At 44.6% G+C, this 42,273-nt stretch carries 38 protein-coding genes and 5 tRNA genes (1 of these 43 only partly in view); 4 read left to right on the top strand and 39 right to left on the bottom strand.

Features of this window, described 5'->3' with window-relative positions; genetic code table 11:
• Positions 1 to 505: 505 nt before the first annotated feature.
• The 5 genes from rplS to ffh form a co-directional block, all read right to left on the bottom strand.
• Positions 506 to 859, bottom strand: coding sequence for a 50S ribosomal protein L19 (gene rplS, locus OW495_RS18745; protein WP_009847607.1), 354 nt, complete (start codon positions 857 to 859; stop codon positions 506 to 508).
• A 59-nt stretch (positions 860 to 918) separates the two neighbouring features.
• The gene (trmD, locus tag OW495_RS18740; protein ID WP_009847608.1) at positions 919 to 1,659 is read right to left on the bottom strand and encodes a tRNA (guanosine(37)-N1)-methyltransferase TrmD; all 741 of its coding nucleotides are present in this window, start codon (positions 1,657 to 1,659) and stop codon (positions 919 to 921) included.
• A gap of 26 nt (positions 1,660 to 1,685) precedes the next feature.
• A complete protein-coding gene (gene rimM / locus OW495_RS18735; protein ID WP_009847609.1) occupies positions 1,686 to 2,240 on the bottom strand; it encodes a ribosome maturation factor RimM in 555 nt (184 codons plus the stop codon).
• A 26-nt stretch (positions 2,241 to 2,266) separates the two neighbouring features.
• The gene (gene rpsP, locus OW495_RS18730) at positions 2,267 to 2,515 is read right to left on the bottom strand and encodes a 30S ribosomal protein S16 (protein ID WP_004735508.1); all 249 of its coding nucleotides are present in this window, start codon (positions 2,513 to 2,515) and stop codon (positions 2,267 to 2,269) included.
• A 212-nt stretch (positions 2,516 to 2,727) separates the two neighbouring features.
• Complete coding sequence (gene ffh, locus OW495_RS18725) at positions 2,728 to 4,122, bottom strand: signal recognition particle protein (RefSeq protein ID WP_029223244.1); 1,395 nt, start codon at positions 4,120 to 4,122, stop codon at positions 2,728 to 2,730.
• Between the two features lie 200 nt (positions 4,123 to 4,322).
• Here ffh and OW495_RS18720 point away from each other — a divergent pair, with 200 nt between their 5' ends.
• Positions 4,323 to 5,117: an inner membrane protein YpjD gene (locus OW495_RS18720; protein ID WP_029223243.1), complete on the top strand. Its 795-nt coding sequence runs from the start codon at positions 4,323 to 4,325 to the stop codon at positions 5,115 to 5,117.
• Between the two features lie 127 nt (positions 5,118 to 5,244).
• On the top strand, positions 5,245 to 6,516 hold the full coding sequence (locus tag OW495_RS18715) for a CNNM domain-containing protein (protein WP_017108711.1): 1,272 nt from the start codon (positions 5,245 to 5,247) through the stop codon (positions 6,514 to 6,516).
• Between the two features lie 88 nt (positions 6,517 to 6,604).
• On the opposite strand, the gene luxS is transcribed toward OW495_RS18715, so the two are convergent.
• The 20 genes from luxS to OW495_RS18615 all read right to left on the bottom strand — a co-directional run bounded on the left by luxS (position 6,605) and on the right by OW495_RS18615 (position 24,808).
• Positions 6,605 to 7,123, bottom strand: a complete 519-nt coding sequence (gene luxS, locus OW495_RS18710; protein WP_017106874.1) for an S-ribosylhomocysteine lyase — start codon at positions 7,121 to 7,123, stop codon at positions 6,605 to 6,607.
• Between the two features lie 24 nt (positions 7,124 to 7,147).
• On the bottom strand, positions 7,148 to 7,798 hold the full coding sequence (locus OW495_RS18705) for a hypothetical protein (RefSeq protein WP_032500972.1): 651 nt from the start codon (positions 7,796 to 7,798) through the stop codon (positions 7,148 to 7,150).
• A gap of 10 nt (positions 7,799 to 7,808) precedes the next feature.
• Entirely contained in the window at positions 7,809 to 9,377 is a 1,569-nt protein-coding gene (gshA, locus tag OW495_RS18700) for a glutamate--cysteine ligase (RefSeq protein WP_289887736.1), read from the bottom strand.
• 99 nt (positions 9,378 to 9,476) lie between these two features.
• The gene (locus tag OW495_RS18695) at positions 9,477 to 12,335 is read right to left on the bottom strand and encodes a pitrilysin family protein (RefSeq protein ID WP_099165219.1); all 2,859 of its coding nucleotides are present in this window, start codon (positions 12,333 to 12,335) and stop codon (positions 9,477 to 9,479) included.
• A 9-nt stretch (positions 12,336 to 12,344) separates the two neighbouring features.
• Complete coding sequence (locus OW495_RS18690) at positions 12,345 to 12,806, bottom strand: YqaA family protein (protein ID WP_289887731.1); 462 nt, start codon at positions 12,804 to 12,806, stop codon at positions 12,345 to 12,347.
• A gap of 6 nt (positions 12,807 to 12,812) precedes the next feature.
• The gene (locus OW495_RS18685) at positions 12,813 to 13,766 is read right to left on the bottom strand and encodes an NADP-dependent oxidoreductase (RefSeq protein ID WP_076672278.1); all 954 of its coding nucleotides are present in this window, start codon (positions 13,764 to 13,766) and stop codon (positions 12,813 to 12,815) included.
• 172 nt (positions 13,767 to 13,938) lie between these two features.
• Entirely contained in the window at positions 13,939 to 15,069 is a 1,131-nt protein-coding gene (locus OW495_RS18680; RefSeq protein ID WP_004735495.1) for a sodium ion-translocating decarboxylase subunit beta, read from the bottom strand.
• 9 nt (positions 15,070 to 15,078) lie between these two features.
• On the bottom strand, positions 15,079 to 16,860 hold the full coding sequence (oadA, locus tag OW495_RS18675; RefSeq protein WP_289887728.1) for a sodium-extruding oxaloacetate decarboxylase subunit alpha: 1,782 nt from the start codon (positions 16,858 to 16,860) through the stop codon (positions 15,079 to 15,081).
• A gap of 31 nt (positions 16,861 to 16,891) precedes the next feature.
• Positions 16,892 to 17,149, bottom strand: a complete 258-nt coding sequence (locus OW495_RS18670; RefSeq protein WP_010435831.1) for an oxaloacetate decarboxylase subunit gamma — start codon at positions 17,147 to 17,149, stop codon at positions 16,892 to 16,894.
• A gap of 375 nt (positions 17,150 to 17,524) precedes the next feature.
• Positions 17,525 to 17,601, bottom strand: a tRNA-Arg gene (locus OW495_RS18665).
• Between the two features lie 71 nt (positions 17,602 to 17,672).
• Positions 17,673 to 17,749, bottom strand: a tRNA-Arg gene (locus tag OW495_RS18660).
• Between the two features lie 85 nt (positions 17,750 to 17,834).
• Positions 17,835 to 17,927: transfer RNA gene (locus OW495_RS18655), tRNA-Ser, on the bottom strand.
• A gap of 48 nt (positions 17,928 to 17,975) precedes the next feature.
• Positions 17,976 to 18,052, bottom strand: a tRNA-Arg gene (locus OW495_RS18650).
• A gap of 46 nt (positions 18,053 to 18,098) precedes the next feature.
• Positions 18,099 to 18,191: transfer RNA gene (locus OW495_RS18645), tRNA-Ser, on the bottom strand.
• Between the two features lie 475 nt (positions 18,192 to 18,666).
• Positions 18,667 to 18,864, bottom strand: a complete 198-nt coding sequence (gene csrA / locus OW495_RS18640) for a carbon storage regulator CsrA (RefSeq protein ID WP_004415691.1) — start codon at positions 18,862 to 18,864, stop codon at positions 18,667 to 18,669.
• Between the two features lie 92 nt (positions 18,865 to 18,956).
• On the bottom strand, positions 18,957 to 20,138 hold the full coding sequence (locus OW495_RS18635) for an aspartate kinase (protein ID WP_289887742.1): 1,182 nt from the start codon (positions 20,136 to 20,138) through the stop codon (positions 18,957 to 18,959).
• Between the two features lie 220 nt (positions 20,139 to 20,358).
• On the bottom strand, positions 20,359 to 22,941 hold the full coding sequence (alaS, locus tag OW495_RS18630; RefSeq protein WP_289887726.1) for an alanine--tRNA ligase: 2,583 nt from the start codon (positions 22,939 to 22,941) through the stop codon (positions 20,359 to 20,361).
• A gap of 231 nt (positions 22,942 to 23,172) precedes the next feature.
• Positions 23,173 to 23,661, bottom strand: coding sequence for a hypothetical protein (locus OW495_RS18625; RefSeq protein WP_289887725.1), 489 nt, complete (start codon positions 23,659 to 23,661; stop codon positions 23,173 to 23,175).
• A gap of 197 nt (positions 23,662 to 23,858) precedes the next feature.
• Positions 23,859 to 24,365, bottom strand: a complete 507-nt coding sequence (gene tpx / locus OW495_RS18620; protein ID WP_017108702.1) for a thiol peroxidase — start codon at positions 24,363 to 24,365, stop codon at positions 23,859 to 23,861.
• Positions 24,366 to 24,529: 164 nt separating this feature from the next.
• Positions 24,530 to 24,808 carry a hypothetical protein gene (locus OW495_RS18615; protein ID WP_017108701.1) on the bottom strand — a complete coding sequence of 93 codons (279 nt, stop codon included), beginning with the start codon at positions 24,806 to 24,808 and terminating at the stop codon, positions 24,530 to 24,532.
• Positions 24,809 to 25,038: 230 nt separating this feature from the next.
• Between OW495_RS18615 and OW495_RS18610 the strand changes: the two genes are divergently transcribed.
• Positions 25,039 to 25,950 (top strand): winged helix-turn-helix domain-containing protein, encoded by a 912-nt coding sequence (locus OW495_RS18610; protein WP_289887722.1) that lies wholly within the window; start codon positions 25,039 to 25,041, stop codon positions 25,948 to 25,950.
• A gap of 134 nt (positions 25,951 to 26,084) precedes the next feature.
• Here OW495_RS18610 and recA read toward each other — a convergent pair whose 3' ends face one another.
• Positions 26,085 to 27,125 carry a recombinase RecA gene (gene recA, locus OW495_RS18605; RefSeq protein ID WP_029223240.1) on the bottom strand — a complete coding sequence of 347 codons (1,041 nt, stop codon included), beginning with the start codon at positions 27,123 to 27,125 and terminating at the stop codon, positions 26,085 to 26,087.
• A gap of 139 nt (positions 27,126 to 27,264) precedes the next feature.
• Positions 27,265 to 27,759 carry a nicotinamide-nucleotide amidase gene (gene pncC, locus OW495_RS18600; protein ID WP_102312490.1) on the bottom strand — a complete coding sequence of 165 codons (495 nt, stop codon included), beginning with the start codon at positions 27,757 to 27,759 and terminating at the stop codon, positions 27,265 to 27,267.
• Positions 27,760 to 27,882: 123 nt separating this feature from the next.
• Between pncC and mutS the strand changes: the two genes are divergently transcribed.
• Positions 27,883 to 30,444, top strand: a complete 2,562-nt coding sequence (gene mutS / locus OW495_RS18595) for a DNA mismatch repair protein MutS (protein WP_289887718.1) — start codon at positions 27,883 to 27,885, stop codon at positions 30,442 to 30,444.
• A gap of 144 nt (positions 30,445 to 30,588) precedes the next feature.
• Here the strand turns inward: mutS and rpoS are convergent, their stop codons facing one another.
• From rpoS to relA, 12 genes are all read right to left on the bottom strand, one after another.
• On the bottom strand, positions 30,589 to 31,569 hold the full coding sequence (gene rpoS, locus OW495_RS18590; RefSeq protein ID WP_029223238.1) for an RNA polymerase sigma factor RpoS: 981 nt from the start codon (positions 31,567 to 31,569) through the stop codon (positions 30,589 to 30,591).
• Positions 31,570 to 31,666: 97 nt separating this feature from the next.
• Positions 31,667 to 32,581 carry a murein hydrolase activator NlpD gene (gene nlpD, locus OW495_RS18585; RefSeq protein ID WP_029223237.1) on the bottom strand — a complete coding sequence of 305 codons (915 nt, stop codon included), beginning with the start codon at positions 32,579 to 32,581 and terminating at the stop codon, positions 31,667 to 31,669.
• A gap of 35 nt (positions 32,582 to 32,616) precedes the next feature.
• The gene (locus tag OW495_RS18580) at positions 32,617 to 33,243 is read right to left on the bottom strand and encodes a protein-L-isoaspartate(D-aspartate) O-methyltransferase (protein ID WP_289887716.1); all 627 of its coding nucleotides are present in this window, start codon (positions 33,241 to 33,243) and stop codon (positions 32,617 to 32,619) included.
• Positions 33,244 to 33,987: a 5'/3'-nucleotidase SurE gene (surE, locus tag OW495_RS18575; protein ID WP_289887715.1), complete on the bottom strand. Its 744-nt coding sequence runs from the start codon at positions 33,985 to 33,987 to the stop codon at positions 33,244 to 33,246.
• A gap of 76 nt (positions 33,988 to 34,063) precedes the next feature.
• Positions 34,064 to 35,110: a tRNA pseudouridine(13) synthase TruD gene (gene truD / locus OW495_RS18570; RefSeq protein ID WP_289887713.1), complete on the bottom strand. Its 1,047-nt coding sequence runs from the start codon at positions 35,108 to 35,110 to the stop codon at positions 34,064 to 34,066.
• A 22-nt stretch (positions 35,111 to 35,132) separates the two neighbouring features.
• Positions 35,133 to 35,612, bottom strand: coding sequence for a 2-C-methyl-D-erythritol 2,4-cyclodiphosphate synthase (gene ispF, locus OW495_RS18565; protein WP_289887740.1), 480 nt, complete (start codon positions 35,610 to 35,612; stop codon positions 35,133 to 35,135).
• Positions 35,613 to 35,614: 2 nt separating this feature from the next.
• Positions 35,615 to 36,316 carry a 2-C-methyl-D-erythritol 4-phosphate cytidylyltransferase gene (gene ispD, locus OW495_RS18560; protein WP_289887711.1) on the bottom strand — a complete coding sequence of 234 codons (702 nt, stop codon included), beginning with the start codon at positions 36,314 to 36,316 and terminating at the stop codon, positions 35,615 to 35,617.
• Positions 36,316 to 36,597, bottom strand: a complete 282-nt coding sequence (gene ftsB, locus OW495_RS18555; RefSeq protein WP_004735394.1) for a cell division protein FtsB — start codon at positions 36,595 to 36,597, stop codon at positions 36,316 to 36,318. Before ftsB ends, ispD begins: the two co-directional genes overlap by 1 nt.
• A 253-nt stretch (positions 36,598 to 36,850) precedes the next feature.
• Positions 36,851 to 38,149: a phosphopyruvate hydratase gene (gene eno, locus OW495_RS18550; RefSeq protein ID WP_004735393.1), complete on the bottom strand. Its 1,299-nt coding sequence runs from the start codon at positions 38,147 to 38,149 to the stop codon at positions 36,851 to 36,853.
• Between the two features lie 81 nt (positions 38,150 to 38,230).
• Entirely contained in the window at positions 38,231 to 39,871 is a 1,641-nt protein-coding gene (locus OW495_RS18545; protein ID WP_017108150.1) for a CTP synthase, read from the bottom strand.
• A gap of 132 nt (positions 39,872 to 40,003) precedes the next feature.
• Positions 40,004 to 40,819: a nucleoside triphosphate pyrophosphohydrolase gene (gene mazG, locus OW495_RS18540; protein WP_029222469.1), complete on the bottom strand. Its 816-nt coding sequence runs from the start codon at positions 40,817 to 40,819 to the stop codon at positions 40,004 to 40,006.
• 263 nt (positions 40,820 to 41,082) lie between these two features.
• Positions 41,083 to 42,273: the 3' portion of a GTP diphosphokinase gene (relA, locus tag OW495_RS18535; protein ID WP_029223233.1), read on the bottom strand. 1,035 nt of this gene lie beyond the right edge of the window; 1,191 of the gene's 2,226 nt are visible here — the last part of the coding sequence; its start codon lies beyond the right edge, outside the window; it ends in the stop codon at positions 41,083 to 41,085.

The raw sequence follows: 42,273 nt of genomic DNA, 5'->3' as shown, positions 1-42,273 counted from the left end.
TAGCGAGTAGCGAGTAGCGAGTAGCGAGTAGCGAGTAGCGAGTAGCGAGTAGCGAGTAATTTTGAAGGGTTGGCGTTTAACGTCAATCCTTTTTTGTTGCCTATAACACGGCGCTACTAGAGATTCCCTACTCCTTCCTTCGTCAGTCTAGGGAATGACCGTTATTGTCCCTACGGGATTCTATTAGCCACAGCCTTCCTACTGGGCCTCTACCTCAATAAGTCTTCATCATCCAATGCCAGATTCCGGTTACCCATTCGTCATTCTCAAAAGTGAGGAACGAACGAGTTGGGAATCTAATGACTTCGAACTAAATCATATACCTAGCTCTGGGGCAGATTTCCGACGGTATACTCACGCATGACACTCTTCTCTATTCTCGATATCCGCCCCAAGAGCGAGAAACGAGCGAGTTGGAAATCTCTTATCTGCGATAACTCTAAATTGCAGGTACAAAAAAGCGGAGCCAAATGGCTCCGCTTTTATCGATAGAATGCAAAAAGAATTACTTCTTAGTAAGCTTCTCTTTAATACGAGCTGACTTACCAGAACGCTCACGTAGGTAGTACAACTTGGCACGACGTACTGCACCACGGCGTTTAACTTCGATGCTATCAACCATTGGAGAGTGAGTTTGGAACGCACGCTCTACGCCTTCACCGTTCGAGATCTTACGAACTGTGAATGCAGAGTGTAGACCACGGTTACGAATAGCGATTACAACGCCTTCGAAAGCCTGTAGACGCTCACGGTCACCTTCTTTTACCTTAACCTTAACTACAACAGTGTCACCTGGTGCGAATTTAGGAAGGTCTGATTTTAGTTGCTCTTCTTCAAGAGCCTTGATGATGTTGCTCATTTGTATAAATTCCTAGAATAAACTGATACTAAATTTAATAGGTTACTGCTTGCTTTTCGTTAAGAGCGTTGCTCTTTAATGAATTCAGCCAGTAATTGTTCCTGTTCGTCAGTCAGAGCTAGGTTTTCCAGGAGTTCTGGTCTTCTTAGCCAAGTTCGGCCCAACGATTGTTTCAATCGCCAGCGACGAATGTCCTTATGGTTTCCAGACTTGAGTACCGAGGGTACATCTTTATCGTCTAGCACCTCAGGGCGCGTATAATGGGGACAATCTAGCAAACCATTTGCAAAAGAATCTTCTTCTGCTGATGCGAAATCTCCAAGTACACCCGGAACAAACCGAGAGACTGAATCAATCAACGTCATGGCTGGCAGTTCACCACCCGTCATCACAAAATCTCCAATCGACCATTCTTCGTCGACTTCAGATTGAATGATGCGCTCATCTACCCCTTCATAGCGACCACAAATAAGAAGTAAGTTCTCGTTTGTTGCCAGCTCTTCAACACCTTGCTGGTCGAGTTTACGACCTTGAGGTGAAAGGTAGATAACCTTCGTCTTTCCCGGTGCTGCCTGTTTGGCTGTTTGGATAGCGTCGCGCAAAGGCTGAACCATCATTAACATGCCAGGACCACCACCGTAAGGTCTGTCATCAACAGTGCGATGTTTATCATGAGTGAAATCACGAGGATTCCATGTCTCAATAGATAAAAGACCTTTTTTAACCGCTTGACCTGTTACTCCAAAATCAGTAACAGAACGGAACATTTCAGGAAAAAGGCTAATAATGCCAACCCACATGTGTTCTCTCGCTCTGTAATTTGGAGTTAGAATCCAGGATCCCAGTCAACTTCGATCCGGCGAGCTTCGCGATCAACTTTCTTGATCACTTGCTCTTCAAGGTACGGGATTAACCGTTCCTTTTGGCCAAAAGCATCTTTAAGATTTGCTTTGATTACTAGAACATCGTTCGAGCCAGTTTCTAATAGGTCAGTGACCTCACCAAGGTTGTAACCTTTAGTGGTAAAAACTTGCATACCGAACAATTCGCGCCAGTAGAATTCATCTTCTGACAATTCAGGTAATGAAGCAGGGTCAATAGCAATTTCAAAGTTGGTCATCAGTTGCGCGTCTTCACGTACATCTAATCCCGCTAGCTTACATACATAGCCTTGGCCATGACGTTTCCAGCTTTCAACTTTATACTCAACCCACTCGCCCTTTAGCTTTAAATACCAAGGACTGTAATCAAATATGCTTTCAGCATTGTCTGTGTAGGAGAACACTTTAAGCCAGCCACGAATACCATAGGTAGACCCAAGTTTACCCATAACAATTCTTTCGTTTTGCTCGCTCATCGTTTCTTTACCCTTCATCGACATAAGCTATTTCTCTTTTTAAAAAAGAATTAAGCCGCTTTTTGAGCGTCTTTAACTAGCTTAGCTACGCGGTCAGATAGAGATGCGCCTTGACCAACCCAGTGGTTAACACGATCTAGGTCTAGACGTAGACCTTCTTCTTGACCTTGAGCAGTAGGGTTAAAGAAACCTACTTTCTCGATGAAACGGCCAGTTACAGAGTTACGGCTATCCGCAACTACGATTTGATAAAATGGGCGCTTCTTTGCACCGTGACGTGCCAAACGAATGGTTACCATGTCGTCCTCTTTGCTTTCTTAATAAAATAATTAACCCCAAGTATAAGTAAATAGCTTGGGGTCTCGTGCCAAATTAAAGCCCCGGAATTTTACTCTTATTCCGGTGCAATGCAAGGGCTTTAGCTATTTTTTCACCAACATAGCCGCCGTACACTTTCTGTGACACGGCTAACACTATGAAAAGTAACGTAGCTAAAGCTTACATTTGTAGATTATCGACCAAACGGGTTAAAACCACCACCCATTCCGCCCATACCTCCACCGCCGCCCATCATGCCCTGCATGTTGCGCATCATGCCTTTCATTCCACCCTTCTGCATTTTCTTCATCATCTTCTGCATTTGAGTGAACTGTTTCAGCATACGGTTTACATCTTGTACTTGAGTGCCAGAACCTGCAGCAATACGCTTCTTACGTGAGCCTTTGATTAGGTCGGGACGCTGGCGCTCTTTCATTGTCATAGAGTTGATGATCGCTTCCATTTGCTTGAACATCTTGTCATCAACTTTATCTTTTACGTTATCCGGTAGTTGAGACATGCCTGGAAGCTTATCCATCATGCCCATCATGCCGCCCATGTTCTGCATTTGTCCTAGCTGTTCACGGAAGTCTTCAAGGTCAAAGCCTTTCTTCTCTTTGAACTTCTTAGCCAGTTTCTCTGCTTTCTCGGTATCAACGTTTTTCTGTAGGTCTTCAATAAGAGACAGTACGTCGCCCATACCAAGGATACGAGAAGCAACACGATCTGGGTGGAACGGTTCTAGTGCGTCAGTTTTCTCACCAACACCCAAGAATTTAATCGGTTTACCTGTGATATGACGAACAGACAGTGCAGCACCACCACGCGCATCACCATCCACTTTCGTTAAGATAACACCAGTAAGTGGTAGCGTATCGCCAAAGGCTTTTGCAGTATTCGCGGCATCTTGACCTGTCATTGCATCAACAACGAACAGTGTCTCTACTGGGTTAATTGCAGTATGAAGCTCTTTGATCTCGCCCATCATCTCTTCATCGATAGCCAAACGACCGGCAGTATCGACAATTAGAACGTCGTAGAATTTCTTCTTCGCGTGGTCGATTGCAGCATTTGCAATATCAAGAGGCTTTTGATCAGCTGAAGATGGGAAGAAGTCAACACCAACATCGCTTGCTAAGGTTTCAAGCTGTTTAATCGCGGCTGGACGGTAAACGTCGGCAGACACAACCAAAACTTTCTTCTTATCACGCTCAGTCAGGAGCTTAGATAGCTTACCTACCGATGTGGTTTTACCCGCACCTTGTAGACCCGCCATTAAGATAACTGCTGGCGGTTGTGCAGCTAGGTCAAGAGCCTCGTTAGACTCGCCCATCACAGCTTCAAGTTCAGCTTGAACGATCTTAATGAATTCTTGGCCAGGTGTTAGAGATTTAGATACCTCAACACCCACAGCGCCTTCTTTTACGCGCTTAACAAAATCACGGACAACTGGCAGTGCAACGTCGGCTTCAAGTAGCGCCATACGTACTTCACGCAGCGTCTCTTTAATATTGTCTTCGGTCAAGCGACCTTTACCGCTGATATTCTTCAGCGTTTTGGATAGACGATCCGTTAAATTATCAAACATAGTTTTCTCTTCGCTCAATCCTGCGACTATTACTGTGAGTATACATTAGCGTGGATTAGAGTCATACCCGTTGTAGAGCGTTAATCATCCACGCTTGTGATGTGAGACATTGTTCCCTTGGAATTGAGTGAGGTTCACCATAGCCCCAAAGAGCGATGCAAGGTATAATTCGTCAATTAGTAATCATTTAAATGGATACCATGGACAGTCTTATTGCGATCGCAGCAGCCTTTCTTTATACAATGGCGATTTCCACGATCATTCCAGGTCTCGTGCACCAAACAGGAATCCGTGTAAAAACGGTGTTTATCAGCGCATTACTTGCTTTAGCTTTCCATGCTTGGTTGCTTGGCGATTTAATCTTTAATGCCAGTGGCCAAAACCTCAGTATCTTGAACGTTGCTTCATTGATCAGTTTAATCATCTCTTTGGTCATGAGCGGCGCTATGCTCAAAACCCGATTGTGGTTCATCTTGCCCGTCGTTTATAGCTTCGCTGCGCTTAACTTGATGGCTGCCACTTTTCTTCCTAGCACCTTCATCAAACATCTAGAGAATGACCCAAAACTGCTTGTGCACATCTCTTTGGCGCTCTTCTCATACGCAACACTGACTATCGGCGCGCTATACGCTCTGCAACTCGCGTGGCTCGATCACAAACTTAAAAAGAAAAAAGCGTTAGTAATAAACCCTAACTTACCTCCATTAATGATGGTGGAAAGACAGCTTTTCAAGATCATTCTTATCGGTAATGGTTTATTAACAGGTACTTTATTAACTGGCCTTATCTTCGTACAAGATATGTTTGCTCAAGGAAAAGCGCACAAAGCCGTGTTGTCTTTTATTGCTTGGGTTATCTACTCCATCCTTCTTTGGGGTCATTATCAAAAAGGTTGGCGTGGACAGAAAGTCACTTGGTTCGCCCTTGCGGGTGCCAGCATGCTCACATTAGCCTACTTCGGTAGCCGCTTCGTTCAGGAAATCATCCTGAATTAGTCTGTAAAACAAAGGCAAGGTCTCACACACCTTGCCTTTAAAATATTGAGTCCGTTAGATTCAATTGACATCTCGACCATGTTCGGTCATAAATTAATCAAGATACACAAATAGGAAAAGAATAGTTTTGGACGACATATCAACGGGTATCTTATTTGCGCTACTCGCGTGTCTCATCGTAATTTCTGGTTATTTCTCTGGTTCTGAAACGGGCATGATGTCCCTGAACCGCTACCGTTTAAAGCACTTAGCCAGTACGGGCCATAAAGGTGCCAAACGCGTAGAAAAACTTCTGAGTCGCCCAGACAGATTGATCGGCCTCATTCTCATCGGCAACAATCTCGTCAACATTCTTGCATCTGCGATCGCTACGATTCTTGGTATGCGCATCTATGGGGATATCGGTGTTGCAATCGCAACCGGAGCCCTGACCCTGGTGATCCTCGTATTTGCTGAGGTTACCCCAAAAACCATCGCCTCACTTTTCCCAGAACGAGTGTCTTACGCCAGCAGTATTCTATTAATGATACTGATGAAGGTGCTGTCACCACTGGTTATCTTGGTTAACTTTATTACCAACGGCTTCATTCGTATCTTAGGTGTCAAAGCCAGCCATGATGCGACCGACCATTTGAGCTCAGAAGAACTTAGAACGGTAGTAAATGAAGCGGGAACCCTAATACCTCAGCGTCACCAAGATATGTTGGTGTCGATTCTAGATTTAGAGCATGTCACCGTGAATGACATCATGGTGCCACGTAACGAGATCACCGGCATCGACATCAATGATGATTGGAAGTCTATCGTCCGTCAGCTCACTCACTCTCCTCATGGTCGTGTCGTGCTATACCGCGATCAAATAGATGAAGTGGTTGGTATGCTGAGGCTGCGTGAAGCTTATCGCTTGATGCTTGAGAAGAACGAATTCAATAAAGAGACGCTGCTGCGTGCCGCAGATGAAATCTACTTTATTCCTGAAGCGACGCCACTCAACATTCAACTGCTTAAATTCCAACGCAACAAACAGCGTATTGGTTTGATCGTCGATGAATATGGCGATATCAATGGTTTGGTTACGCTAGAAGATATTCTTGAAGAGATCGTGGGCGAATTTACGACCTCTATCGCACCGAGCTTATCTGAAGAGATCACGCCGCAAAGCGATGGTAGCTTCTTGATTGAAGGCAGCGCTAATATCCGAGATATCAACAAAGGTTTGCAATGGACATTGCCTACTGACGGTCCAAGAACACTCAATGGCCTGATATTAGAACATCTAGAGGATATCCCAGAAAGTCACCTCAGTGTTGAGGTTGCCAGCCATCCGATGGAAATCGTTGAACTCGAAGAAAACCGCATCAAGCTAGTACGTGTATTTCCACAGGTCGCTAACGGATAATCACTACTCGACGAAAAACAAAAGGCCCGGTTCATTGAACCGGGCCTTTTAGTATCTAACTCGCCCTATCTAGGGTGGCTATCAATGATTAGTCTATTTTAAGCTCTTGAAGCATCGACTCTGGCAGTGCCAGTTCATCATTTTTATTTACAGAGATACCAGCAGCGATGATCGCGTTGGCGATATCTTTCGCTTCATCCAAAGAGTGCATTGCCGCTGTACCACATTGGTATTCGTTCAGCTCAGGGATCTTATTTTGGCTCTCAACTTTCAGTACATCTTGCATAGCCGCTAACCAACCGTCTGCCACTTGCTGCTCTGAAGGCGTACCAATTAGGCTCATGTAGAAACCAGTACGGCAACCCATCGGTGAAATATCAATGATTTCCACGTCTGAACCATTCAGTTGATTACGCATAAATCCTGCGTATAGGTGCTCTAGAGTATGGATACCTTTTTCAGATAGGATATCTTTGTTTGGTGCCGTAAAACGCAGGTCAAATACCGTGATGGTATCCCCTTTTGGGGTTTGCATTGTTTTAGCTACACGAACTGCAGGGGCGTTCATGCGCGTATGATCAACAGTGAAACTATCTAATAAAGGCATTGCTATTCTCCGTGACGGTTGGCTTTAGAAAAACCAACTTCTATTGTCTTCTAGTTCTTTACGGCACTGTTTCAGCTGCCATCCATAATCTTTTGCTTGCTGCTCGACTTTGCGCGCCACCTTAATCAACGATGGTTTGCTATTGTATGACTTGCGCTTATAACCACCACGGCCTTCATGATAAGCCAAGTACTGGTTATATGGGTCCCATAGTGAAACCCCTAACTGACGACGCGTTTCGCTGGTGTACCAACCAATAAACATCAGTGCATCATCAAAACTGGTTCTTGAGCCACCGTTATTCGTCGCCTTTTGGAAGTCTTCCCAAGCAGGATCTTGAGCTTGCGCATAACCGTAGGCACTGCTCACACGGCCCCACGGAATAAAGCCAAGAATGTAATCTTTAGGCGGGCGCGCATCATGACGATAGCTACTCTCTTGTTTCACAAAAGCCATCGCTACGTTGATCGGCGTGCCCCACTCTTCTTGCATATCGAGTGCATCTTCATACCACGAAGGGTGCTCTCTAAAGATGCTGCACAAGTTATCTTGCTGCTTTGGCGGTGGCGTTGCGCATCCAACCAATAGGCTAGAGACAACACCAACAGTCACTACAGGCAACCACTTTCCACTTACGCGTTTAGGCTGGCCTAATAAGGCTTGCTTCCTTTCCACCAAAGTCTCGCTATGCTTTTAAATACGAAAAATAATCCGTTAAGAAGCTGTCAAAATCTTGAGTGCTTGCTTCTTCACTTTGTTGTTGAGCGATCATTGAGCGCTGAACTTCCGCTTCCATCAACTCAGCTGAGTAAACTTTATATTGATGCGCTTTGTGTTGTTGAGCGTAGGTTTTTCCTAACGCACAGCCCACTTTTCCTAAGCCACCTAATCTCTTGGTCTCTTCAAGTAGCTGACCAGAAATCGTTAATTCTGGGTTATCGATCCAAGCTTCAAGCGTATCGCATGTTTCTTGGTATGCACGGCCGCCTTGTTCAGCGTCCATCATCTCAGCAATAGAACGTAGGTCTTTAAAGACGCGCTTCGCCCAGTCTTGTAGAGACAGTCTTTCGCCATGACAACCAATCTTGAGCTCTAAACCAATCTGACGACCTTCTAAGATCACCTTGTTCCAGTTATCGCGCCAGCATTCAAGTTCGCAGTTATCCATCTCAGCAGAGTCGGTTAGCACACTCCAAGTTAGGAACAAATCTAAGAAGCGAACTTGTTGCTCATTGATACCAATTGAGCTGAATGGGTTTACGTCTAAAGAGCGAACCTCGATGTACTCGACACCAGCACGAGCCAGCGCTTCAGATGGCTTCTCACCACTTTTAGCAACACGCTTAGGACGAATTGGTGCATAAAGCTCGTTCTCGATTTGAAGAACATTGCTATTCAACTGACGGTATTCACCATCAACTTTAGTACCGATTTCGGCAAACTCTTCCGATGGTGTGCGAATCGCTTGGTTCAATCCTTCTAGGTACTGATCTAGGCTATTAAAGCCAATTTTCAATACACTTTGAGCACTGTTGGTGTAGCCAAGATCGCTCAGACGTAGTGCCGTTGCTTTTGGTAGATACAGCGTCTCGCCAATCTTTTCAAAAGGTAGCTTTGTCTCTCTTCCTTTGATGAAAGAAGGACATAGTGCAGGTGACGCACCGAAGAAATAAGGAATTAACCAACCAAAACGGTAGTAATTACGAATCAAACCAAAGTAAGCATCGGACTTAGATCCACAACGCGCTTCTTCGGTTTGCTCTCCAAACAGGCTATCCCAAAAACTATCCGGGAAAGAGAAGTTGAAGTGAACACCTGAAATAATCTGCATCAGGCTACCGTAACGACGTTTTAGGCCTTCACGATATAGCGTCTTCATCTTGCCGTTGTTAGAGGTGCCGTATTGCGCTAACTGAATGTAATCTTCACTACCTACATAACAAGGCATAGAAAGCGGCCACATCTTTTCGCCATCTAACTTGGTTTGTGTGAAGTGATGGATATCAGATAACTGATTCAAAAGCGTCGGAACGTCGTTAGAAACAGGCGTAATAAACTCCAGTAGCGACTCAGAAAAATCGGTCGTTACCCATCCGTTCATCAACGCAGATCCCAAAGCCTTTGGGTGCGGCCCAGTCGCAAGATGCCCATCTTCCGTGTAGCGTAACGTTTCCCTTTCAACACCACGACCAAATTGAGAGAAGGTCTTAGGGTTGGTTGCAACTTGCTTTAGTCGCGCAGCAAAATCAGTCAAAATTCAGTTCACTTATCTTATATCGTTCTGATTAGAACTATCATAAATTAGGTCGGAGGAGAAAAATAGAGTCTTTTCCCTCCCCCTTTAATGTGTACTCTAACGAATGATTTCAAGCTCTTCTATTGGAATATCTAACTTTTCTAGTTGAGGACGAAGCGAAGCCGCGTCGCCAACAACTATTATTTGATAATCATTCGGGTCAAACCATTTCTTAGATAGCTCGTTTAACGTCTCTTTTGAGACCGTTTCAACTATCTGATTACGTTGTTGCAGGTAATCTTCGTCAAGGCTCAGCGCAACAATATTACTTAACAACCCAGCCTTTTGACTTGGTGTTTCGTATTTAAGCGCATCTTGTTGACCGACGGCAAGGCGCATAAATTTCACCTCTTCGTCAGTTAATCCACTTTGACTAAATTCATTTAGCTCAGAGATAAACTCTTGAATCGATGGAACCGTCGCATTGGCTCTCACTTGAGCACTAAATACTACCGCACCAGTTTCACGTGTACTCGCGAAGTAACCGCTTGCACCATAAGTGTACGCTTTGTCTTCACGTAAGTTTTGGTTAATGCGGCTATTGAAGTTACCGGCTAAATTGAAGTTAGCCAACTGGCTCAAATACAACTCACCCGTCGCATCAAAAGGTAGACCTTTACGCACCAAACGAACAATACTTTGTGGCGCACCTGGTTTATCTACTAAATACAGATGTTGTCCTGAAAGCTCTTTGATGATCTGCGGACGCGTTAGTGGTGCCGCATCGCCTTGCCACTGTTCAAAGAATTGTAGCTGTTTCCCCACCTCTTTCTTCGAGATGTCTCCCACAACAACAATATTGGCACCTTCTGGTGTGTAATGTTGGCCATAGAATTTTTTCACATCATCTAAGGTCAGTTGCGATAGAGACGCTTTAGTACCATCGCTGGCTCGAGCAAAAATACTGTCACCAAATAGCACTTCACGGGTTGCTTGAGAAGCCATCCAGCTTGGTTGTTGATGCTGATAGACAACACCTTCAAGCATCTGCTTCTTCACGCGTTCAAAGTCTTGCTCATCAAACTTAGGCTCAAACAGAACCTCTTGTACGATCGCTAATGTTTGAGGCAGGTTTTTCTCTAGCGTTGAAACCGAGATATCCGTGGTATAACTTCCAGCGCTAATGCTGACACTGCTGCCAAGCTTATCTAAGGTCGCCTGTAACTCTTCAACCGTTCGTTTCGTCGAACCTTCTTCCATCATAGAAGCCGTTAAGTTCGCTAGGCCTTCTTGCCCTTTACGAACATAGCGTTCGCCTGCAGGCAGTTGAATTTGTAGCTGCACTGTCGGCGTTTCACTGGTCACGGTACCAATCAAGTCAGTGCCATTCGCAAAGTGCATGCGATAAAGCTCAGGCATGGTCGCTTCAACACCAAAGTTCACTTCTGGCATCACACTGCGATCAAATGTGTTGGGTGCTTTTCTGAAATCAAGCTGATCTTCAGTGACCTTAGCGTATTCAGGTAACGTGCGTTCTGGAGTGGTGAATGTAGCTTCACGAACCGCGAGATCGAGCTGCTTTTTAGGAACAACACTCAAGGTAACCTTATGCTTACCCTCGATGAAATCTTGGTATGCCTTGCTGACGCTTTCGGGTGTTACCGCTCGGATTTGATCGAGTTGCGATTCAATACGATCCGGTTGACCATAGAAGGTCTGATTCGAAGCCAGCTGTGAAACTTTCCCTTTGACACTTTGCAGAGCGAAAACCGCATCCGCTTCAGCCATACCGGTAATTTGGTCTAAGCGCTCTTGTTCAACACCCTCTTTAGAGAACTGCTCTAAGGTATCCATCAACTCTTTATTAAGAACCGTCAAATCCCCTTTTTTACCAGAGTCGCCCATCGCATAAACATACATGGTACAAGCCAATTCAGCACAATCATGGAATGAACCTGCACTCACCGCTTTTTGCGTCTTAACCAAGTTTTGATATAGGTAACTGTTGGTACCAGAACCTAAAACGTTAGACAGTGCATTTAACGAAGCTTGTGTTTCTTCACCACGATACGTCGTTGGCCAACCGACCAGTACCATCGGCTGACGAATATTATCTTTTAAGGTGATGTACTTGTCCTCAGTCAGCACTGCAGGTTGTTTCTCCGCGGCCTTAACTTCAGGGCCTTGAGGGATTGGACCAAAGTACTTATTAACCCACTCTAGTGTGTCATCAACATCGATATCACCACCAATAGTCAACACGGCATTATTTGGCCCATACCAGCGTAGGAAGAAGGCTTTAAGATCATTCACATCCACACGGTCTAAGTCTTCAACATAACCGATTGGTTGCCACGAGTATGGATGGCCTTCAGGGTAAAGGGCTTCACCCATGCGTTCCCACATCAAGCCGTAAGGACGGTTTTCGTAGCTTTGAGCTCGCTCGTTCTTAACCGTGCCTCTTTGAACTTCAAATTTCTTCTGAGAAACCGCATCCAACAAAAAGCCCATGCGGTCTGATTCCAGCCACAGCATTTTCTCAAGTTGGTTAGATGGAACGGTTTCAAAGTAGTTGGTGCGGTCACGGTTGGTGGTGCCGTTTAACGAGCCACCAGCCTCGGTAATGATCTTAAAGTGCTGTTGGTCACCGACGTTTTCAGAACCTTGGAACATCATGTGCTCAAAGAAGTGAGCAAAGCCTGACTTACCAATCTGCTCACGAGCAGAACCTACGTGATAAGTGACATCAACATGCACCAGTGGATCGGAATCATCAGGAGAAAGAATAACGGTCAAGCCATTTTCAAGCTGATATTTCGCATACGGAATCACGACTTTATCTTTAGAAGGCTTAACTTCTTCTAATAAGGTGACACCTTCAGGTAGCGAAGAAAAGAAGGGTGTTGAGCTAGGTACATTGTAAGAACAGCCAGCGATGGCGATAAGAGAAAATGTACCAAGTAAAACCTTTTTCATAGGTTCTCCTTAGAAAAAACCGAAGTAGATAGCAGCAAGTAAGCTGTAGCGAGCGGCTTTGCCAATCGCTATCAAAATAACGCTAGGGATAAATTTCATTCTCAGCCAACCGGCAGCCAGACACAAAGGATCACCAATGATGGGTAACCAACTGAATAACAGTGTCCAGTAACCATAACGGCTCAGCCAAGCCATAGCCTTATGACCATGCTTTTCAGATTGAGTTCGATTAGGCAACAACAAACCAATCCAATAGTTGGTCAGGCCGCCTAAGGTATTACCAAGTGTCGCCAGCAGAATGATCGATGATGTTGAAAACTGATCTAAGCTCAAGGCTGCCACAAGGCTCGCTTCTGAACCGCCGGGCAATAAAGTGGCACTCAAGAAGCCACTAATAAAGAGTACCCACAGCGCCGAGTCAGAGAACCACAGCGCTATGTTTTCAAACAGAGAATTAAAAAACTCTAGCACTGCATATCAACCTTCTTGCATTTTAAGTAGTACCTTGCCTCTGGTATGCCCAGTTTCAACCTGTAGATGAGCTGACTGCGCTTCGTCTAACTGGTAGATACCTTGAATTTCTGTTTTGAGCAATCCGACACTGACCATATACAGCATAGTGTCCATTTGCTCTGGGTTTGGCTCAACCAGCATACCTGATGCAGTAAAGCCTAATAATGTTGCTTTTTCGCAGATCAATTCAGCAGATAAAGTTGGGACTGTCACGACTCTTGCGCCATCTTTTAGACACTTCAATGCATCGAGAGCGGTATCGCCACCGACCAAATCAATCAGCACATCGACATCGGATACTCTTTCTGATGCTGGCGCAAACTTATAGTTAATCGCATGAGCGCCTAGCGTTGCTAAGTAATCAAGATTCGCTTCACTACAAGTTGTATAAACCTCGGCTTTCGCTGCCACGGCGATTTGAACCGCCAAATGACCAACGCCGCCAGCACCCGCCAAGATGAGTACGCGGTCGCCCTCTTTCACTTCAGCCTTGTTGAGTGCTTGTGCTGCCGTTTGGCTGGCTAGTGGTAATGCAGCTGCCGCTTCTAGAGTGACCGAATCAGGAACCATGCTTAATGCCGCTTCTGGAACACACACATATTGGCTGTAACCACCACCTTGCAATGGAAAGCCAATAAAGCCTGCCACGTTATCACCAACAGTAAAACGCTCTGCCTGTTCGCCTAGCGTGACAATTTGTCCTGAAATGTCGTAACCAGGCACCCAAGGAAGATTATCTTTGTTCTGTGCTGCGGCCCAACCAAGGCCAGCACGGGTTTTGACATCAATCGGATTAATGCCCGAAAAGGAAACTTTGACCAGCACTTCTCCCGCCTTTGGCTTAGGAATAATGTTGGTTTGAATACTTAGGTTTTCGACGCCGCCGAATTGAGTAATCGCAATCTGTTTGTTTTCCATTTCCACATTTCCTTGATTGATAAAAGCCCTAGTGAGCAAACACCCTAATTGATAAAAAAGAAAGGGATGCGAAAGCATCCCTTTGACTATAAACCATTTAATAAGGCGAAGTTAACCGCTCATTCGTAAATTGACGACCAATTAACGTAACGACACATGACCCAGCAGGTCATTAGCCCACGAGAGCCAATAGAATACCTGCGGCAACCGCACTACCAAGTACACCTGCCACGTTCGGGCCCATCGCATGCATCAACAAGAAGTTTTGAGGATTTGCCTCAAGACCAACCTTGTTTACAACACGAGCTGCCATAGGAACCGCTGATACTCCAGCTGCGCCAATCAATGGGTTGATGTCTTCTTTAGAGAAGCGATTAAGTAGCTTAGCCATTAATACACCACCCGCCGTACCGATACTGAACGCCACCGCACCTAAACCTAGAATACCCAGTGTCTCTAAGTTCAAGAACGTATCCGCTTGAAGCTTAGAACCAACACCTAGGCCTAGGAAAATAGTTACGACGTTAATCAGTTCGTTTTGAGCTGTTTTTGAAAGACGATCAACCACACCCGCTTCACGCATTAAGTTACCCAAGCAGAACATACCCACTAGAGGTGTTGCTGAAGGTAGGAACAGAATCGTCATCAGCAGTACAGCAAGCGGGAAAAGGATCTTCTCAGCTTTACCTACGTGACGTAACTGCGCCATTTTAATCTTGCGTTCTTCAGGCGTCGTTAGCGCTTTCATAATTGGCGGCTGAATAATAGGAACCAACGCCATGTAGCTATAAGCCGCAACCGCAATGGCACCTAATAGGTCAGGAGATAACTTACTCGCCAAGAAGATCGCGGTTGGGCCATCGGCACCACCAATAATCGCAATTGACGAAGCATCGGCCATTGAAAATTCCATTCCTGGAACATAGTTCAGCAAGATCGCACCAAATAGCGTTGCGAAGATACCAAACTGAGCCGCAGCCCCTAGCCATAACGTTTTAGGGTTAGCAATCAACGCACCGAAGTCCGTCATTGCACCAACACCCATAAAGATCAGCAGTGGGAAAATACCCGTTTCAATACCAATGTAGTAAACGTAGTAAAGCAAACCACCTGGATCAGTAAACCCAGCATTTGGAATGTTTGCTAATACGGCACCAAAACCAATCGGCAGTAGAAGTAACGGTTCAAATCCTTTGCGAATTGCCAAAAACAACAGTAAGCAACCGACCAACATCATACAGATCTGGCCGAACTCAAAGTTAGCAATACCTGTTTCAGACCATAAGGTCATCAATCCTTCCATGGGACTCCCTTACGCTAAGCTTAGTAGTGGAGCGCCTACAGTAACTGCATCGCCTTCTTTAACATTCAACTCTTGAACGATACCACCACGAGCAGCACGAACTTCCGTTTCCATCTTCATCGCTTCCAAGATCAGTAGTACATCACCTTCAGCCACTTCAGCGCCCGGCTGAACGATAACTTTGAAGATGTTGCCCGCTAACGGAGCTGGAACGGCTTCTGCATCAGAAGCCGCAGCTGGTGCTGCTTGAGCCGCTTGTGCTGGTTTCGCTGATGGAGATACCGATGTCAGTTCACCTTGAGGGCCAACTTCAACATCATAAACTTGACCATCAACCTTCACGCTGTAGCTTTCAATACCGCCAGCAGCAGGTTGTGGTGCTGCAGCAGGAGCTGCCGTTTCTGCAGTTGGTGCAGGTTCAAATGCTTCAGGGTTACGACGGTTCTTAAGGAACTTAAGGCCAACTTGTGGGAAGAGTGCGTATGTCAGCACATCATCAACGGTATCTTCAGCGAGTGAAATGCCATCTGATTTCGCTTTTTCTAAAAGGTCAGTCGTTAACGTATCCATTTCAGACTTAAGTAAATCAGCAGGACGACACGTGATTGGCTCAGCACCATCTAATACTTTCGCTTGCAGTTCAGCATCAACCTCAGCAGGAGCTTGACCGTATTCGCCTTTCAGTAGACCCGCAGTCTCTTTAGTGATGCTCTTATAACGCTCACCGGTTAAGACGTTGATAACTGCTTGAGTGCCGACGATTTGAGAAGTAGGTGTTACCAAAGGAATGTAACCCAGCTCTTTGCGTACGCGCGGGATCTCTTCAAGCACTTCGTCCATACGATCGGCTGCGCCTTGCTCTTTAAGCTGACCTTCCATGTTGGTTAACATGCCGCCAGGAACTTGAGCAATCAAGATGCGAGAATCGACACCTTTTAGCTGACCTTCCCATTTCGCGTACTTTTTACGTACGTCACGGAAGTAAGCCGCGATGGGTTCGATCTGATCAAGCTTAAGATTGGTGTCGCGCTCTGTGCCTTCCAACATAGCAACAACCGTTTCGGTTGGTGTATGGCCGTAAGTACAGCTCATAGAAGAGATTGCGGTGTCTAGAATATCAATGCCAGCTTCAACAGCTTTAACGGCTGTAGCGGTTGATAGACCCGTTGTCGCGTGGCTATGCAGCGCCAGAGGTACATCACAAGACGCTTTGATGCGAGTGATTAGCTCTTCCGCTTCATAAGGCTTTAATAAACCTGACATATCTTTGATACATAGTGAATGACAGCCTAGGTCTTCCAAGCGCTTAGCCAAATCAACCCACGTATCTGAGTTGTGTACTGGGCTGGTTGTATAAGACAACGTACCTTGAGCGTGGCCGCCAACATCAATCGTTGCTTTCACTGCCGTTTCAAAGTTACGAACATCATTCATCGCATCAAAAATACGGAATACGTCCATGCCGTTCTTGTGGGCACGTTCAACAAATTTTTCGACTACGTCATCCGCGTAGTGGCGGTAACCTAATAAATTTTGACCACGCAGTAGCATCTGCATTGGTGTGTTTGGCATCGCTTTTTTCAGCTCACGCAAACGCTCCCACGGATCTTCTCCAAGAAAACGGATACACGAATCAAACGTCGCGCCACCCCAAGTCTCTAAAGACCAGTAACCGACTTTATCTAGTTCTGCCGCAATAGGCAGCATATCTTCGATACGCATACGTGTAGCAAATAGTGACTGGTGCGCGTCACGAAGTACCACATCAGTGATAGCTAGTGGTTTAGACATGCTCATAAACTCCTTTTTAATCCTTTAAATGCTACTTAGCAGTAGACGCACGGTATTGGTGAACCGCGGCCGAAATTGCTGCCACTACCTGTGGACTAACAGCAGAAGGGTTTGATTGTGATTTTTTAATTTTTTTAGGTGCTGCGATCGGTTCAGGTACTTCTTCTGGTACCAGTTTTGACATCAACCGAACGAGGTAAACTAGAATAGTTAGGAAAATAAAGACAACGGACATTCCCGTTATCATTAGAGTTGCTGCATCTCCTAGCAGGCTTCCAATATTAGTCATGTTGCTTCCTTTCTTCGTCATCCTGACATAGGTGCAGGATTTCAGCGAATAGTGATCCCGACCCATGGATTATCTCGATTGGTAAAAGTTTGTCAATTTTGTTTAAGGTTCTGTTACGGATAACGCACACATAAGGTTAATTATTCGCCTATCAGATCACATAAATCTGTCAAATGAGTCATTTTTAGATATTTAAACTGTGACTTAAACGGGGCTTTTCTGGGAAATGATATGAGAAAGGTGGAATAACAAAGAAGCAACCAAGAATTACTTTAAATACAACAAGTTAAAAACACCTTAAATTTAACATTGTTGCAACAAATTTATAGCAGACATAAAAAAAGCCTCGTAAAAACGAGGCTTTCTCTAATAATGTGGTGCGCCCTGGAGGATTCGAACCTCCGACCGCCTGGTTCGTAGCCAGGTACTCTATCCAGCTGAGCTAAGGGCGCAACGGTTTCGATATTGAGCATAAAGTTAAAACTAAACATTCAATATCAGGATTAATAAAAACCCTAAATAGTGGTGCGCCCTGGAGGATTCGAACCTCCGACCGCCTGGTTCGTAGCCAGGTACTCTATCCAGCTGAGCTAAGGGCGCACGGTATCTTCAAGTGAAGAAGTTGTGAAATATATCACATTCTTGTTTCTACGAAACAAAAAAAAGGCCATAGGCCTGTAATGAATGGCGGTGAGGGAGGGATTCGAACCCTCGATGCGGCTACAAACCACATACTCCCTTAGCAGGGGAGCGCCTTCGGCCACTCGGCCACCTCACCTAATTCATTATTCTTATCCATTACTTCTTAACAAAGTAATCTAAAGAATGGTGCGCCCTGGAGGATTCGAACCTCCGACCGCCTGGTTCGTAGCCAGGTACTCTATCCAGCTGAGCTAAGGGCGCACATTGTTACTTCTGTGTTTGCTTGCAAATTCAAACGTGCAAGAAATGGCGGTGAGGGAGGGATTCGAACCCTCGATGCGGCTACAAACCACATACTCCCTTAGCAGGGGAGCGCCTTCGGCCTCTCGGCCACCTCACCGTCTTGCGGAGGCACATATTACGTTTTACCGAAAATATGTCAAACACTTTATTGAAAAAAACCGGACAAAAACATTCAACCGTTTGCAATTTAATCAAAGCGCTTGCAAATTGAACTTATAACATCCAATTAGCGCTTTTTCCCTTAAAAATTAAGGTGAAAGATTGGCAATAATTAACAGCGGAAAACAATTATCTAACTTATCTCGCAGTAAGTGTCACTGCTGTTTGCACCATACTACGGGATGCTCTATTTCACCATAGGGTAAGTCATTAAAACTTGAACTATGGCAAACAAATATCACGATGCCTCAATAAGAGTTAACTCAGGCGCGTAACTTTTCGATATCAAGCATTCAGCCTAGCATCTAGAACTAAGCCAGTTATTGAACTAACCAATCACTAACTTGTGATTTTTCTCTCCCAAGATCAAAAAAGGCTAGCAACAATGCTAGCCCCTCTTCTACGCAAAAGTATTAGTAGTTGCCAGATGCAACGTTACCATTACCTTTTTCAGCTTGAATGCGCATGTAGATCTCTTCACGGTGAACAGATACTTCTTTAGGTGCGTTAACACCAATACGTACTTGGTTACCTTTAACGCCTAGTACAGTAACTGTTACTTCATCACCAATCATCAGTGTTTCGCCAACACGGCGAGTCAAAATTAGCATTCTTTGCTCCTTGAGTAATCTCTAAATTTATCTAGCTACGAGAGCATTATCCAACAAAAGTTATATTTTCGTAAACTATCGATTGAGTTTATTTAACCAAAATGCACTTCTTTTTTAAGATAACCCTGTGTTTCACGCGCTACGATGTATGCATTGTGTAATATGTTAGCAGCCATATCGACTTGCGTTGGTGATATCACCAAAGTTAAAGACTGCTGCTGCAATAAGTGATGTTGTACATCAATTTCGCCTTCAGACAACAATCCATGTGAACTGACCACAATTTCTTGTGTTCGGCTTCCTACCACAGTTAACAAACTAACATATTCACTATTACGGATTTTTTCAGCAAAAACTAGTTTTAATTTAGCACTTATGTCCGGTTTGATAATGAGCGCTGCCCGTTCTGTTTCCTCGATCACACTACAGACTTCGATCCCTAACAACTGACAATGCGACATGAGAGACGGTAAATCTTGATTCAAACACTCGATGCGAACCATATCTCTTTCAATGGCTATCCCAGCAATATCATTCAAACAGTCATTACCCGCGATAAGAGTTCCCTCGCCTTCTTCAAAGCTCGAAAGCACTCTCAATGGTACATTGTGTCGCCACGCATGCTGAACACATGGAAGGTGCAAAACCTTAGCGCCTCTGCGAGCCATTTCTTCCATAGAAGGAAAGTCTAAGGTATCTAATTTCTTAGATTGCTTAACGACTCTAGGGTCGCAGGAATATACGCCATCAACATCGGTATAAATCTGACACTCTTTCGCTTGCAGCGCGCCCGCTAATGCAACGGCCGTGGTATCTGAACCACCTCGCCCTAAGGTTGTGATATCACCTTTCGTGTTAACGCCTTGAAAACCTGCAACAATGACAATCTGATCATCATCTAACAGCGCTTTAATAGGAGCGGTATCAATACGCTCAATCGTCGCATTATTATGATTAGAATCGGTGTGTATCTTGGCTTGATAGCCGGTCATCGATGTCGCTTCATAACCCAACTTGTGCAACGTCATCGCTAACAAAGCCATGGAAACTTGTTCTCCGGCCGTTAACAGCACATCCAACTCTCTAGCGTTTGGTACGCTATCAACTTGTGAAGCTAAGTTAACTAACCGATTTGTTTCACCTGACATAGCAGAAACGACAACCAGGATCTGGTTCCCTTCATTTTTCGCTTCAATGATTTTTTCTGCTACATGGTGGATTCGTTCAATTGAACCCACCGACGTTCCACCAAATTTCTGCACGATAAGAGGCATTTTCACCCTTCCTCACCTTCCCAAGACCAATGTCTATATATGACAAAAAAACACATACTCCGCGTCATGGCGAAGCAATAAAAAATTAACCAAGGAGTCTAACGTTACCATTAGCCTTCTTGGTTAATCTCAATCAAACCTTTTTCAGACGTTCTTCCATTAGGCAAAATAAAAGATGCCCAATCAGTTGATTGGGCATCTTTGTATCAATTACTTAAGCTTAAAGACGCTCTTCTAGCCAAATACGTACTGATTTAAGCGCTTCAGGTAGTGCTTCAACGTCTGTACCACCCGCTTGAGCCATATCTGGACGACCGCCGCCTTTACCGCCAACTTGCTCAGCAACCATCTTAACGAGGTCACCGGCTTTTACTTTGCCGATAAGGTCTTTAGTTACGCCAGCAATTAAGCCAACTTTACCGTCTGCTACGTTCGCAATCAGGATGATGCCGCTACCCACTTGGTTTTTAGCATTATCAACCATAGTACGTAGGTTCTTGTTGTCTGCGCCTTCAATCGCAGCAACCAGAACTTTAGTACCAGAGATGTCTTCCACTTTACCCATGATGTTTGCGCCTTCAGCTGCAGCCATCTTTTCTTTAAGTAGTTGGATTTCTTTCTCTAGCGATTTCGCTTTCTTAGCCGATTCAGCCAATTTCTCTTCGTAAGCGTTATTCTGAGCATCAACTGCATCTAGAGCAGCTTCACCCGTTACCGCTTCAATACGACGAATACCCGCAGCGATACCACCTTCAGAAGTAATCTTGAATAGACCGATATCACCCGTGTTGCTCGCATGGATACCACCACAAAGCTCAGTAGAGAAATCGCCCATAGACAGAACGCGAACTTCATCATCGTACTTCTCGCCAAACAGTGCCATCGCACCTTTTTCTTTCGCTGACTCGATGTCCATGATGTTCGTTTCAATCACATGATTCTTACGAACTTGTGCGTTAACTAGACGCTCTACTTCTTTAATCTGTGCTGGTGTTACCGCTTCAAGGTTAGAGAAGTCAAAACGTAGGTTGTCTGGCTTAACTAAAGAACCTTTCTGAGCAACGTGCTCACCTAGCACTTCGCGCAATGCAGAGTGAAGTAAGTGAGTTGCAGAGTGATTCAGTGAGATAGCAGCACGACGCTCAGCATCAACGCGTGCTTCTACTTTATCGCCTTGAGCAAATACGCCTTCAACGAGCTCGCCGTGGTGTGCAAATGCATTACCTAGCTTCTGAGTGTCTTGTACTTTGAATAGACCCGACGCAGTGCTTAGCGTACCCGCGTCACCACATTGACCGCCTGATTCAGCGTAGAATGGTGTCTCTTCAAGGATGATGATTGCTTTGTCGCCAGCCGATAGTGAAGATACTTCTTCGCCGTCAACGAATAACGCAGAAATTTCACCCGCACCTTCAGTACCTGTGTAACCACAGAACTCAGTGTTCGTGTCTACTTTGATCGTTGCGTTGTAATCAGTACCGAACTGACCCGCTTCACGTGCACGCTTACGCTGTGCTTCCATCGCCTTCTCAAAGCCTTCTTCATCGATAGTAAAGTCGCGTTCACGAGCTACATCGTTAGTAAGGTCAGCTGGGAAGCCGTATGTATCGTAAAGTTTGAAGACTGTTTCACCGTCAAGCTCTTTGCCTTCAAGTGCGTCTAATGCGTCGTTAAGGATAACCATGCCACGCTCTAGCGTGCGACCAAAGTTCTCTTCTTCGATGCGAAGTACTTTTTCAACAAGCTCTTGCTGTTTCTTAAGCTCTTCAGCCGCAGAACCCATCACTTCAGCCAGTACACCCACAAGTTTGTGGAAGAACACGCCTTGTGCACCAATCTTGTTACCGTGACGAACTGCACGACGAATAATACGACGTAGAACGTAGCCACGACCTTCGTTTGAAGGCATTACGCCATCAGCGATTAGGAATGAACAAGAACGGATGTGGTCAGCAATAACGCGCAGAGATTGGTTAGATAGGTCGTCGTGGCCCACCACTTCTGCTGTCGCTTTGATTAGCTTTTGGAATACATCAATTTCGTAGTTAGAGTGAACGCCCTGCATGATTGCAGAGATACGCTCAATACCCATACCAGTATCTACAGCTGGCTTAGGTAGCGGTTCCATAGTGCCGTCAGCGTGACGGTTGAACTGCATGAATACGTTGTTCCAAATCTCGATGAAACGGTCACCATCTTCTTCAGGTGTACCAGGACGGCCGCCCCAGATGTGCTCACCGTGATCGTAGAAGATTTCAGTACATGGACCACAAGGACCTGTGTCACCCATTGTCCAGAAGTTATCAGATTCAAACTTCTTGCCGCCTTCTTTGTCGCCGATGCGAACAATCTTGTCAGCTGGGATGCCCACTTTCTTGTTCCAGATTTCGAATGCTTCGTCATCTGTCTCGTAAACCGTTACTAACAGGCGCTCTTTTGGCAAACCTAGTGTTTCAGTCAGGAATTCCCAAGCAAACCCAATCGCTTCTTCTTTGAAGTAATCGCCAAAGCTGAAGTTACCTAGCATTTCGAAGAATGTGTGGTGGCGAGCCGTGAAACCTACGTTTTCAAGGTCATTGTGTTTACCACCCGCACGTACACAACGCTGAGCCGTAGTTGCTCGAGTGTAGGCACGTTTTTCGGCGCCTAAGAAGCAATCTTTGAATTGGTTCATACCTGCGTTAGTAAATAGCAGGGTTGGATCGTTATGTGGAACTAACGATGAACTGTCTACGATTTGGTGTTCTTTGCTCTCAAAGAACTTAAGGAACGCGTTGCGAACCTCATCAGTGCTCATGTACATGCAGCTCTTCCTGAAAATAGTCGAGTTAGAATTTTGCCGTATTGTAGATCATGGTTAAGGCTTCGACTAGTTTTCTTGTAGAAAAGACACCCTTGGGCAGGATTTTAGTTGGAATTCGATAAAATGAAGAATATTCCACTAGCTCAGGCAGAGAACATACAAAGAAAATGGATGAGACAGGAAGAGAGTTGTTCTTAAAGACTAAGGTACACGGAGGGTAAATAACTGCAGTTAACGCTTAGTACAAATGTGATTGAACTGTTCACTATTGCTGGAGGAATACAAGTAAAGAAAATCACCGTCCAGCTCAATGTCATATTGGATAGTAAACCCTTTATACAAAGACTGATTACGATTAATCATGTCATCAGGGTGTTTATGTCTGAAGTTCACTTCATTGAAAACCATCTCTAGGTGGTTATCATTCAGCGTATATTTCCCCACAAATACAACTTCAGCCGTTTCAACTGCGCCCTGTTGATTCAGGGTTTGAATTCTATCGCTGACAAAAAAATCTTCATCAGAGCTAAATGAATACAGCATAAATTCATTTAATTCGGAGTATTGCGCATACGATGGGGTGACAAATCCCATTTGCTTGAAATTACACGCCCACTGACTCCCTCGTAAAGCAATTGGAGGCGTGAGCAACACGATGGCGAGAATAATCGCCCCTATCGTTGAAACCGTAACAAAAATGGCTAACTTTACTTTTATCAAGGAAGAACACCGATATCTAATTCAACAATCCAGTTCAATAATCCAACTCACTCGTTGGACATTGTTCTACAAATAACTGAATTATAAGCGTAGACCGAATTGAGCTTGGATCCTAAAAAACGAAATCAACTTGTTATCGTTATGCGTAAAATAATGAAACCTTGGTGCCCAAAATTCACCAAGGTTTCAAATCATCATTAAGCCTTTAAAGCTTCAATGATAGCGCTGTAGTTTGGCTCTTCAGTCACTTCAGCAACCAATTCACTGTGTACAACAACATTGTTTGCATCCAGCAAAATAATTGCGCGAGCTGACAAACCAGACAGAGCATGCTCTTCAAATTGAGTACCAAATGCTTTTAATAGCTCAGGGTTCTTAAATACTGATAGCTGCTCAACGCCTGTCACTGCTTCTTTCTCTTGGAAACGAGCAAGTGCGAATGGCAGGTCTGTTGAAACCGTGTAGATATCTACAGAATCTGATTTCAGTTCCGATAATTCAGAGATCGCCTTAGTACTGCTTGAGCATACTGGCGTATCAACACTTGGGAACAAGTAAATCAGTTTAAACTCAGCCGTTTTGTCTGAGATGGTTAACGGAGCTAGCGATACTGTAGTCATCGAAGGTGTTGTCAGTACTTCGCCCTTTTGTGGGAAATCACCCGCTAGTGCAATCTTGTCGCCTAAAAATGTCACTGTGTTCATTATTTCTTCCTTTCAATGTAATTATAATATTGCCGATCTAGCTGACTGTGTTGCCTTTATCTAAAGACATTCAAATCAAACATGAACATCTTTAATTTATATTTCACTTAGAGATTGAACCTCAAGAATCAGCGCAAATGTCTGACAATCTTCAAATCCAACGCTTAGACAATCTCAATTACTTTTCTAATTGAAGTTAGGATAGGAACGGCATCATCAAAACCAACAGAAAGTGAAAAATCGATCTCTTCATCGATATATTGCTGTGCAACCTTTACTAAGGTCACCTTATCGCCTTGCTCAAGGCTTTTATCAGTGTCGGTAAAAATCTTTATTAAAGACTTAACGACATCCAATTGAAAAGACTCAACGGAGGTCACTTCTTTATACTCTTCCAGCAGGGTCTTCACTGATTCCGAGTTTTTCTGTTTAATTTCGGGCATCCTATTTACCTATAAAACAACGATTAGTAATCGAGCTATCATCAAAACTCGAGGCGGCATAACGTTAGCAACCACCTTTGGCTTTCGCTACAAACCATTGCCAAATAAAAATATAACCAGATAACTAAATGTAATTTTTATATAACCAATGACGTTTTACAGTTACAGACTGGCCTCCTATGCTTAAAGTACCGCCCGCAAAATCCAACATGAAAACGTCATACAAACCCATGAATCACAAAAGCAATATCACTGACCAAATCGTTATCAATAATAAAATGAGGACGATCACACAGACGCTATCTGATACCACGATCAGCATGCGCCCATTGCCGTTTAAGGTGCTTGTATATCTGTTAGAGCACCAAGGTCAGTGCATATCTCGAGAGGAATTATTTGAAGAGTGTTGGCAGGGTGTATTAGTAACCGACCAGTCCCTGACCAACACCATTAGTTACATTAGAAAGGTCATCAAAAATTTAAACACTGATGAGTTAAAGCTCAAAACAATAAGCAAGAAAGGGTACTCACTTTCAGTCACCCAAAATAAGCAACCTCAAGCATCAAGTGCCCCTCAAACTGAAAACCGAGATGTGTTAGAAGCAATGCCTGAGAACGATATTTTAGGTGATGCATTAGGAGTTGGGGTTGAAGTAGAAGTAGAGAAAAGTGCCTATCACCTACAACAGCCAATCAACGAAGAACAAGTCAACCCAAGGTTCCCTCATCAATTTGCGATAAGTTTATGCGCTCTATGGTTTGGCATCATTCTGGTCGCCTATTACTTTATCCACTACAACAATGAACAAGCGCCATTCCTCAATAAAGAGAACTACCAACCCTATCAATTCGGCAGTGCGACGCTTTATCTCAGTGACGATTCACAGAAGGTATCTTCAACAGAAATGAAGGCCTATATAAATGGATTGGAACTGGCACAATGCAATGTGAAAAGTATCTACATTCGAGTGAGTAATTCAGCATACAGAGACAACATTGCTTCGATGTATGCCTTTGTCTTTACCAACAATAGAAAAAGCCAAAACATATTTAAGCAGAAGCTAGATAACATCAATATCTCTCACTCCATCATTACACCGTTACTGAACTCTTTTTACTGTAAGGGTAAGCCTCAAAAGTGATTAGAGAAGTGAAATCGCACGATACAACTCAAGGCTAAATCAGCCCCAACAAAAAGCCCCACATAAAATATGCGAGGCTTTCTACTCTTTCAAAACGAATGTTTCTTTAAAACACCCGTTCTATAAACGTTAGCTTATAGCTCTTCGTTTTCTTCTTCTTTCTCTGCGCCTTTCTCTTCAAGAACAGCAGGAGTCAGTAGCAATTCACGAAGCTTAGTGTCAAGTTCCAGAGCGATCTCTGGGTTTTCACGTAGGTGCTTACAAGAGTTCGATTTACCTTGGCCGATCTTATCGCCTTTGTAGCTGTACCAAGCGCCCGCTTTCTCTACTAGCTTATTCTTAACACCTAAATCGATAAGCTCACCTTCGCGGTTGAAGCCTTTTCCGTAAAGGATTTGAGTTTCAGCTTGTTTGAATGGTGCAGCAATCTTGTTCTTAACAACCTTGATACGAGTCTCGTTACCAACAACTTCATCACCATCTTTGATTGCACCAGTACGGCGAATATCAAGACGAACAGATGCGTAGAACTTAAGTGCATTACCACCTGTTGTTGTTTCTGGGTTACCGAACATTACACCAATTTTCATACGAATTTGGTTAATGAAGATAGCCATACAGTTAGACTGCTTAAGGTTACCTGTTAGCTTACGCATTGCTTGAGAAAGCATACGTGCTTGAAGACCCATGTGGCTATCGCCCATTTCGCCTTCGATCTCAGCTTTAGGTGTTAGTGCAGCAACCGAGTCAATAACAAGAACATCGATAGCACCTGAACGAGCCAGTGCATCACAAATTTCTAGAGCTTGTTCACCTGTATCTGGTTGAGACACAAGCAAAGCGTCGATATCAACACCCAGCTTTTGAGCGTAGATAGGGTCAAGTGCGTGTTCCGCATCAACGAATGCACACGTTTTGCCCACTTTTTGCGCTGCAGCAATAAGCTCAAGCGTTAGCGTTGTTTTACCTGATGATTCTGGACCGTAAACTTCAACGATACGTCCCATCGGTAAGCCACCAGCACCTAGTGCGATATCTAGAGATAGAGAGCCTGTAGAAATAGTTTCTACGTCCATTGTACGGTTATCACCAAGACGCATGATCGAACCTTTACCAAATTGCTTTTCAATCTGACCAAGGGCTGCGGCTAACGCTTTTTGTTTATTCTCGTCCATTTCTATCTCCACATAATCGGTTGTCTCAACAAGCGACTTAGAATCTATTTCTAACCCACAAAGGGGTGACTAATTGGCTTTTATTATACTGTTGATTCATACAGTGTCTATACCTGTATGAAAATAATTTGTACAAATGTTACTTGTCTTCCATTGATAGGTAATCATAAATAACTTGCAGGGCATGGTGCGTGGCTTGTTGACGTACTTGTGATCTATCGCCTGTAAATACATGCGTTCCTACTTTGTTCCATCCATTTGTAGCCTTCCAAGCAAAACACACGGTTCCTACCGGTTTATCTTCCGTGCCACCACCTGGGCCAGCAATGCCGCTGATCGATACAGAAATCGTGCCGTTTGAATGTTGCAGCGCCCCTTGAGCCATTTCTATAACCACCGGCTCACTCACGGCACCAAATTCAACTAAGGTTTCAAGCTGAACACCAATCATCTCTTGTTTTGCTTCATTACTGTAGGTCACGAAAGCACGGTCAAACCAAGCCGAGCTACCCGCAATATCGGTGACCGCGCTAGCAACGCCACCGCCAGTGCAAGATTCAGCCGTCACTAATACATGTTTATGTTTCGCAAGTAAGTGTCCGAGTTTTTCACTAAGAGCTTGAGTCGTCTGCATCTTTGGCTTCCCTTATCTAGATGTATATCATTTGGATTTGCATCTTTTCGCATGTGTCGCTTTTCGCACGAAACGCTTTCACGTATCCTAAGCCGCAATAGAAATAAACGAAAGAAGTTAACTGTGAAAGCCGATCAAAAACATACTCCTATGATGCAGCAGTACCTAAAACTAAAAGCAGAAAATCCAGAAATTTTGCTGTTCTACCGCATGGGAGATTTCTACGAGCTTTTCTACGATGATGCTAAAAAAGCCTCTCAACTCCTCGATATTTCGCTAACCAAGCGTGGCTCTTCAAACGGTGAGCCTATTCCTATGGCTGGCGTTCCATACCACGCCGTTGAAGGTTACCTTGCGAAGTTAGTGCAGTTGGGCGAGTCCGTAGCGATTTGTGAACAGATTGGTAATCCAGCAACTTCAAAGGGACCGGTTGATCGCGCTGTCGTAAGAATTGTGACACCGGGAACTGTAACGGATGAAGCATTGCTTTCTGAGCGTGTTGATAACCTGATTGCCTCTATTTATCACCACAATGGTAAATTTGGCTACGCGACGCTTGATATTACTTCTGGCCGATTCCAGCTATGTGAGCCGGAAACCGAAGAAGCAATGGCGGCAGAGCTACAAAGAACATCACCACGTGAACTACTATTCCCTGAAGATTTCGAACCCGTAAATTTGATGGCAAGTCGTAATGGTAATCGCCGTCGCCCAGTATGGGAATTTGAATTAGATACAGCGAAGCAGCAACTCAATCAACAATTTGGTACTCGTGACCTAGTTGGCTTTGGCGTTGAAACAGCCAAGCTTGGTTTATGTGCTGCGGGTTGTCTGATTCAATACGTAAAAGACACTCAACGTACCGCTCTTCCTCATATCCGTTCACTCACAATGGATAAACAAGATCACTCAGTGATCCTTGATGCGGCTACTCGCCGTAATTTGGAGATCACCCAAAATCTTAGTGGCGGCACAGACAACACCTTAGCCGAAGTACTCGATCATACTGCGACTGCAATGGGCAGCCGCATGCTTAAGCGTTGGTTACATCAACCCATGCGTAATATTTCAGCTCTTGATCAACGCCTAGATGCGATTGGTGAGATGAAAGAGCTGGCTCTGTTTACTGAGTTACAACCAACGCTCAAACAGATTGGTGATATCGAGCGTATTCTTGCTCGATTGGCACTTCGTTCTGCTCGTCCACGTGATATGGCACGACTTCGCCAAGCAATGGAATACTTACCAGAGCTTGCTGAAACGCTGACGCAACTTAAGCACCCATACCTGACTCAGCTTGCTCAGTATGCATCCCCTGTGGATGAAGTATCAGAACTGCTTGAGCGTGCGATAAAAGAGAACCCACCGGTGGTGATCCGCGATGGTGGCGTGATAGCTGAAGGCTACAACGCAGAACTTGATGAATGGCGCGACCTTGCTGCGGGTGCAACCGAGTTTCTGGATAAGCTTGAGCAAGAAGAGCGTGAACGTCACGGTATCGACACGCTTAAAGTTGGCTACAACAACGTACACGGTTTCTTCATTCAAGTTAGCCGCGGACAAAGCCATCTTGTGCCACCACACTATGTTCGCCGTCAAACACTGAAAAATGCAGAACGCTACATTATTCCAGAGCTGAAAGAGCACGAGGACAGAGTTCTCAGCTCTAAATCGAAAGCCCTAGCTATCGAGAAGAAGTTATGGGAAGAGCTGTTTGATTTGTTACTGCCTTATCTAGAGCGACTACAAAACATTGCTTCTTCAGTGTCTCAACTGGATGTTCTACAAAACTTAGCTGAACGTGCAGACACCCTTGATTACTGTCGTCCAACCATGACAGAGTCTGCTGGTGTACAAATTCAGGCGGGCCGTCACCCAGTAGTTGAACAAGTGATGGACGAACCGTTTATTGCGAACCCTATCGACCTCAATGATCAACGTAAGATGCTGATCATCACGGGTCCAAACATGGGTGGTAAGTCGACCTACATGCGTCAGACCGCACTCATTGCGCTAATGGCTCATATCGGTTGCTATGTGCCAGCAGAAAGCGCGACGATTGGTTCTATCGACCGTATCTTTACGCGTATTGGCGCATCCGATGATTTGGCTTCGGGTCGTTCAACCTTCATGGTTGAGATGACAGAAACCGCGAATATTCTGCACAACGCAACACCAAATAGCCTTGTGTTAATGGATGAAATCGGTCGTGGTACCAGTACTTACGATGGCCTGTCTTTGGCTTGGGCAAGTGCGGAATGGCTAGCCAATCAAATAAATGCGATGACACTATTTGCAACGCACTACTTTGAGTTAACTGAGCTACCGAACCAAATTCCAACCTTAGCGAACGTACATTTAGATGCGGTTGAACATGGCGACAGTATTGCCTTTATGCACGCGGTTCAAGAAGGTGCAGCAAGTAAATCTTACGGCCTTGCAGTTGCTGGATTGGCAGGTGTACCTAAAGCGGTGATCAAAAACGCACGTGCGAAGCTGACTCAGCTAGAAGCATTGAGTATCGACTCTCCGACATCAAAGCCAAGTGGCGTTGATATCGCGAACCAGCTGAGCCTGATACCTGAACCAAGTGAAGTAGAACAAGCACTGGCGAATGTTGATCCAGATGATCTGACACCTCGCCAAGCATTAGAAGAACTCTACCGCTTGAAGAAGTTGCTTTAGTCTCTTTCCAAGTAGGTTGTTATTGTCGTTTTGTACTGGCGCTTGAGCCGGCAGCATCAAATACAAAAGCCACAAACAAAAAAACGCTGACTTAAAGTCAGCGTTTTTATTTGTCTTTTATTCAAAGAAACATCATCAGTTCATTTAGTCATTTTCTACGTTGAACAGATTTTCCATATTCAAGCCTTGCTTGATTAGAATCTCACGTAAACGACGAAGACCTTCAACTTGGATTTGGCGAACACGTTCACGAGTCAGGCTGATTTCACGGCCTACCTCTTCTAGTGTTGATGGTTCATAGCCAAGTAATCCAAAGCGACGCGCAAGCACCTCTTTCTGCTTAGGATTCAGCTCATCAAGCCAGAAAATCAACGAGTTTTTAATATCGCTATCTTGAGTTGAAACCTCAGGATCTGAGTTATTGATGTCCGGAATAATATCCAGTAGCGCTTTCTCACCATCACCACCGATAGGCGTATCAACGGAGCTCACTCTTTCGTTCAGACGAAGCATCTTACTCACATCACCGACTGGCTTATCTAGCTTAGAAGCAATTTCTTCTGCCGTTGGTTCGTGGTCAAGTTTTTGTGATAACTCTCGTGCCGTACGCAGGTAGATGTTCAGCTCTTTCACAACATGAATTGGCAAACGGATGGTGCGAGTCTGATTCATTAGCGCACGTTCAATGGTTTGACGAATCCACCATGTCGCGTAAGTTGAGAAGCGGAAGCCACGCTCTGGATCAAACTTCTCTACGGCGCGAATCAAACCTAGGTTGCCTTCTTCAATAAGATCGAGAAGTGCAAGACCACGGTTGCTATAACGACGAGAAATTTTTACCACCAAACGCAGGTTACTTTCGATCATGCGTTTACGTGCTGCTTCATCACCGCGTAGAGCTCGACGTGCATAAAGCACTTCTTCTTCAGCGGTTAATAGTGGTGAGAAACCGATTTCGCCTAAGTAGAGTTGAGTAGCATCTAAACTCTTAGATGTAACTTCAGTCTCTTCTTTCGTTTCGGCTTTCTTTTTGACTGTTCGTTTTGCTTTTCCAAGAGCTTCCGGTTCCGTGGTTGCTTGGTTAAGATCGAACTCTTCTTTGGTTACTGCATTGCTTATACTCATAACGCCTCCCCCTGGCGAAATTAGCATGACATTACAACTTCATATGTCGCTAAATGACTGTGTCACTCCATACAATACGTAATTTTGCATACTGTATTTAAGGTAAATATCGTTTTGGATTAACGGATTTACCTTGGTAACGAATCTCAAAGTGCAGCCTAACACTGCTGGCTCCAGAGCTTCCCATTGTTGCAATCTTCTGCCCTGGTTTCACACTTTGCCCTTCAGATACTAATAGTCGGTCGTTATGCGCGTATGCACTTAAGTAATTATCATTGTGCTTCACAATCACTAGATTGCCGTAGCCTCGTAGTGCATTACCCGAATAAACAACCGTTCCCCCTGCAGTAGATACTATTGGCTGACCTCGCTGTCCTGCTATGTCTATGCCTTTATTTCCTTGTTCGCCTACAGAGAAATTCTTGATTACTCTCCCTTTAGTTGGCCATAACCATTTGGATACTTTATCACTTGTTGGTTTGGTGGACGGTGTAACATTCTGTTTACCTTTAGACCCAACATACTCCTTTGATTTGGATTGTTCAACCTTCTTTGGTGGATCTTTTTTCACCGGTTTGGCGGAAGTTTGCGCCGGCTTAGAATTAGAGTTTTTACTCTTTACTGGCGTGCTTTTAGGCTTACTGCTCGCAGACGCAGTCGTGGCCGCGGCTGCAGGAGCAACCACAGCTGCTGCAACGACTGTTGATTTACCATACGCTGGCGCGCTATAGCTAGGACGCCATAACTTAAGCTTCTGTCCGGGATGAATAGTGTAAGGTGCTGCGAGGTTGTTATAACTCACAAGGTCTTTAACGTCTTTATTGGTGACATAAGCAATGAAATAAAGGGTATCGCCTTTTTTGACTTCATAGTAACTGCCACGATAACTACCACGATCGATCGATGAGTAATTTTTGTTTAGGCTAGAAACTGGCGCAGGCGAGTTAGCCGCACACCCAACAAGTGCACAGCTAAGTAACAAAGTACTTCCTTTAAAAACCTTCGAACGCATCGACTCTCTATCCACCTACACCATTAGTCTTGTTATTAAGCTAGCTCACCAGGAACAAGAGGTACAAACCTTACCATTTCAATCACGCTGGATAAGAACTCATCACCATGACGAACAATTTTCAGCAACTGTTGCTCATCATCACCAACAGGAATCAACAAGCGACCACCATCTTTTAACTGCTGCAGGAGTGCTTGAGGGATCGACTCCGCTGCTGCTGTTACAATAATGGCATCAAAAGGCGCCTTTGCTGCCCAGCCTTGCCAACCATCACCATGCTTGGTTGATATGTTGTAGAAATCGAGCTGTTTGAGACGACGTTTAGCATCCCATTGCAATGATTTAATTCTTTCAACCGAATAAACATGATCGACCAGTTGAGCCAAGACCGCTGTTTGATAGCCAGAACCCGTGCCGATTTCTAAAACACGGCTATTTTGCTGTAATTCTAGCAACTCTGTCATCTTAGCGACAATGTACGGCTGAGAAATCGTCTGGCCCTGTCCGATAGGAAGCGCATTATTATCATAGGCTTGATGATACATCGCCTGTGATAAAAAGCTCTCTCTAGGCAGTTGATAAATAGCATCAAGAACCTTTTGCTCCTGAATACCATTTTCAATCAGAAAAGTAACTAAGCGCTCTGCTTGGGGATTACTCACTTACTTCTCCCCTAACCATGCTGTCATCGCACCTAGCGACTCATGCGCTGTCAGGTCAACTTGTAACGGTGTTACCGACACAAAGCCATGCTCAATAGCGTAAAAGTCGGTACCTTCACCGGCATCTTGTTCTTTACCTGGAGGACCAAGCCAATAAATATCATGACCACGTGGATCTTTTTGCTTAATCATATCTTCAGCATGATGACGAGCACCTAGGCGAGTCACCTGAGTGCCAGACAACTGATCTAAAGCTAAATCAGGGATATTGACGTTTAACAGGCGATTGGTTGGGATTGGGTTTGCTAAATGTTGTTCGACGATACGACGAGCAATGGCCGCCGCTGTCTTAAAATGTTTTTTACCCACCAGAGAAAACGCCACCGATTGAACGCCTAAAAAGTGCCCTTCCATGGCTGCTGCCACAGTGCCTGAATAAAGCACATCATCACCTAGGTTAGCACCGTGATTAATACCCGTTAATACCAGATCGGGCATATCATTTTTTAGCAGTTCATTTAACGCAAAGTGTACACAGTCGGTCGGTGTTCCTTGTACCGAATATGTATCTTCGGTAATTTCTTGAACACGTAAAGGCTGTTCTAAAGTTAATGAATTTGAAGCACCCGAGCGATTACGGTCAGGTGCCACAATGATAATTTCAGCAAGATCACGTAATTCATTGGCCAGCTCATGAATACCTTGAGCATGCACACCATCATCGTTGCTGAGTAAAATCTTCATCTTGTATCCTTTCTTTTGTTCCAATGCCAAGTCACTTAATTTCCGATATCAAGTGACTTCGCTCCAAGCAGAATCGTTATTGCTCGTAGCTTCTCTCTACGTGAACTTCTTCAACCAATTCACGAACAATAGCGGTTGCGAAACAACCTGCATCGAGAGAGAACTTAAGAGTGACATTATCTTCGTTCACTTCCCAAGTTAACCCCATCGGCTTCAACGAAGCTTCACGGCGATCATGGCGCATACGGTTACCACAAATAAGCGCCATTAGATCCGGTTCAGCATCAAGGTGTTTCTGCTCTAGAGCTTGAGACACATCAGTCGTCGGTAACGCATTATCTCCAGCCAAAGCAACGGTAATAAACGCAGAACCGTTCGCGATATCTTGATTTACCGTATCGATATTATCTGCCGTCACAGCTAATTGAGCGCCGTCTTTAACGACGATATCGCCAACCAATGCCGACGCAAACGCATCTTGCTCAATACGGTCAGAAAGGATTAAGTTGTAGATCCAAGAACGAGCAGCAGAGAGGTACAAGCTGCGCTTATTTTGATTACGCGTGCGAACGTTTTCACGACCCCAACGACGAGCTTCAGATAAGTTGTTACCTTCATTACCGAAGCGCTGAGCACCGAAGTAATTTGGCACGCCTACCTGAGCAACTTTTTCTAAACGCTTTACCACATCATCGCAGTCCGTTACTTCAGACAAAGTCAGTTCAAATTGGTTGCCAATTAAATCGCCTGGACGCAACTTTTTGTTGTGACGCGCTGTCGCCAAGATCTCAATGCTTGGGTATTGTGCGAGAAAAGCAGAAAAGTCAGGCTCACCTTTTGGTAGATGCACGCTCAACCACTGTTCTGTCACAGCATGACGGTCTTTCAAACCAGCCCAGCTCACGTCTTTCGACTTAACACCACACGCTTTAGCCAGCTCGTTTGCTACGAAGCTCGTGTTCTCACCAGTTTTACGAATACGCACCATTAGGTGCTCGCCTTCACCAGTAAACTCAAAACCCAAGTCTTCATTAACGACAAAGTGTTCGGCTTTTGCTTTTAGTTTTGCTTTCGCAGTTGGTTTACCGTTTAGGTAAGCCAATGAAGATAAAATATCTGACATGCTGTTCTTTTCGTGTTGGTGCTTACGCACTTTTAGTAATTAGGACCACCGCTTCACATGCGATGCCCTCTTTGCGACCTGTAAAACCTAAACGCTCAGTAGTCGTGGCTTTTACATTCACATTGCTAATGCTTGTTTCTAAATCTTGAGCAATGGCTTGACACATAGAGTCTATATGAGGAGCCATCTTTGGAGCTTGCGCCATGATAGTAATATCAGCATTACCAATCACATAACCTTGCTCTTTTACTCGACGGTAAACATCTTTAAGTAATTCGCGGCTATCTGCGCCTTTCCATTCATCATCCGTATCAGGGAAATGACGACCAATATCACCCGCTGCAATTGAACCCAGTAAAGCATCACACAATGCGTGCAGGGCAACATCACCGTCTGAGTGTGCGATAAGACCTTGTTCATAAGGGACGCTCACGCCACCAATAATTACCGGGCCTGCACCACCAAATTTGTGTACATCAAAGCCATGGCCAATACGAATCATCATTATTCCTTATTCTGACTTAAATAGAACTCAGCCAAAGCCAAATCTTCAGGCTGAGTAATCTTAAAATTATCTGAACGCCCAGCAATCAGTGCTGGCGATAAACCTTTCCACTCAAACGCAGACGCTTCATCGGTAATTGAAACACCTTGTTGCAAGGCTTCACTCAAGACTTTCCGTAAAGGCTTAGCTCGGAACATCTGAGGGGTAAGCGCATGCCAGAGATCGACGCGATCGACCGTGTGTTCAATTTGTCCTTGAGCACCGCGTTTCATTGTATCGCGAACAGGCGCAGCTAAAATCGCGCCAACATCATGGGTCATAGCACCAGAGATCAGTTTGTCGATATCGCTCAATTGGATACAAGGCCTAGCGGCATCATGCACCATCACCCAATCACTGAGTTGCTGTTGGGCAATATAGTCCAAAGCAGAAAGCACCGAATCGGCTCGTTCCGTCCCGCCGGACACTCTGATCACCTGTGGATTAAGGTTAAGCGGTAATTCAGGGTAATAAGGATCATCATCACTGACCGCTACCACGATCTTAGACACCTGAGGGTGAGACAACAGTTTCTCAACGGTGTGCTCTAAAATCGTTTTACCGTGAATTTGAAGATATTGTTTGGGACGGTCGGCCTTCATTCGGCTGCCGACGCCCGCAGCGGGGACCACTGCAATAACGCTTTGAAGTTGGTTCGACATTAATGAGATTCCTCACCAATAATACGATAAAACGTTTCGCCTTCTTTCACCATTCCAAGCTCATGACGTGCGCGCTCTTCAATCGCGTCTAAGCCTTGGCGTAGATCGTCAATTTCCGCAAACATCTCAGCATTACGAAGATGAAGCTTTTCATTTACTTGCTGCTGAACTTGGATTTCGTTGTTCACACCGTAGTAATCAGAAATACCATTTTTACCGAGCCACAGTGTGTGTTGTAGCCAGCCAAACACTATGAGCAGTACTAAAGCAAAAATTCGCATAACACCTTTCGCCGGTTGAAAAAGAAGGAACTAGAATAAGGCACATATATACCATAATGAGCTTATTGGTGCGAGATATGTGGTGTCAGGGAATCAATAAGTCTGGGAGTTATTGGACAGAATAGTGAGTGGTAACAATGAAGTTCCCTACTCCTTCCTTCGTCAGTCTAGGGAATGACGTATTTTAAGCAAAAAAAAACGCCCTACCGAAGTAGAGCGTTTTCAAAAGCTTAGATTAATAATTCGCTAGGAATTATTGACCTTTAACTTCTTTAAGGCCGTTGAAAGGAGCTTTAGAACCTAGAGCTTCTTCGATACGGATAAGTTGGTTGTACTTAGCAACACGGTCAGAACGGCTCATAGAACCAGTTTTGATTTGACCTGCAGCTGTACCTACCGCTAGATCAGCGATAGTTGCATCTTCAGTTTCGCCAGAACGGTGAGAGATTACTGCAGTGTAGCCAGCGTCTTTAGCCATCTTGATAGCAGCTAGAGTCTCTGTTAGAGAACCGATTTGGTTGAACTTGATAAGGATAGAGTTAGCTACGCCTTTCTCGATACCTTCAGCAAGAATCTTAGTGTTTGTAACGAAAAGATCGTCACCAACGATTTGAAGCTTGTCGCCTAGAAGTTCAGTTTGGTGCTTGAAGCCATCCCAATCTGACTCGTCAAGACCGTCTTCAATAGAAACGATTGGGAAGTTGTTAGCAAGTTCAGCTAGGTAGTGGTTGAACTCTTCAGAAGTGAAAGTTTTACCTTCGCCCTTCATGTTGTAGATGCCAGCTTCTTTGTCGAAGAACTCAGATGCTGCACAGTCCATAGCAAGAGTAACGTCTTTACCTAGTTCGTAACCAGCAGCTGCAACAGCTTCTGCGATAACTTCTAGAGCTTCAGCGTTAGATTTAAGGTTAGGAGCGAAACCACCTTCATCACCAACTGCAGTGCTGTAGCCTTTAGACTTAAGAACTTTAGCTAGGTTGTGGAATACTTCAGCGCCGATACGCAGACCTTCTTTAAGAGTTTTAGCGCCAACTGGTTGGATCATGAACTCTTGGATGTCAACGTTGTTATCAGCGTGCTCGCCACCGTTGATGATGTTCATCATTGGTAGAGGCATAGAGAACTGACCAGCAGTACCGTTTAGCTCAGCAATGTGCTCGTATAGAGGCATGCCTTTCGCAGCAGCAGCAGCTTTTGCGTTAGCTAGAGAAACAGCAAGGATAGCGTTAGCGCCAAACTTAGACTTGTTCTCAGTACCGTCTAGATCAAGCATAACTTGGTCAACGTCAGCTTGTGCTTTAGCGTCTTTACCAACTAGAGCGTCAGCGATTGGGCCGTTTACAGCTTCAATTGCTTTAAGAACACCTTTACCCAGGAAACGTGATTTGTCGCCGTCACGTAGCTCAAGAGCTTCGCGAGAACCAGTAGATGCGCCAGATGGAGCAGCAGCCATACCTACGAAACCGCCTTCTAGGTGTACTTCAGCTTCTACAGTTGGGTTACCACGTGAATCGATGATTTCACGACCTAGAACTTTAACGATCTTAGACATTGAATGTTTCCTTCTCGTTGAATATATAAATGTCAAATTTAAAGGTAGCAGCACAACTTACGCAGCTACCTGGATTCCTTTTTACTTTTCTAATTCGCCGCGCTGGAATTCGCCAGCCGCTTTAACGAAACCTGCAAACAATGGGTGACCATCGCGAGGTGTTGAAGTGAACTCTGGGTGGAACTGAGCAGCAACAAACCATGGGTGGTTCGGGTTCTCAATAACTTCAACCAGTTTCTTGTCCGCAGACAGACCCGATACTTTTAGGCCCGCTTTTTCGATTTGTGGACGAAGATTGTTGTTCACTTCGTAACGGTGACGGTGACGTTCATGGATCGTCGCGCTACCGTATAATTCGTAAGCTTTCGTCCCTTTCGCTAGGTGACAAAGCTGTGAACCAAGACGCATTGTGCCGCCTAGGTCTGATTTCTCAGTACGCTCTTCAACTTTACCTTCGCCGTCAATCCACTCAGTGATTAGGCCAACAACAGGGTATTTAGTTTCTTTGCAGAATTCAGAAGAGTGTGCACCTTCCATCTTCGCAACGTTACGAGCGTACTCAATAAGAGCAACTTGCATACCTAGACAGATACCTAAGTAAGGTACTTTGTTTTCACGAGCGTATTGTGCAGCAAGGATCTTACCTTCAACACCACGGTCGCCAAAGCCACCAGGAACTAGGATTGCATCTAGGTCTTGTAGAATTTCTGTGCCTTTAGATTCAACATCTTGTGAATCTACATATTTAATTGTGACACTTAGGCGGTTTTTCAAGCCTGCGTGTTTCAGCGCTTCATTTACTGATTTGTATGCGTCAGGCAGTTCAATGTACTTACCAACCATACCAATCGTCACTTCACCCGTTGGGTTAGCTTCTTCGTAAATTACTTGTTCCCACTCAGACAGATCAGCTTCTGGTGCATTGATACCGAAACGCGTACATACAAGATCATCAATGCCTTGAGCACGGATTAATTGTGGGATCTTGTAGATTGAATCTACGTCTTTCATAGAGATAACTGCTTTTTCTTGTACATTACAGAAAAGAGCAATTTTCTTACGTTCGTTTGCTGGGATAACACGATCTGAACGACAAACTAGGATGTCAGGTTGAATACCGATAGACAGTAGCTCTTTTACAGAGTGTTGCGTTGGCTTAGTTTTCACTTCACCCGCTGCTGCTAGGTATGGCACTAGAGTAAGGTGCATGAACATTGCGCGTTCACGGCCTAGTTCTACTGCTAACTGACGAATCGCTTCCATGAATGGTAGAGATTCAATATCACCTACAGTACCACCAACTTCAACAAGCGCGATATCGTGGCCTTTAGCACCAGAGATTACGCGTTCTTTGATAGAGTTAGTGATGTGAGGGATAACCTGGATTGTTGCACCTAGGTAGTCACCACGACGTTCATTACGTAGAACGTCAGCATAAACACGACCTGCTGTGAAGTTGTTACGCTTAGTCATCTTGGTGCGAATGAATCGCTCATAGTGACCAAGGTCAAGGTCTGTTTCAGCGCCATCTTCCGTAACGAACACTTCACCGTGTTGAGTCGGGCTCATAGTGCCTGGATCAACGTTGATGTAAGGGTCAAGCTTCATCATAGTCACTTTAAGACCACGAGCTTCTAAAATAGCCGCAAGAGATGCTGCTGCAATACCTTTACCTAGAGAGGATACAACCCCGCCAGTAACAAAAATGTAATTTGTCGTCATGTTTAACCTGAAATTGGTTGAATGAGGGAAATGGATTACTTCTGGACGGGATGAAAATATACCAGAAGCCCCTTATCGCCACAACGTGAAATCTATCACACTGCAATTTTTTATTTTTTGCTTCAAATCAATTCATGATAAAAGCTTTGATGATCTTTTCTCCGCCACTTTGACTTCATCCCACATGGAATCAAGCTGTTGTAGAGAAAAGTCGGTCAAAATTTTATCTTGCTGACGAACTTTTTGTTCCACACCTTTAAAGCGGCGTGAAAATTTCAGATTGGCTTTATTGAGAGCCGTTTCTGGATTTTTACCTAAATGTCGCACTAAATTGACGGTAGCAAACAACAAATCACCCAGTTCTTCTTCAACTAAATCTTCGTTTGGCGTTACTTGAAGCGCTTCTTCTAGCACCTCATCAACTTCCTCTAAAACCTTGTCGGCGACTGGGCCAATAGAGTCCCAATCAAAGCCAAATTTCGCGACTTGCTTTTGAATTTTTGTAGCACGCGAAAGTGCAGGTAGAGAGTTTGGTATTGAGTCTAGAATACTTTCTTGAGTTTTGCCTGCCTGTGCTTTCTCTTTGGCTTTTTCAGCTTCCCAATTGGCATTAATTTCTTCATCACTAGCAAACTCTGTATCAGAAAATACGTGTGGATGACGGCGCGTCAGCTTCTCATTAATACCGTCGACCACATCAGAGAACTCAAACAAGCCCTGCTCTTTTGCTAATTGACTGTAGAAAATCACCTGAAACAACAGGTCACCCAACTCTTCTTGTAGGTTTGGCCAATCTTTATTGTGAATCGCGTCCACCACCTCGTAGGTCTCTTCGATAGTATGCGGCACAATTGTTTCAAAATTTTGTTTCAAATCCCAAGGACAGCCACCTTCAGGATCGCGCAGCTTAGTCATAATCTGTTCAAGTTGTTCAATCGGGTGATTCATCGTTTTCTTCCTATTCACTGTCTTTGATTTTTAAATTTATAACGTCTTCTAAAACTAAAAGGTACTGATACTAAAAAAGGTGAGCAGCCAAAACCACTCACCTTTGTTGATACTGTCTAATTATCTAAATTACGCATCTTTCACTAAGCAGTTGTTACTTTAACAAGGCAACAAGCTTTCGCGATTCCTGAGCATAGCTCGCCTATGTGATGGAACAAGAAAGCGCAGTTAACGCAGTAAAAGTGACTAATGCAACGTGAAAGTTAGCCTAGGCGTTTAACCGACATGACATCTTTGATTTGTTCTACTCGGCTCGTTACTCGACTCAAAATTTCAATGTTGGTCACTTCCAAATCGAAATCCATCACCGACAGCTGACGTTTATAGTCAATACGGCTCTTCATTGTCGTCACACTGACTTTTTCGTTCAAGAACAAGGATGTGATGTCTTTCAACAAGCCGGTACGTTCTAGCGCCTCTACACGCAGCGTTAAAATATACGAGCCTACAAAACCATCGCCCCACACAGTGTCAATGATACGTTCGGGAGCATGCAGATTAAGTTCACTCAACTGTTCGCAATCGCTGCGGTGTACTGAAATACCACGCCCTTGAGTAATGTAACCTTTGATCACATCGCCCGGGATAGGCTGACAACAACGAGCCAAGTGGGTCATTAGGTTATCGACACCTTCAACAACAACAGCATCCTTTTTCGGACGGCTCTGATGCGCTGGCTTATTGTCAGACTCAAGCAACTTCTCTAGCGCTTTTTTGTCTTCTTCTTCCGCCGTTGGTTTATTGACCAAAGCATTGATGTGATTAACGACTTGGTTGATACGCAAATCGCCGCTACCAATACCCGCATATAATTCATCTGGAGTGTTGACGTTGAATCGTTTCAGCGCGTATTGCTCAGCATCTTTCAGTGTGGCGCCGACTCTGCCTAGCTCGACTTCTAAGATATCTCGTCCCGCTTCGAGGTTTTTCTCACGACTCTGAGCGCGGAACCAAGCGTTAATTTTTGCTCGAGCTCGACTGGAATGAACAAAGCCTGTCGTCGGATTTAGCCAATCGCGTGATGGATTCGGTTCTTTTTGAGTGATGATCTCAACTTGATCGCCCATCGCTAATTTATGAGTAAACGGAACGATTCGACCTGCGACTTTGGCACCGATACAACGGTGTCCAACCATCGAGTGGATGTGGTAAGCAAAGTCCAACGGTGTTGCACCCATTGGTAAATCGACCACATCACCGCGTGGTGTAAAGGCATAGACACGATCATCAAAGACTTGGCTACGTACTTCATCCAGCATTTCGCCAGAATCCGACATCTCTTCTTGCCAGTCGATAAGCTTACGCAACCAAGTGATTTTCTCATCGTAGCCACTGCGTACGCCGCTAGATGCACCTTCTTTGTATTTCCAGTGCGCAGCAACGCCCAATTCAGA

Source organism: Vibrio sp. 14N.309.X.WAT.E.F5, assembly GCF_030397615.1.
GTDB classification, from domain to species: Bacteria; Pseudomonadota; Gammaproteobacteria; order Enterobacterales; family Vibrionaceae; genus Vibrio; species Vibrio lentus.
Note: the sequence above shows the minus strand (reverse complement) of the source record. Positions and strands in the feature narration are given on the sequence as shown.

Coding starts and splice junctions, on each gene's coding strand:
- pncC (WP_102312490.1), bottom strand. CDS start 27,759: ATGCAGACGACTCAAGCTCTTAGTGAAAAACTCGGACACTTACTTGCG.
- OW495_RS18720 (WP_029223243.1), top strand. CDS start 4,323: ATGGACAGTCTTATTGCGATCGCAGCAGCCTTTCTTTATACAATGGCG.
- rimM (WP_009847609.1), bottom strand. CDS start 2,240: ATGTCGATGAAGGGTAAAGAAACGATGAGCGAGCAAAACGAAAGAATT.
- trmD (WP_009847608.1), bottom strand. CDS start 1,659: ATGTGGGTTGGCATTATTAGCCTTTTTCCTGAAATGTTCCGTTCTGTT.
- alaS (WP_289887726.1), bottom strand. CDS start 22,941: ATGTACATGAGCACTGATGAGGTTCGCAACGCGTTCCTTAAGTTCTTT.
- ffh (WP_029223244.1), bottom strand. CDS start 4,122: ATGTTTGATAATTTAACGGATCGTCTATCCAAAACGCTGAAGAATATC.
- OW495_RS18545 (WP_017108150.1), bottom strand. CDS start 39,871: ATGACGACAAATTACATTTTTGTTACTGGCGGGGTTGTATCCTCTCTA.
- OW495_RS18680 (WP_004735495.1), bottom strand. CDS start 15,069: ATGGAAGGATTGATGACCTTATGGTCTGAAACAGGTATTGCTAACTTT.
- ispD (WP_289887711.1), bottom strand. CDS start 36,316: ATGTCGAACCAACTTCAAAGCGTTATTGCAGTGGTCCCCGCTGCGGGC.
- mazG (WP_029222469.1), bottom strand. CDS start 40,819: ATGAATCACCCGATTGAACAACTTGAACAGATTATGACTAAGCTGCGC.
- tpx (WP_017108702.1), bottom strand. CDS start 24,365: ATGAACACAGTGACATTTTTAGGCGACAAGATTGCACTAGCGGGTGAT.
- luxS (WP_017106874.1), bottom strand. CDS start 7,123: ATGCCTTTATTAGATAGTTTCACTGTTGATCATACGCGCATGAACGCC.
- rpoS (WP_029223238.1), bottom strand. CDS start 31,569: ATGAGTATAAGCAATGCAGTAACCAAAGAAGAGTTCGATCTTAACCAA.
- nlpD (WP_029223237.1), bottom strand. CDS start 32,581: ATGCGTTCGAAGGTTTTTAAAGGAAGTACTTTGTTACTTAGCTGTGCA.
- recA (WP_029223240.1), bottom strand. CDS start 27,125: ATGGACGAGAATAAACAAAAAGCGTTAGCCGCAGCCCTTGGTCAGATT.
- OW495_RS18615 (WP_017108701.1), bottom strand. CDS start 24,808: ATGCCCGAAATTAAACAGAAAAACTCGGAATCAGTGAAGACCCTGCTG.
- OW495_RS18635 (WP_289887742.1), bottom strand. CDS start 20,138: ATGCCTCTTATCGTGCAGAAATTTGGTGGAACGTCGGTGGGTTCAATT.
- rpsP (WP_004735508.1), bottom strand. CDS start 2,515: ATGGTAACCATTCGTTTGGCACGTCACGGTGCAAAGAAGCGCCCATTT.
- oadA (WP_289887728.1), bottom strand. CDS start 16,860: ATGTCTAAACCACTAGCTATCACTGATGTGGTACTTCGTGACGCGCAC.
- csrA (WP_004415691.1), bottom strand. CDS start 18,864: ATGCTAATTTTGACTCGCCGTGTTGGCGAAACACTGATGATTGGTGAT.
- ftsB (WP_004735394.1), bottom strand. CDS start 36,597: ATGCGAATTTTTGCTTTAGTACTGCTCATAGTGTTTGGCTGGCTACAA.
- OW495_RS18685 (WP_076672278.1), bottom strand. CDS start 13,766: ATGGAAAACAAACAGATTGCGATTACTCAATTCGGCGGCGTCGAAAAC.
- ispF (WP_289887740.1), bottom strand. CDS start 35,612: ATGATTCGTATTGGCCATGGCTTTGATGTACACAAATTTGGTGGTGCA.
- OW495_RS18670 (WP_010435831.1), bottom strand. CDS start 17,149: ATGACTAATATTGGAAGCCTGCTAGGAGATGCAGCAACTCTAATGATA.
- eno (WP_004735393.1), bottom strand. CDS start 38,149: ATGTCTAAGATCGTTAAAGTTCTAGGTCGTGAAATCATCGATTCACGT.
- rplS (WP_009847607.1), bottom strand. CDS start 859: ATGAGCAACATCATCAAGGCTCTTGAAGAAGAGCAACTAAAATCAGAC.
- OW495_RS18610 (WP_289887722.1), top strand. CDS start 25,039: ATGAATCACAAAAGCAATATCACTGACCAAATCGTTATCAATAATAAA.
- truD (WP_289887713.1), bottom strand. CDS start 35,110: ATGTCAGATATTTTATCTTCATTGGCTTACCTAAACGGTAAACCAACT.
- surE (WP_289887715.1), bottom strand. CDS start 33,987: ATGAAGATTTTACTCAGCAACGATGATGGTGTGCATGCTCAAGGTATT.
- OW495_RS18695 (WP_099165219.1), bottom strand. CDS start 12,335: ATGAAAAAGGTTTTACTTGGTACATTTTCTCTTATCGCCATCGCTGGC.